The sequence below is a fragment of the Prevotella sp. kh1p2 genome, assembly GCF_900111525.1.
In the GTDB taxonomy this organism is placed as follows: domain Bacteria; phylum Bacteroidota; class Bacteroidia; order Bacteroidales; family Bacteroidaceae; genus Prevotella.
Genome location: NZ_FOHY01000011.1, coordinates 57,672 through 107,431, shown reverse-complemented (window position 1 = coordinate 107,431; position 49,760 = coordinate 57,672). Strand labels below are relative to the sequence as shown.

41 protein-coding genes are annotated in these 49,760 nt (G+C 56.0%); 23 read left to right on the top strand and 18 right to left on the bottom strand.

What is annotated here, in order from left to right:
- Positions 1–218: hypothetical protein (locus tag BMW31_RS13540; protein ID WP_218140603.1), on the top strand; the 218-nt coding region annotated here is incomplete at its 5' end.
- A 239-nt stretch (positions 219–457) separates the two neighbouring features.
- Here the strand turns inward: BMW31_RS13540 and ettA are convergent.
- From ettA to surE, 4 genes are all read right to left on the bottom strand, one after another.
- Positions 458–2,158, bottom strand: coding sequence for an energy-dependent translational throttle protein EttA (gene ettA, locus BMW31_RS08085; protein ID WP_091823815.1), 1,701 nt, complete (start codon positions 2,156–2,158; stop codon positions 458–460).
- Between the two features lie 561 nt (positions 2,159–2,719).
- Complete coding sequence (locus BMW31_RS08080) at positions 2,720–3,106, bottom strand: DUF4377 domain-containing protein (protein WP_091823812.1); 387 nt, start codon at positions 3,104–3,106, stop codon at positions 2,720–2,722.
- A gap of 150 nt (positions 3,107–3,256) precedes the next feature.
- Positions 3,257–4,441, bottom strand: a complete 1,185-nt coding sequence (gene lpxB, locus BMW31_RS08075) for a lipid-A-disaccharide synthase (protein ID WP_091823809.1) — start codon at positions 4,439–4,441, stop codon at positions 3,257–3,259.
- A gap of 53 nt (positions 4,442–4,494) precedes the next feature.
- Positions 4,495–5,289 carry a 5'/3'-nucleotidase SurE gene (surE, locus tag BMW31_RS08070; RefSeq protein ID WP_091823806.1) on the bottom strand — a complete coding sequence of 265 codons (795 nt, stop codon included), beginning with the start codon at positions 5,287–5,289 and terminating at the stop codon, positions 4,495–4,497.
- Between the two features lie 114 nt (positions 5,290–5,403).
- Between surE and BMW31_RS08065 the strand changes: the two genes are divergently transcribed.
- From BMW31_RS08065 to BMW31_RS08040, 6 genes are read left to right on the top strand one after another with little or no spacing between them, the layout of a single operon-like run.
- Positions 5,404–6,168: a ParA family protein gene (locus tag BMW31_RS08065; RefSeq protein WP_091823803.1), complete on the top strand. Its 765-nt coding sequence runs from the start codon at positions 5,404–5,406 to the stop codon at positions 6,166–6,168.
- 4 nt (positions 6,169–6,172) lie between these two features.
- A complete protein-coding gene (locus BMW31_RS08060; RefSeq protein ID WP_091823799.1) occupies positions 6,173–7,081 on the top strand; it encodes a ParB/RepB/Spo0J family partition protein in 909 nt (302 codons plus the stop codon).
- A 58-nt stretch (positions 7,082–7,139) separates the two neighbouring features.
- Positions 7,140–7,823: a DUF5683 domain-containing protein gene (locus BMW31_RS08055; RefSeq protein ID WP_410524436.1), complete on the top strand. Its 684-nt coding sequence runs from the start codon at positions 7,140–7,142 to the stop codon at positions 7,821–7,823.
- Positions 7,824–7,856: 33 nt separating this feature from the next.
- A complete protein-coding gene (locus BMW31_RS08050; RefSeq protein WP_091823779.1) occupies positions 7,857–9,206 on the top strand; it encodes a lytic transglycosylase domain-containing protein in 1,350 nt (449 codons plus the stop codon).
- Between the two features lie 41 nt (positions 9,207–9,247).
- Positions 9,248–11,518 carry a RelA/SpoT family protein gene (locus tag BMW31_RS08045; protein ID WP_091823777.1) on the top strand — a complete coding sequence of 757 codons (2,271 nt, stop codon included), beginning with the start codon at positions 9,248–9,250 and terminating at the stop codon, positions 11,516–11,518.
- 54 nt (positions 11,519–11,572) lie between these two features.
- Positions 11,573–12,469 carry a hypothetical protein gene (locus tag BMW31_RS08040; protein ID WP_091823774.1) on the top strand — a complete coding sequence of 299 codons (897 nt, stop codon included), beginning with the start codon at positions 11,573–11,575 and terminating at the stop codon, positions 12,467–12,469.
- A gap of 302 nt (positions 12,470–12,771) precedes the next feature.
- Here the strand turns inward: BMW31_RS08040 and BMW31_RS08035 are convergent, their stop codons facing one another.
- A complete protein-coding gene (locus tag BMW31_RS08035) occupies positions 12,772–13,122 on the bottom strand; it encodes a MerR family transcriptional regulator (protein ID WP_091823771.1) in 351 nt (116 codons plus the stop codon).
- Between the two features lie 164 nt (positions 13,123–13,286).
- Here BMW31_RS08035 and alaS point away from each other — a divergent pair, with 164 nt between their 5' ends.
- The 7 genes from alaS to BMW31_RS08000 all read left to right on the top strand — a co-directional run bounded on the left by alaS (position 13,287) and on the right by BMW31_RS08000 (position 21,611).
- Positions 13,287–15,947, top strand: coding sequence for an alanine--tRNA ligase (gene alaS, locus BMW31_RS08030; protein ID WP_091823767.1), 2,661 nt, complete (start codon positions 13,287–13,289; stop codon positions 15,945–15,947).
- A 103-nt stretch (positions 15,948–16,050) separates the two neighbouring features.
- Positions 16,051–16,650, top strand: coding sequence for a glutathione peroxidase (locus tag BMW31_RS08025; RefSeq protein ID WP_177166293.1), 600 nt, complete (start codon positions 16,051–16,053; stop codon positions 16,648–16,650).
- 105 nt (positions 16,651–16,755) lie between these two features.
- A complete protein-coding gene (locus tag BMW31_RS08020; RefSeq protein WP_091823758.1) occupies positions 16,756–17,163 on the top strand; it encodes an OsmC family protein in 408 nt (135 codons plus the stop codon).
- A gap of 405 nt (positions 17,164–17,568) precedes the next feature.
- Entirely contained in the window at positions 17,569–18,480 is a 912-nt protein-coding gene (locus tag BMW31_RS08015) for a tyrosine-type recombinase/integrase (protein ID WP_177166292.1), read from the top strand.
- A 288-nt stretch (positions 18,481–18,768) separates the two neighbouring features.
- Positions 18,769–18,996, top strand: coding sequence for a hypothetical protein (locus BMW31_RS08010; protein ID WP_143049175.1), 228 nt, complete (start codon positions 18,769–18,771; stop codon positions 18,994–18,996).
- On the top strand, positions 18,984–20,813 hold the full coding sequence (locus BMW31_RS08005) for a fimbrillin family protein (protein ID WP_143049174.1): 1,830 nt from the start codon (positions 18,984–18,986) through the stop codon (positions 20,811–20,813). The genes BMW31_RS08010 and BMW31_RS08005 overlap by 13 nt, the downstream gene beginning before the upstream one ends.
- A 342-nt stretch (positions 20,814–21,155) precedes the next feature.
- Positions 21,156–21,611, top strand: coding sequence for an HU family DNA-binding protein (locus BMW31_RS08000; RefSeq protein ID WP_091823744.1), 456 nt, complete (start codon positions 21,156–21,158; stop codon positions 21,609–21,611).
- A 265-nt stretch (positions 21,612–21,876) separates the two neighbouring features.
- Here the strand turns inward: BMW31_RS08000 and BMW31_RS07995 are convergent, their stop codons facing one another.
- From BMW31_RS07995 to BMW31_RS07985, 3 genes are all read right to left on the bottom strand, one after another.
- On the bottom strand, positions 21,877–22,533 hold the full coding sequence (locus tag BMW31_RS07995) for a SprT-like domain-containing protein (RefSeq protein ID WP_091823741.1): 657 nt from the start codon (positions 22,531–22,533) through the stop codon (positions 21,877–21,879).
- A complete protein-coding gene (locus BMW31_RS07990) occupies positions 22,530–23,633 on the bottom strand; it encodes a metallophosphoesterase (RefSeq protein ID WP_091823738.1) in 1,104 nt (367 codons plus the stop codon). The genes BMW31_RS07995 and BMW31_RS07990 overlap by 4 nt, the downstream gene beginning before the upstream one ends.
- Positions 23,634–23,944: 311 nt before the next feature.
- Entirely contained in the window at positions 23,945–29,521 is a 5,577-nt protein-coding gene (locus BMW31_RS07985) for a DUF3320 domain-containing protein (protein WP_091823735.1), read from the bottom strand.
- A gap of 250 nt (positions 29,522–29,771) precedes the next feature.
- Between BMW31_RS07985 and BMW31_RS13445 the strand changes: the two genes are divergently transcribed.
- Entirely contained in the window at positions 29,772–29,930 is a 159-nt protein-coding gene (locus tag BMW31_RS13445; RefSeq protein WP_177166291.1) for a hypothetical protein, read from the top strand.
- 97 nt (positions 29,931–30,027) lie between these two features.
- Here BMW31_RS13445 and BMW31_RS07980 read toward each other — a convergent pair whose 3' ends face one another.
- The 3 genes from BMW31_RS07980 to BMW31_RS07970 form a co-directional block, all read right to left on the bottom strand.
- Entirely contained in the window at positions 30,028–30,663 is a 636-nt protein-coding gene (locus tag BMW31_RS07980; RefSeq protein ID WP_091823731.1) for a hypothetical protein, read from the bottom strand.
- 12 nt (positions 30,664–30,675) lie between these two features.
- Complete coding sequence (locus BMW31_RS07975; protein ID WP_143049173.1) at positions 30,676–31,443, bottom strand: hypothetical protein; 768 nt, start codon at positions 31,441–31,443, stop codon at positions 30,676–30,678.
- A gap of 81 nt (positions 31,444–31,524) precedes the next feature.
- Positions 31,525–32,982, bottom strand: coding sequence for an ATP-dependent DNA helicase (locus BMW31_RS07970; protein ID WP_091823725.1), 1,458 nt, complete (start codon positions 32,980–32,982; stop codon positions 31,525–31,527).
- A 66-nt stretch (positions 32,983–33,048) separates the two neighbouring features.
- Here BMW31_RS07970 and BMW31_RS07965 point away from each other — a divergent pair, with 66 nt between their 5' ends.
- From BMW31_RS07965 to rsmD, 3 genes are all read left to right on the top strand, one after another.
- Positions 33,049–33,519: a hypothetical protein gene (locus BMW31_RS07965; RefSeq protein ID WP_091823721.1), complete on the top strand. Its 471-nt coding sequence runs from the start codon at positions 33,049–33,051 to the stop codon at positions 33,517–33,519.
- A 93-nt stretch (positions 33,520–33,612) separates the two neighbouring features.
- Complete coding sequence (locus BMW31_RS07960; protein ID WP_091823717.1) at positions 33,613–34,431, top strand: DUF3822 family protein; 819 nt, start codon at positions 33,613–33,615, stop codon at positions 34,429–34,431.
- A 6-nt stretch (positions 34,432–34,437) separates the two neighbouring features.
- Positions 34,438–34,968, top strand: coding sequence for a 16S rRNA (guanine(966)-N(2))-methyltransferase RsmD (gene rsmD / locus BMW31_RS07955; RefSeq protein ID WP_091823713.1), 531 nt, complete (start codon positions 34,438–34,440; stop codon positions 34,966–34,968).
- Between the two features lie 25 nt (positions 34,969–34,993).
- Here the strand turns inward: rsmD and cls are convergent, their stop codons facing one another.
- The 3 genes from cls to dnaG all read right to left on the bottom strand — a co-directional run bounded on the left by cls (position 34,994) and on the right by dnaG (position 40,295).
- Complete coding sequence (gene cls / locus BMW31_RS07950; protein WP_091823710.1) at positions 34,994–36,418, bottom strand: cardiolipin synthase; 1,425 nt, start codon at positions 36,416–36,418, stop codon at positions 34,994–34,996.
- A 101-nt stretch (positions 36,419–36,519) separates the two neighbouring features.
- Entirely contained in the window at positions 36,520–38,268 is a 1,749-nt protein-coding gene (locus BMW31_RS07945) for a hypothetical protein (RefSeq protein WP_091823706.1), read from the bottom strand.
- Between the two features lie 53 nt (positions 38,269–38,321).
- The gene (dnaG, locus tag BMW31_RS07940) at positions 38,322–40,295 is read right to left on the bottom strand and encodes a DNA primase (RefSeq protein ID WP_091823701.1); all 1,974 of its coding nucleotides are present in this window, start codon (positions 40,293–40,295) and stop codon (positions 38,322–38,324) included.
- Between the two features lie 351 nt (positions 40,296–40,646).
- Here dnaG and BMW31_RS07935 point away from each other — a divergent pair, with 351 nt between their 5' ends.
- The 4 genes from BMW31_RS07935 to BMW31_RS07920 all read left to right on the top strand — a co-directional run bounded on the left by BMW31_RS07935 (position 40,647) and on the right by BMW31_RS07920 (position 44,778).
- The gene (locus BMW31_RS07935) at positions 40,647–41,516 is read left to right on the top strand and encodes an electron transfer flavoprotein subunit beta/FixA family protein (protein ID WP_091823698.1); all 870 of its coding nucleotides are present in this window, start codon (positions 40,647–40,649) and stop codon (positions 41,514–41,516) included.
- Complete coding sequence (locus BMW31_RS07930) at positions 41,516–42,538, top strand: electron transfer flavoprotein subunit alpha/FixB family protein (RefSeq protein WP_091823694.1); 1,023 nt, start codon at positions 41,516–41,518, stop codon at positions 42,536–42,538. Before BMW31_RS07935 ends, BMW31_RS07930 begins: the two co-directional genes overlap by 1 nt.
- A 64-nt stretch (positions 42,539–42,602) precedes the next feature.
- Positions 42,603–42,980, top strand: coding sequence for a four helix bundle protein (locus BMW31_RS07925; protein WP_091823691.1), 378 nt, complete (start codon positions 42,603–42,605; stop codon positions 42,978–42,980).
- Positions 42,981–43,047: 67 nt separating this feature from the next.
- Positions 43,048–44,778, top strand: a complete 1,731-nt coding sequence (locus tag BMW31_RS07920) for an acyl-CoA dehydrogenase family protein (protein WP_091823688.1) — start codon at positions 43,048–43,050, stop codon at positions 44,776–44,778.
- 324 nt (positions 44,779–45,102) lie between these two features.
- On the opposite strand, the gene BMW31_RS07915 is transcribed toward BMW31_RS07920, so the two are convergent.
- On the bottom strand, positions 45,103–45,585 hold the full coding sequence (locus BMW31_RS07915; RefSeq protein ID WP_091823685.1) for a ferritin: 483 nt from the start codon (positions 45,583–45,585) through the stop codon (positions 45,103–45,105).
- Positions 45,586–45,849: 264 nt separating this feature from the next.
- Between BMW31_RS07915 and BMW31_RS07910 the strand changes: the two genes are divergently transcribed.
- Positions 45,850–46,242 carry a hypothetical protein gene (locus BMW31_RS07910; RefSeq protein ID WP_091823682.1) on the top strand — a complete coding sequence of 131 codons (393 nt, stop codon included), beginning with the start codon at positions 45,850–45,852 and terminating at the stop codon, positions 46,240–46,242.
- 32 nt (positions 46,243–46,274) lie between these two features.
- Here BMW31_RS07910 and BMW31_RS07905 read toward each other — a convergent pair whose 3' ends face one another.
- From BMW31_RS07905 to BMW31_RS07895, 3 genes are all read right to left on the bottom strand, one after another.
- On the bottom strand, positions 46,275–47,384 hold the full coding sequence (locus BMW31_RS07905; protein ID WP_091823680.1) for a mechanosensitive ion channel family protein: 1,110 nt from the start codon (positions 47,382–47,384) through the stop codon (positions 46,275–46,277).
- A 69-nt stretch (positions 47,385–47,453) separates the two neighbouring features.
- Positions 47,454–48,710 (bottom strand): D-alanyl-D-alanine carboxypeptidase/D-alanyl-D-alanine endopeptidase, encoded by a 1,257-nt coding sequence (dacB, locus tag BMW31_RS07900; RefSeq protein ID WP_091823677.1) that lies wholly within the window; start codon positions 48,708–48,710, stop codon positions 47,454–47,456.
- Positions 48,711–48,752: 42 nt separating this feature from the next.
- Positions 48,753–49,163, bottom strand: coding sequence for a PH domain-containing protein (locus BMW31_RS07895; RefSeq protein ID WP_091823674.1), 411 nt, complete (start codon positions 49,161–49,163; stop codon positions 48,753–48,755).
- Positions 49,164–49,760: the final 597 nt, after the last annotated feature.

Here is a 49,760-nt window from a genome sequence, read left to right as displayed (position 1 = left end):
CTGTCTTTAAAAACAAGCAGCAAATCAGCAGGAAGCTTGCAGCAGTGGTTCCTCCCCTTAGAAAGGGGAGGTTAGGAGGGGATGATATCTTAAGCAGCATTGCTAATGTCTGCCACATGGTCATCCCCTCCTCCGCCTCCCCTTTCCAAGGGGAGGATACCAGTTTGTCTCTTCGCAAACCGTTGCTTTGCTATTCCTACAAACAAGCAAGCCTATAGCAGCGAAATAAATACTCTGTTACTCTGTCTTAAAACCCAAGCAGCAAAATGGGTGCTAACATGCTAATAAACAGCAGGTTAGAGCCTATGAGGAAACGGGAGAGAAAGAGAAGGAAAACAAAAGGATGCTTTCAAGGCCCTTGAAGGTATCGTTCAACGGGTTTGAAAGCATCCTTTAAGGAGCTTGAAGCATAGCTCCCGAATGGCGGGAGGACTGCAGTGGCAATACAGCTCCTGCGTTAGTCCTCCATCAACTTACGGTAGCGGCCCTTCTTGATTTCGTCTCCAAGGCCGAGACGACGGGCCTTGTTGATTTCGTAATCGGAGTAGCTGCCCTCAAAAAAGAACACTTCGCCGTTGCCCTCGAAGGCCAGTATGTGGGTACAAATGCGATCCAGGAACCAGCGGTCGTGACTGATGACGACGGCGCAGCCGGCAAACGCCTCAAGTCCTTCTTCCAAGGCGCGCAGCGTGTTCACGTCGATATCGTTGGTGGGCTCATCGAGCAGCAGCACGTTACCTTCCTGCTTGAGCGCCAGAGCGAGTTGCAGGCGGTTGCGTTCGCCACCGGAAAGCACGCGACAGAGCTTGCTCTGGTCGGTTCCGGAGAAGTTGAAGCGCGAGAGATAGGCGCGTGCGTTGACGTCGCGGCCGCCCATGCGCATCACTTCGTTGCCCTCCGACACCACTTCGTACACGCTCTTGTCGGGGTCGATGTCCTTGTGCTGCTGGTCAACATAGGCCAGTTTGACCGTCTCGCCCACCTCAAAGGTTCCGCCGTCTACCTGCTCCAGGCCCATGATGAGGCGGAAGAGCGTGGTTTTGCCGGCGCCGTTGGGGCCGATGACGCCCACGATGCCGTTAGGCGGAAGCATGAAGTTGAGGTCGGAGAAGAGCACTTTCTCGCCGAAAGCCTTGCTCACATGCTGCGCCTCAATGACCTTGCTGCCCAGCCGGGGGCCGTTGGGGATGAAGATTTCGAGCCGCTCCTCGTGCGCTTTCTGTTCCTCGTTAAGCATCTGCTCGTACGAGTTCAGGCGCGCTTTACCCTTCGCCTGCCGCGCCTTGGGTGCCATGCGCACCCACTCCAGCTCGCGTTCCAGGGTCTTGCGGCGCTTGGATGCGGTCTTTTCTTCTTGCTCCATGCGCTTGGTTTTCTGGTCAAGCCACGACGAGTAGTTGCCCTTCCAGGGTATTCCTTCGCCGCGGTCGAGCTCCAGAATCCACTCACTCACGTCGTCGAGGAAGTAGCGGTCGTGGGTAACGGCTATCACCGTGCCCTCGTACTGCTGCAGGTGTTGCTCCAGCCAGTCTATGCTTTCGGCGTCAAGATGGTTGGTTGGCTCGTCCAGCAGCAGCACGTCGGGCTTCTGCAACAGCAGGCGGCAGAGCGCTACCCGGCGCCGTTCGCCCCCTGAGAGGTGGGTAACGGGCAGGTCGCCGGCCGGACATCGCAGGGCTGCCATGGCCCGTTCGAGCTTGGAGTCCATGTTCCAGGCGTCGGTAGAGTCTATGATGTTCTGCACTTCAGCTTGCCGTTGCATGAGCTTGTCCATCTTGTCGGGGTCGCCGTAGTATTCCTCGAGGCCGAATTTCACGTTTATTTCGTCGTACTCGCGCAGTGCGTCGTACACCTTCTGCACGCCCTCCTGCACGTTCTCCTTAACGGTCTTGGTCTCGTCGAGCGGCGGGTCCTGGGGCAGATAGCCCACGCTGTAGCCCGGACTCCACACCACCTCGCCGCGCGAAGGCTGCTCCAGTCCGGCTATAATCTTCATCAATGTCGACTTGCCGGCACCGTTCAGGCCTATGATGCCTATCTTCGCGCCGTAAAAGAAGGAAAGATAAATATCTTTGAGGATTTGTTTTTGGTTTTGTGGGATGATTTTCGACACGCCCACCATTGAGAAAATAACTTTCTTGTCGTCTACTGTTGCCATGTTGTTTAGGGTTTAATTGAGAATAAGGTAACAGCCGGCCGCCTTGCTGTTGCCGTAAGCAGGCGCGGCTCCTGTATTGTTGGTACAAATTTACGACATTCTTTTCAGATTCTGCCGTTTACATACGGAAAAGTTGCACGCAAAAAGCCCGCATGCTGCCTGGGGCGAACATGCGGGCTTTTTCCGGTTGCGGCAAGGACCGATGATTACATCAGGTCCTTAATCTCCATTGCCTTGCAAACCATGATGGTGCCGATACCGACGATAATAGCTAAAGTTCCCATTTCCGTTTTGATTTATATTGTTCTTTTTCCTTTCGCGTACAAAGGTACGGCTATTATTCCGCACCGTTGCAACTGCGCCGAAGAACTGTAGGAAACAGGGCAATTTGTTGACCTATGTCAATAGGTGGTAACTTCGGGAACATCAACATCACACTACAGATATGCACTGCCCGCCGTGGCTCTGCATCAATAACCGCCAAACAGGCAGTATCAGTTCACTTAGGTACTTGATGCCGGGTAATGTCTATACGGTCAGGGTTGCCCAAGTTGCAGGATGTTACGGCAGAGGCGTATTCGGCGCAGCAGGAGGGACGCCAGAGTCTTTTTTCTCTTTTGATATCAATTTGATAAGTGTATAAAGATAGGGATACTGGTCAATGCCCGGGTTTTTAATCTTATCTACACGTACCAGAATCCGGTACTCATAACCCGGTTCATAATCAAAATTGCTGATGGGCGTGTAGTCTCTTTCCCAGGTGTTACTCCCTTCCTTCTTAACCCAGAACGCACTCGCTTCATAGTCTATCCCGCTGACTTGTTCTGATGCGATGGTCAAAGTTTGCGTGTAAGGTTCAAAATCATCATCAGAACATGCACTGCAGAGCAAAAGAGCGGCACAAATACTGGCAAACAGTATCATTGGTGGATAAAATCTTGTTTTCATATAGCTGCAGATTTTTAGTTATGCCACAAATATAATCATAATAAGTGGAACTGGTCAGGCTTGGCAAATAATTTTTTATGTAAAACCATCAATATCTTTCTTAGAGCCATAAACTGAGCGGAATGCCAAGCCGAGGATATCTCCGAGCAGCTATTCGGGCTGCCGGCCGGCGAGCAGGCGGTACATGATGCGGGCTGCGTTGTCAGGAGCAACGGCGTCGCCGAGGGCATCGCGCACCTGCTGATAGGCCTGCAGCATCCGTTCACGGGCAGGGTTGCCGGGCAAGATGCGGCCCAGTTCGGCCCTGATGTTGGCCGTGCTGAAGCGGTCGGCCAGCAGTTCGGGCACGATTTCTCGGTCGGCTATCAGGTTTACCAGGCTGATGTACTTACACCTTATTATATGATTAAAGGCGAAGCGGATGAGCCACGGCACGGGCGTTTCGTAGCAAACAACCTGCGGAACATCAAAGAGCGCCGTCTCCAACGTGGCCGTGCCGCTGGTAACAAGGGCCGCCGTGGCGTGAGAGAGCAGTGCGTAGGTATCGTTGCGTACCAGCTTCACCCGGGTTCCGGAGATAAACCGATGGTAGTATTCGTCCTCTATCGCAGGGGCGCCGGCCAGCACCATCTGGTAGTCGGGATAGCTGCGGGCGGCCTCTATCATGGCAGGCAGGTTGTCCTTTATCTCCTGCTTGCGGCTGCCTGCAAGCAAGGCAATGACCGGTTGGTGCGGAGAGAGGCCGTTGCCCTTATCACCCGGAGCCGCCGAAGCATTGCTACGGGCGCAGAACTGTTCAAAAGTTTCAGCGTAATTTCTTCTGAACACGCGCACTTCATCGGCCGTGGGATTGCCCACGTAGTGTATCTTGAACTTGTGTTTCTGCTCGTAGAAGGGAACCTCGAACGGCAGGATGGAGAACATCTGGGCCACATCGCGCTTGATGCTTTTGATGCGCCACTCCTTCCAAGCCCATATCTTGGGGCTGATGTAATAGTAAGCGGGTATCTGCGTGTGGGCATGCAGATACTTGGCTATATCGAGGTTGAAGCCCGGATAGTCTACAAGTATCACCACATCGGGCGCCCATGCCACGATATCTTGCTTGCAGAGAGCCATGTTACGGAAGATAGTGGGCAGGTGGAGCAGCACGGGCACGAAGCCCATATAGGCCAGCTCCTTGTAATGCTTCACACGAAGACCGCCCACGGCTGCCATCAGGTCGCCGCCAAAGAAGCGGAACTGGGCAGCGTTGTCAATATTTTTAAGCGACTTCATCAGGTGGCTTGCGTGCAAATCTCCACTGGCTTCGCCTACAATAAGATAGTATTTCATGAGCGCTGTAACGGTTTATAGGTTAGTGAACTGAAGTTAACGGCAGCCCTGCCCTACTGCTGCGGGCGGGGTGAAGCCCCTATATCCCAGCCCCGCAGCCTGTCCATGGCCTCGTAGGCCGTAACATCCATCTGCGTAGGTGTTATGGACACGTAGCGGTGAGCGAGTGCCCACTGGTCGGTATCCTCGGCATCAGGCTCGTCGTTGCGGTACTCGCCCACCATCCAGAAGTAGTCGTAGCCGCGCGGATGGTGCTCTTTGACAACCTCCTTGACCCACGACCCGAAGGTCATGCGGCAAATCCTGACGCCACGGAAATCACCTCCCACGGGGAAGTTCACGTTCAGGCAGACTCCTTTAGGCAACCCCTCGGCCAGCACCTTGGTAACAATCTGCTGCACATAGGGCCTGAGCGGCTCCAGATTGGCATTCTCATCGTAGTCGCAAGAGGAAAAAGCAACGGAGGGAATGTACTTCATGCAGCCTTCCATCGCTACGCCCATAGTGCCCGAATAGTGGGTGTTGACCGACGAATTGTCGCCGTGATTGATGCCTCCCAGTATCAAGTTGGGCCGGCGGTCGCGGCAAAACTGGTCGAGCGCCAGCTTCACGCAGTCAACCGGAGTGCCGTTACACGACCACACCTCCACGTCTCCCATGTTGTGGCGGCGCTTGAGCCGCAGCGGCGTGGTAGCCGAGAAGGCACACGAGAAACCCGAGCGGGCTGCCTCGGGGGCACAAACTATCAGGTCGGCCATGTCTTTGAGCATCGCCGCAAGCGCCTTGATGCCGTTGGCGTGGTAGCCGTCGTCGTTGGAAATGAGTATGAGCGGGCGTTTTCTATCCATCTGTTTTCAGTTTAATTTCTCTGCAAAAGTACGAAAAAAGGTTTAAGGAGACTACTTTCTCGCATAAAATATGTAACTTTGCAGTTAAATACAAATCTTACGAAGATTGACAAAATGGGAAAAATAATCGCATTAGCCAACCAGAAAGGCGGTGTGGGCAAAACCACGACAACCATCAACCTGGCTGCCTCTCTGGCCACGCTTGAGAAATCAGTGCTCGTAGTAGACGCCGATCCACAGGCCAACGCATCCAGCGGACTGGGTGTAAACATCAAGGAGGTGGACTGCTCTCTCTACGAGTGCATTATCGACCATGCCGACGTGCGCGATGCTATCTACACCACGGACATCGACGGACTGGACATCATACCGAGCCACATAGACCTCGTGGGCGCCGAGATAGAAATGCTGAACCTGGACAACAGGGAGAAAGTTATCAAGCAACTGCTGGACCCGATACGCTCCGAATATGACTATATCCTCATAGACTGCTCGCCGTCGCTCGGCCTCATCACCGTCAACTCATTGACGGCGGCCGACTCGGTCATCATCCCCGTGCAGTGCGAATACTTCGCTCTGGAGGGCATCAGCAAGCTGCTCAACACCATCAAGATTATCAAGAGCAAGCTGAACCCGAGCCTGGAGATAGAAGGTTTCTTGCTGACAATGTACGACAGCAGGCTCCGTTTGGCCAATCAAATATACGATGAGGTGAAGCGACACTTCCAGGAGCTGGTCTTCAAGACCGTTATCCAGCGCAATGTTAAGCTGAGCGAGAGCCCCAGCCACGGGCTACCCGTCATTCTCTACGACGCCGATTCCACCGGCGCCAAGAACCATCTGGCTCTTGCCAAGGAAATTATCAACAAGAACAGTTAAAGCAATGGCCGTACATAAGAAATACAACCACGCTGCAAAGACAAACGCACTGGGCCGCGGCCTCGATGCTCTGATTTCGACAGAGACCATCAGCACATCCGGCAGCAGCACCATCAACGAGATTCCCATCGATGAGATTGCCCCCAATCCCAACCAACCCCGCAGGGAGTTTGAGCAGGAGGCACTGCAGGAACTGGCAACAAGCATACGCGAGATAGGCATCATCCAGCCCATCACCCTGCGCCAGGTAGCCGACAACAAGTTCCAGATTATAGCAGGAGAACGTCGCTGGCGCGCTTCGCAACTGGCCGGGCTGAAGTCTATACCGGCATATATCCGCACCATCAACGACGAGAACGTGATGGAGATGGCTCTCGTTGAGAACATCCAACGCGAAGATCTCAATGCCATAGAGATAGCTTTGGCTTACGAACATCTGCTCGAGGGAAGCGGCATGACACAAGAGAAAGTGTCGGAACGGGTGGGCAAGAGCCGTACTGCCATTACCAACTACCTGCGCCTGCTGAAACTTCCGGCACAGGTGCAGATGGCCTTGCAGAAGAAGGATATCGACATGGGACACGCCCGGGCACTGCTTTCGCTCGACAGTCCGGCACTCCAAATCAAGCTCTATAAGGAAATCCAGAAGAACGGATACTCTGTCCGAAAGGTCGAGGAGCTGGTCAAACAGCTCAAGAACGGCGAGGATATAGAAAGCGGCAAGCACAAGATTGCGGCCAAGACGCAGCTGCCCGAGGAGTTCACCATGCTCAAGAGCCGCCTTTCCAAGTTCCTGGGTGCCAGGGTGCAGATGACCTGCTCGGCCAAGGGAAAGGGCAAGATAAGCATTCCCTTTGCCAATGAAGAAGAGCTGGAGCGCATCATGAACGTGTTCGACAAACTGAAAGAGTAAAGTCGTGAAGCTGATATCAAGCAACATAGTGCGACGTTGCATGGCCGTGGTTGCCATCATGGCAGGGTCTGTCTCGGCAGTTTCGGCCCAGATAGACCTCAAGGCACGCGCCGACTCCGTACATCAGGCCAGGCAGCAGGCCGCCATCCTGACCCACCAGGACAGTTTACAGCTGGCCGACAGCGACAGTATAGCGACAGCAGAAGCCGGCAAACGGGCCAAAAGAGACTGGTCTACATGGCGTCCCAACCCCAAACGGGCGCTGTGGTTGGCCATCGTGCTGCCGGGCGCAGGCCAGATATACAACCGCAAATACTGGAAACTTCCCATCGTTTACGGCGGAGTCGTAGGGTGCATTTACGCCATGCGATGGAACAACATGATGTACAAGGACTACTCGCAAGCCTACATGGACATCATGGATAACGACGAGTTGACCCAAAGCTACAATCAGTTTCTGCACCTCGGAACCAAGATTGACGACAGCAACAAGGCACAATATCAGGAAATATTCCGCAAACGCAAGGACCGTTACCGCCGCTGGCGAGACCTCAGCGTGTTCTCACTCATAGGCGTCTATGCCCTCTCCGTGGTTGATGCCTACGTGGATGCATCGCTCTCCGAGTTTGACATTTCCGAGGATTTGAGCCTCCGCGTGGAGCCTGCCGTGCTGAACAGCAACGCCGACCGCAACCCACTGAAGTCCTCGGCCATAGGCTTGCAGTGCAGTATCAGATTTTAATACCCAACTTAGCATATAGAACCACAACACATAATGAAGAAGATTTTCCTACTGACGGTTGCCCTCGTTTTAGGCGGAACATGCGCGATGCACGCTCAAGTCAACAACGAAGAAGAAATCACAGTAACCAATCCCAACGGCCAACAAGAACAAATTGAACTGCCGGAGGGCATGACTACGGCCTTGGACAGCCTGCTTTCGCTCTACAATACGAGAACTTATCTCAAGCCGGACACCTCCTGCAACATGCCCGACGTTAATCCCGTATACGACAAGAACACCTATAAGGACCGCCTGGCCCGCATTCCGTCCATCATAGAACTGCCGTACAACGACGTTGTTCAGAAATTCATAGACCGCTACAGCAGTCAGCTGCGCCGCTCGGTCAGCTACATGCTGGGCGCACAGAACTTTTACATGCCCATATTTGAACAGGCCTTGGAGACCTACGGACTGCCGCTGGAACTCAAATTCCTGCCCGTCATCGAGTCGGCACTTAACCCCAAGGCCGTTTCACGCGTAGGAGCAACGGGCTTGTGGCAGTTCATGCTCGGCACCGGAAAGCGCTACGGGCTGGAAGTTAACTCGCTGGTAGACGAGCGCCGCGACCCGGTAAAGGCCTCGTATGCCGCTGCACACTACCTGAGCGACCTCTACAAGATATTCGGTGACTGGAATCTGGTGATTGCCGCGTACAATGCAGGACCCGAGAAGGTGAGCAAAGCCATCCACAGGTCTAAGGGAGAAGCCGACTACTGGAAGATTTATCCCTACCTGCCGCAGGAAACCCGCGGCTACGTTCCGGCCTTCATAGCCGCCAACTACATCATGAACTACTACTGCGACCACAACATCTGCCCAATGATGACAGACCTCCCGGCCAAATCAGACACCATAGTAGTGAGCCGCGACCTGCACTTCGAGCAGATAGCCCACGTGCTCGACATCAGCACCGAGCGGCTGGCAGAACTCAACCCGCAGTACCGCCACAACGTCATCAACGGCAGCAGCAAGCCTTCGGCACTACGGTTGCCGGCCTCGCTGGTCAATTCCTTCATCGACAACGAAGACTCCATCTTCGCCTATACCACCGAAGACATGTTCAGCAAGCGCCACGAGGTGGAGGTAAACGAGCCCGAGCCATCCTACGGCCGCAAGGCTCCCAGCTACGAGCGGCGTTACTCTTCCCGCTCGCGTCACTACAGCCGCCGGGGCCGGAGCAGCCGCCGGACGAGAGGCAGAAGCAAAAGCGTGACCGTAAGAAGCGGCGACACCCTCTCCGAGATTGCAGCCCGCAACCACACGACGGTAAAGAAGCTGCGCAAGCTCAACCGCATTAGTGGCAGCAGCATACGCGCCGGCAAGAAGCTGAAGGTGAAATAACGAAACGCTGACCTACACCCCACAAATCCTTAAACAGCTATATGAACGACCTGAATTTGAAAGACAAAGAACGGGAAACGGCCGACGAGAAGACCATCGATGCCGCTTTCCAGCACCTGCTTGACACCTATCTGGCCTCGCGCCACCGCAAGAAGGTGGACATCATCACTAAGGCTTTCAACTTTGCGCGGCAGGCTCACAAGGGCGTCCGGCGCCTGTCGGGTGAGCCCTACATCATGCACCCCATCGCTGTTGCACAGGTAGCGTGCCAGGAAATGGGGCTCGGTTCCACCAGCATCTGCTCTGCTCTGCTGCACGATGTGGTGGAAGACACCGACTACACCGTCGAGGATATAGAGAACATCTTCGGCCCCAAGATAGCTCACATTGTTGACGGGCTGACCAAAATCAGCGGAGGCATCTTCGGAGACAGGGCTTCGGCGCAGGCCGAAAACTTCAAGAAGCTGCTTCTCACCATGAGTGACGACATCCGCGTGATACTCATCAAGATTTGCGACCGCCTGCACAACATGCGCACCCTGGCGTCGCAGCCGGCCAACAAACAGTACAAGATAGCCGGCGAAACGCTCTACATCTACGCTCCACTGGCCAACCGGCTGGGACTGAACAAAATCAAGACCGAGCTTGAAGACCTCAGCTTCAAGTACGAACACCCTGAAGAATACGCCAGCATCAGGCAGAAACTCTCCTTTACCGAGGAACAGCGAAACAAGCTCTTCAACGACTTTACCGCCCCCATACGCGCCGCCCTGGACCGTATGGGCATACAGTACGAAATCAAGGCACGCATCAAGAGCCCCTACTCCATCTGGAACAAGATGCAGACCAAGCACGTTACCTTCGACGAGATTTACGACATTCTGGCCGTACGCATCATCTTCGTGCCCAAGGTACGCGAGGAGGAAGTCAACGAGTGCTTCAATATCTACGTGGCCATCAGCAAGATTTACAAGAGCCACCCCGACCGTCTGCGCGACTGGCTCAACCATCCCAAGGCCAACGGGTACCAAGCCTTGCACGTTACCCTGATGAGCAAGCAGGGCCGGTGGATAGAAGTACAGATACGCTCCGACCACATGGACGAGGTGGCCGAGCAGGGATTTGCCGCCCACTGGAAGTACAAGGAGGGCGGAGAGATAACCGAAGACGAGGGCGAACTCAACGACTGGCTGCGCACCATCAAGGAGATACTCGACGACCCGCAGCCCGACGCCATGGATTTTCTTGACGCCATCAAGCTCAATCTCTTTGCTTCAGAGATTTTCGTCTTCACCCCCAAGGGCGAAATCAAGACCATGCCGGCGGGCTGTACGGCGCTCGACTTCGCCTTCCAGATACATACCTTCCTCGGCAGTCACTGCATCGGCGCCAAGGTTAACCACAAGCTGGTGCCCCTGAGCCACAAGTTGCAGAGCGGCGACCAGGTAGAGATACTCACTTCCAAGTCGCAGCACGTGCAGCCCTCGTGGATTAACTTCGTCTCGACAGCCAAGGCCAAGGCCAAGATTATGGCCATTCTGCGACGCGACAACCGAGAGATACAGAAGACGGGCGAAGACATGCTGGCCCAGTGGCTGCAGGAGAACGACTTCGAAACCACCACCTCCATACTCGACAAGCTATGTGAGCTGCACGAACTGCCCAAGCACGAGGACCTTTTTCAGGCCATAGGCGACCGCACCATCAACCTGGGAGACCGCGACCTGGATGCCATCAGCGGCAAGAAAGAGAAGGACTCGAGCATCAGCTGGCGCAAGTTCGTGCCCTTCCTGCACGACAAGAAGCCCGAGAAAGCTGAGCAGGACAAGAGCGAACTGATAGTTGTGGGCAAGGAATTCAATAAGAAGAAGCCCGTCATCATCAACGAGGAAACCATCAGCCACTACAAGTTCTCCGACTGCTGCCACCCCATTCCGGGCGACGACATACTGGGTTACATCGACAACAAGAACCAGATAGAAATCCACAAGCGCGCCTGTCCGGTGGCAAGCAAGCTCAAGTCCAGCTTCGGCAACCGCATTCTCGATGCCAAATGGGACATGCACCGCAAGCTGTTCTTCGACGCCACCATCGAGCTTCGCGGCATCGACCGCATGGGAATGCTGCTCGACGTGTCGAAAGTCATTTCCCAGCAGCTCGACGTCAACATTCACAAGATTACCGTCTCCAGCGATGAAGGCATCTTCGACGGTGCCATCGAAATCAAAATCCACGACCGCGATGACGTGAAAATCATCATCGACAACCTCAAGAAGATAGACGGCATACAGGAGATACAGCGCATCATGTAACGCCCGTGGCCTGCGCCGCCCCCACTGCTGCCTGCTACTAACCTAACGACAAACATGATGAAAAACCGACTAACAACCTTTGCAGCTCGCCTGCTGCTGCCCGTTCTGGCGGCAACATGCCTGCTCACGGCGTGCCGCAACACTCCTAAGCAGGCACCGCAACAACCAGTGGCACAAGCGGCAGCGCAATCTGCCGGCCGCGACACTACCCTACAGCCCTCTGCCGAGCCCGTAACACAGCAGGACACCACCTGCTGCGGGTGGCACGTAGTGCTGCAAACAGCAGCCAACAACACCCAAATACGGGGCACCAACCTACGCGACTCTACCCTCCTGGTTACCATTTCGAAGAACGGCAAGCTGCTCTTCGACCGCAAGCCCATAACCACGCGCACCGTGCTGGGTGGCGAAGACGACACCCGCCAGTTGGGTCCGAGCTTCGTATCGCTCATTACCAACACCACTGTATATATCATCGCAGGCGCTTACGTGCCCGATTCCGACGACGGCTTCGCCTCTGTTTTCGCCTTCTCGCGTAACGGCAGCCTCAGTGTTTATCCCATGCCCGAATCCTACGACTACTTTGACATCGCCACGGAGTTCTACATCATGTACACGCACGAGAACCTGCAACGCCCAGTAGACAGGCCTTCGCTGCAAAAGGTTGCCCGCGAATACGGCACCGAAGCATTCGTCCGCCAGCTGGATAAGGACGGGCCGCTGTCCATTTATCCCCCAATCGTTGCCGGTAAATACCACCTCGACGTTGATTTCAGTGTCTATACAGAAACTCTCGAGGAAGCAGGCAACATACGTGAATGGGCCAACATGTACTTCTACGACAAGCAGCAGCAGCGCTCCGTAGGTTCTATGCGGGTGGAACTGGCCGGAGAGAAGAACGAGTACAACGACATAGGCTACAACAAAATCAACCGTATCTACGCTCCGTAGGCACCCATCGCCACCGTCACAACGGGGCGGCAAAGGCTGAAAACAAGGCCTCTGCCGCCCCGTTTTTCATTTACCGGGGGCATAACAGATATTATTCTGATTTACAGCAAGTTAGGAATAAGATTACAGAAGCTGTGCTTCAAGGCCCTTGAAGGTATCGTTCAAGGAGCCTGAACATGCCCTTCAAGCGCCTTGAAAGGCATGTCCGGTAAAACGACTGCGGCCCACGCCACCATCAGACAATCAGATTACGCAATACTGCAGGCTACAAACTGCGGTGGAAAAGGCTACCGGACGGCGGCTCACACCAGCCCGTCGAGGTGCTGCTTGAGGTCCTTCAGCTGGTCGCGCACGGAGATGAGCGTTTCCAGTATCTCTGCACTGCGGTCGGCGCCGGTGCGGTTCTGGTTCAGCATCTTGCGTGCCGCGGCCAGCTTGAAGCCGCGAACCTTGACCAGAGTGTACACCGTTTTGAGCAGCTCCACGTCCTTGTCGGTGTACTGGCGTATGTTGCTGCCGGGCAGGGTCTTGGGCTTCAGCTGCGGTATCTCGGTCTCCCAGAAGCGCAGCGTGCTCTCGCTCACGCCGATGATTTTGCCTACTTCCTTGATGGAATAATACAGTTTCAAGTTCTTGTTGGGGTTGAGTGCCATAGTCTGTAATATATTGCTGATGCTGCAAAGATAGCAAAAGATTGGATATAATTCCCCTTTTTGGTCGTATTTTTACAAAAAGATGAATGCCGATAATTTGGTTATTCTCGCAAGTTGCAGTATCTTTGCAGTGCTTTTTTAAATAAATAAACTCATAGATATAGATGATGACAGCAAATGAAATACGCGACTCGTACAAGAAGTTCTTCGAGTCAAAGGGACACGTCATCGTACCGTCGGCCCCCATGGTTATCAAGGACGACCCTACGCTGATGTTTACAAATGCCGGTATGAACCAGTGGAAAGACATTATTCTGGGCACCAAGCAGCCCGAACCGCGCCGCCGTACCGACTCGCAGAAATGCCTCCGCGTGAGCGGAAAGCACAACGACCTGGAAGAGGTGGGCCACGACACCTACCACCACACCATGTTCGAGATGCTGGGTAACTGGAGTTTCGGCGACTACTTCAAAGAGGGAGCCATCGATTACGCCTGGGAGTACCTGGTCGACGTGCTGCACCTGAACCCCGAGGACCTGTACGTAACGGTGTTCGAGGGTTCGCCCGAGGAGAATATTCCGCGCGACAACGAGGCTGCCTCCTACTGGGCCAAGCACCTGCCGCAAGACCACATCATCGACGGAAACAAGCACGACAACTTCTGGGAGATGGGTGACACGGGCCCATGCGGCCCCTGCTCGGAGATACATGTAGACTCCCGGCCGGCCGAAGAGAAAGCCAAGGTGCCCGGAAGGGAGCTGGTGAACAAAGACGACCCGCAGGTTATCGAGATATGGAACATCGTGTTCATGCAGTTCAACCGCAAGTCCGACGGCACGTTGCAGCCGCTTCCCATGCACGTTATCGATACCGGCATGGGCTTCGAGCGGCTGGTGCGCATGCTCCAGGGCAAGCATTCCAACTACGATACCGACATCTTCCAGCCCATCATCAAGCGCATAGAGCAGCTCTCGGGCAAGCGTTACGGCTTTACGACGCCTACGGGCAGTAACGGCGAATGCGCTAACGGGCAGGAGAAAACGGACGTGGCCATGCGCGTGGTGGCCGACCATCTGCGCGCTGTAGCCTTCTCCATAGCCGACGGCCAGCTGCCTTCAAACGCCAAGGCCGGCTACGTTATCCGCCGCATCCTGCGCCGCGCCGTGCGCTATGCCTACACGTTCCTGGACCAGAAGAGCGCCTTCATGTTCAAACTCATGCCCGTTCTGGTGCAGGAGATGGGGCAGGCTTATCCCGAACTGCTGGCACAGCAGGAGCTCATAGGCCGCGTGATGAAGGAGGAGGAGGACTCGTTCCTGCGCACGCTCGAGAAAGGCATCAACCTGCTTAACGGCGACATGGACGAGCTCAAGGCCCATGCGCAGACGCAACTCGACGGCGCCAGCGCCTTCCGCCTGTTCGATACGTACGGCTTCCCGCTCGACTTGACGGAGCTCATCTGCCGTGAGAACGGCTACACTGTCGACGAGCAGGGCTTCAATAAGGAAATGGCCAAGCAGAAGGCCCGCGCCCGCAACGCCGCCGTAGTTGAGAACGGCGACTGGCAGGTGCTGCGTGAGGGCGAACAGGAGTTCGTGGGCTACGACTACACCGAGTACGAGTGCCACATCCTGCGCTACCGCCGGGTGACGCAGAAGAAGAACACCTTCTACGAAGTAGTGCTCGACCACACGCCTTTCTACGGCGAAATGGGCGGCCAGGTAGGCGACACGGGCGTGCTGGTAAGCGAGAACGAGACCGTGGAGATAACTGATACCAAGCGCGAGAACAGCCAGAGCATACACATCATCAGCCGGCTGCCGCAGGATCCCTCGGCCGATTTCATGGCCTGCGTAGACATAGACAAGCGCAACGCCAGCGCCGCCAACCACACCGCAACGCACCTGCTGGACTACGCGCTCAAGCAGGTTTTGGGCGACCACGTGGAGCAGAAAGGCTCGTATGTGGATGCTGATACGCTGCGGTTCGACTTCTCCCACTTCCAGAAAGTTACCGACGAGGAGCTGCGGCAGGTAGAACGAATGGTGAACGGCATGATACGACAGGACTTTGCTATGGAGGAGCACCGCGACACCCCGATGGAAGAAGCCCGGGAAATGGGCGCCGTTGCCGTCTTCGGAGAGAAGTACGGAGACAAGGTAAGGGTAGTTCGCTTCGGCCCGTCGTGCGAGTTCTGCGGCGGTATTCATGCCAAGAGCACGGGCCGTATCGGCTTCTTCAAGATTGTATCGGAGAGCAGCGTGGCTGCCGGTGTACGCCGTATAGAAGCCCTCACGGGCAAAGCATGCGAGGAAGCGCTCTACCGCGTGGAGGATACACTGAACGAGGTGCGCGCCCTCTTCAACAATGCCAAGGATCTGCAGGGCGTTATCCGCAAGTACATAGACGACAACGACGAGATGCGACGGGAGATAGAAAGGTTCCGTGCGCAGAAGGTCGAGCAGCTCAAGGACCAGCTCGTGGCCGCTGCCACCACCGTTAACGGCGTGAAGGTGGTGCGGGCCGTGCTGCCCATAGACGCCGCCAGCGCCAAGGACCTGGTGTTCAAGGTGCGGCAGGAGATTACGGAGAACCTGCTCTGCGTGGTGGGTTCGGTGGCCGACGGCAAGCCGATGCTGAGCTTGATGCTGAGCGAAGACCTGGTGAACGACCACGGCCTGAACGCCGGCAAGATGGTTCGCGAGGCCGCGAAGCTCATCCAGGGCGGCGGCGGCGGACAGCCCCACTACGCCCAGGCAGGCGGAAAGAACGCCGACGGGCTTAGCGCCGCCATTGACAAAATTGTGGAGCTGGCCAACCTGTAAGCATTGTCAAAAACCGGAAAGGCAGTCGCCGGGCCCTGTGCCCGTGTCGGCAGGCTTTCCGGTTTTTCGCTTTTTATCATTCACTTTTTAACCCCACACAATGATGAAGAAAATCATCGCCCTGCTGATAGCCCTGCTCACAGTGGCAGGCATCAGCGCTCAGCAAATCTACAAGCAGCGCGTTCTCGACGAGAACGGCAAGCAGGTGAGCCTCAAACAGTACAAAGGCAAGGTGCTGCTCATCGTGAACACGGCCACCCGGTGCGGCTTCACGCCCCAGTACGAGGAGCTGGAAAAACTCTACGAGCAATGCCGCGACCGCGGACTGGAGATACTCGACTTTCCCTGCAACCAGTTCGGCGGGCAGGCACCCGGCACTTACGAGGAGATTCACAACTTCTGTACGGGCACGTACAACATTCAGTTTACGCAGTTCGACAAAGTAGACATGAACGGCGAAAGCCAGTCGCCGCTCTTCGCCTACCTAAAGGCAGAGCAGCCGTTCAAGGGCTTCGGCACCGATGAGCGCGCCCTCATGATGGACAAGATGCTCCGCCGGCAGGACCCCGACTACGCCAGCAAGAGCGACATCAAGTGGAATTTTACCAAGTTCCTGGTTGACCGCAAGGGCCGGGTGGTGCGCCGTTTCGAGCCTACGGAGAGCATGGAAGCCGTGGGCAAGGCCGTGGAAGCCCTGCTGTAAACCGACTGCAGAACGACAGAACACCTGAAAAAAGATACGCATTTTCGGCCTGTGTATGGCTGAAAATGCGTATTTTTGTGCCGCAAACCTTTAAAACTTCATGATATGTCAGTAGTAACAACAAAGTATTTGGGCAAAGCCCGCGTGACGTCGACCTACAACAAGACGCACGAAACCATTACAACCGACGCCGGCACACAGGCAGGCGGCTACGGCGAACACGCCAACCCGGTTGAAATCCTGTGCACGGCACTGGCCGCCTGTGCCCTTACCGTAATGGGTCTGAACGCCGAGAAGAGCGGCGCATCGTTTGCAGGCTGCTATGCGGAGGTGGACGATTACGAGGAAGACACAACCACCTTCGTGGTTACCCGCATCGCCATCACCTTCCATCTGAAGGCCGAATTCGACGAGAAACTGCGCAAGAAGCTGGAAGCCTTCTCGCACCGCGCCTGCTTCGTGGGCAACTCGCTCAAGACGGAAAAGGACTTCACATACATCTACGACCTGTAAACAGGATGCTTCCCTTTCATCAACCAGCGGGAGAGAGGAAGACATCTTTAACACTGCATTTAAGGAGACCTCCGGCACCAAGCGTCCGCAGGTCTCTTTTATTTTAACCTTAGCCAAACAAAAGAACCGCATCCGCCACCTTCGGTTGGTAACTATCTCCTGTCAGCTCATACACCTACAGGTTTCAGGAAACCGTCGATACAGTCTTTCGCACAGAGAACCTACGACGGTCATAAAGCACAATACAGAATCAATCTCCCCTACTTCAGAGCTATATGCCATACCGACTGACAACCACTACCACTCATGCTTCACTTCGTTTTTCCATTTAAGAAAGTCTGTTCTGCCAGAAAGAGGCCCTCGCAAAGAGGCCATGGGCAGCCCCCGGTCATGCTATCGCACTTTATGAATACTGCCGCACAAGGTGCAAGCAGGTCTACCAAGGACAACTACAAGACCGCAGTACATTCGTTCATCCGCTTTAACAACAACAAAGACATTCCCATTTCTGCCATCAACAAGGATATCCTGGAGAAATACGAACGATGGTTACGGCAGCAGGGAGTTTGTGCCAACACCTCTTCCTGCTATCTGCGCTCGCTGCGGGCCATCTACAACAAGGCGGCGGGCAGGCACTTGCTGAGACGCAGCAATCCCTTTGCGAACGTGTTTACTGGGAATGAAACGACCGACAAACGAGGCATCGGGATTGCCGACATACGCAAACTCCGGCAACTGGAACTGCCCGAACACTCGTTCGCGGCATTGGCCAGAGACATCTTCCTGTTCTCATTCTATGCCATGGGGATGCCCTTCGTGGATGTAGCTAACCTGAAGAGGTCGCAGATAAAGGACCGCCACATAGTCTACTACCGCCGTAAAACAGGCAAGAAGATAAGGGTGAGGATAGAGCCTTGCATGCTCGACATCATCAACAAGTACAAACGGGAAAGCGGAGAGTACGTGTTCCCTATATTAAATAAGGTGGAGGAAAGCCGGCGGAACAAGAAATACGCCTCGTCGCTCCGCCATTATAACGCCACATTGAAGAAACTTTCGGCCAAGGCAGGGCTGAATGTACGACTGAGTTCCTATGTTGCCCGCCATTCGTGGGCCAGCATTGCCTATGCCAGAAACATAGACCTGCCCATTATCTCGAAAGCATTAGGGCACACAGATACACAAACCACCCTTATTTATATCAGCCAGATAAACGACCGGAGTCTGGCTTTGGCAAATAAAAAGCTGCTGAACGAATTATTCGCTCCGCCTCTTGGCAAGAGGTGGAAACATTTCATTAAATCGCTGCAAAGGTAATTCATTTATTTTAATCCTACAAGTTTTTTGACACTAAAATCATGTATCAGATTTAAATATTCATTGACTTTCTTTCGTACTTTGTATTCATAACAAACTGGAATACAATCTTTTCTAACCTCCATTCCACCTCTTGCCAAGAGGTGGATATCGCTTACACCGTAACTAAGCAGGCTTAAATGATATTTACAACCTAAAAGTAAGCCCCCTGACAGTGACAGGAGCAACTGACGGAACAGAGAGGAAATAGAGAGGAAAGATAACTTATGACACTATAAAAATAATGTAATGAAGAAAATGAATTGTAAAGTACAATCCTCAGGCGCAACGCCTGAAATGAAAAGCCCATATCTGAAACCTGACATCAGCGTCACCAGAATGGAAATGGAGAGCATGATTTGCGTCTCCGGAAAAATCGGAGACTGGAAATTAGACAATGACACTTCAGACGGTGACGACTGGAGTGACAGCGAAAACCCTAACAACGCAAAAGTACAAAACCCATGGAACAATTAACATTTAAGAGCGCTGCACGCATCTTTTGCAGCTGTTTGTTAGCTTCACTTGCCCTTTCTTCCTGCTCCGACCAGGACGAAAACGAGCAGAATACAACCACTCCCCAGACGGGTTTCGAGGTCTCCGTCAATGCCGATATCGACATGCCGGCCGGGGCAAAGCCCGTTGGAGCGACCCGTGTGGCCGTTGCAGAAGACGATGCCGACGGACTGAAGACCACATGGGAGACCGACGACAGGCTCACCGTGGCCTATATGAGCGGCGGAACCATGAAGACAGCGGAACTGACAGTTGCCTCCGCAAACGGCAACTCTGCCATTTTCCACGGTACGGTGGAGACCGGTGCCGACGCCAACGCCTTCAAAACCAGTACCCTCTATGCCGTCAACAACACGACAACGGACAAGATTGAGGCTTCGGTTGCGGGCAACAAGCTCAAGGTTAGCGTCGACCTCTCTGGACAGAACGGCCAAGCTGCCAAGGTTGCCGACTACGATTTAATGTACGCAGAGGGCAAGGCCGAGGCCGGTTTGCACTTTAATCACCAGATGAGTGTGCTGAGGCTGGACTTCCAGACAGACGCTTCTGCCTCGCCGGGCAACGCACTTACAGACCTGTCGATGATTTTCGTGCCGTCAACCTCTACCGACAAGAGCATCTTCGCCGCAAATGCTTCGTTCGAATACGGAGCCGGCGGCAGCACGAAAACATACAGCGCAAACACATTCTTCACCCTGACGAACCTCTCCATACCCGTTTCCGATGCCAAGGCAAGGGTCTACGCGGTCGTTCCGGCCAACGACAAGCTCACCGGCGAACTGTCTGTAAAGGTACAAGGAGACAACAAGCGGGTGTTCCGCAGGAACATCAACCTCAAGGGAAAGTCGTTCCCCGCACAGCAAGTGGTGGCAAGAGCCATCGGACTGAAGGCCGAAGAACTGATACCTCGCATAGGCGACTACCTGTACAGTGACGGTACATGGGGTCCGTTAGAGTACTATCAGGACAAATATCCCGTGGCTCTCGTCTTCAGCAACTACACGAGCGAGGCCGACAGGCAGAAAGGCTACAAGCACGGATATGCCGTAGCACTGCGCGATGCAGCCTGGCCTACGCCGTGGAGCCCTGACAACAACGACTATCCGGAGGCCGAGAACGTGTTCGAAAACGTCAATGCCAACGCTCCCCTCACCATGATGAAGAACCTGGACGGCCTCTCCACATGCGAGACCCTCAACAACAAGTATCTGAGCAGCTACACCTATGAGAACTACTACAACCACAACGGACAGAAGGCAGCCATACCTCTGGCCATGGAATACGGAACTCAGTGGTGGCAATATACCTACAGCCAGGAGGGAGTACCACTCACCCCAGCCCCCAATGGCACCAGCGGATGGTATCTGCCGAGCATCGGACAATGGTTCCTGATGTTCGCCAACCTCTCTGGACTCAATCCTAACGACCTCGTAATGGCTAAGGATGCCGCCGGACAGGTCTACACGATGAGCTGGCTCTTCCGCTCCGCCTCGGAAAAACAGAACTATCTGAACAAGTTCGTTAAGTACTTCGACAGCTACAACAACTCGATACTGGCTCGGTACCACAGTGACGGGCGGATAGCACAGACAGGTTTCTACCTCCCTGCCGACGGACAGATTGACTGGTATCTCTGGGCTTGCGACGAAGCCAAGAGCGGCGGATATGCCTGCTGTGTACGCCTGACGAGAACGGAAATCGGGTTCACTTACATTGACAAGCGCAGTGGAGAAACCTCCAACAACGGCTACGCAGCCCGCTCGGTCATAGCTTTCTAACCGCATGAGGACATGGCCTCATTACAGTCAGGATATGTATCCATTGCAAGGAGCATGTCTCCCGGCTGTAGTGAGGCCATCTCACTACGACAGTGAGGCCATCTCACTACGACAGTGAGGCCATCTCACTACAACAGTGAGGCCATCTCACTACAACAGTGAGGCCATCTCACTACAACAGTGAGGCCATCTCACTACAACAGTGAGGCCATCTCACTACGACAGTGAAGCCATCTCACTACGAACAGGAGACTACAGAACGCCAATGATGAAAGCATCTCCTTCTGTCAAGGAGATTGTTTAATTCACTTCTATATGTTTAACTCTTAAAACCTTACATCTATGTCAGTAAAGTACAAACTGTATCAGGACAATCGCAGAAACAGCCTGAACAATGGTAAATGGTATGCACGTGCCATACCAGGTGACAAGGTAGACCTGGAAACTCTCAGTCAGGAAATACAAGACAACACCACGGCCAAGCAGGCCGATGTGTATGCCGTGCTGAGAGAACTGGTCAATGTGATGGACAATCATCTCAAGAACGGCGACCGAGTGGTGCTCGACGGCTTCGGTTCCTTTAAAATCGGACTGAAGAGCGTGGCAGCTGACACTCGGGAAGACTTCAACCCGCTGGCCCACATCGTCGGCGCCCGCGTCAACTTCCAGCCGGAAGCACACTGGACGGCGACCGACCGCAAGCATCGCAAACAATTCCTGCAGGACATACAGGTGAAGCTGGCGGAGAGTACGAAGAAGCAGAGCCAGCCGGGTGGCGGTACGACTCCAACCCCATAGGAACAAGAGGAAGCTTCCACGCGTTAACTCGATGATTATTGTGGGAGCATCGTCTTTCGTCGACGGACGGAATATTCACAAATAAAACTTTTCATTTTTAAGTAACTCTTTCATAGAGTTGAGGGCATGGTCTTGCCGTGAGGCATCGGCCTGCACGCGTAAATTTGATTTCGTGCAAGGGTTGTCGGGACGGCAGCGCTTGCACTCTTTTGTTTTTATGGGGCAGCTGCCAAGGGCACAGCCTACGTTCCGCACCCCATATACCCTACCAAGTAGAAGAATCGGCAGCCTGCATTTGCGGAAGCATCTGCATGAGAAACGCTCTTGGAACCTCTCTTCCGCGCAGGCTCCTCACGGCCGGAAAATTACTGAAAAAATCGTTACGAGAGTGGAACCAGCCGTATTTTCTGATGGCGGAGACCCTCGGCAGGCGGGCGTTGAGCGTGCGGGCCCAGCGTGGGTTGACCACGGAGAGGTAGCACTTGCTGTCTGCAGTCTCGAGCGCCAGCACCAAGTAGGTTTTGCCGCGGGCAGTGGCGGCGGTGCGGGATACGCCCTTCATGGGCGTTGAAACGGACAGTTGCCAGCCGTACTTGCGGTTCAGGGCATCCATCATGCCGCGGAATATCACGCCGTGAGGCGACGTGTCGCGCAGCCCGGTGTGGGCGATGGAGAGGTGTATCATCTCGTGCAGCAGGATGGTTTGCAGCTGCCGTTCGGTCTGGTCGTAGTAGGTAGTCAGGCGGATGGTATAGTCCGTGCACTGCAGTCGGCCTCCGCGCAGCTGCTTCTTGCACGACATGGACCCCAGCCGGGTACGCGACCGTGACAGCGCAAACCGCGGGCGGGGCAGTCCGCCGCCAAAGTAATCGCGGTTAAAGGTGTCGAACCAGCCGGCAATCTGTTCCAAATCGGGTTTCATCGGGTTCCCTTGAGTTCGGCCACCACATATTCCGAGCGGGTTCCGATACGGAACTTGCCGCCCCAGATGCCTATGCCGCTGGTTACGTAATACTGCGTTCCGCCCTTCTGCAGCGGGCCGTAGGCGTCCTCGTAGATGGCATCTTCAATCCACGATATGGGCCACAGCTGGCCGTAGTGCGTGTGTCCGCTCAGCTGGAAGTCGATACCTGCGCGCTCTGCCTCTTCCAGGTGATAAGGCTGGTGGTCGAGTAATATGGTGTAAAGCGACCGGTCCAAACCGGCCGTAAGCTCGCTGATGCTCTTTCGCCGCGGGTTGGTGCGGTCGTCGCGGCCCACGATGTTGACGCCCTTAACCGTCACCGCCGAGTCGCGCAGCAGCGTGATGCCGGCCTCGCGGTAGAATTCCAGCGCCTCCGGACAGCCCGAATAATACTCGTGATTGCCCAGACAAGCCACCACGGGGGCCGCAATGCGGCGGAACGGCTGCACCATGTGCTGCTCGCGCAGCGGCCTCATGTGGCCGTCGATGATGTCGCCGCCAATGAGCACAAGGTCGGGTTGCTCGGCATTGACAAGCCTCACCCACCGCTCCAGTTCATCTGCCCGGTTGTGGTAGCCTATGTGCAGGTCGGTCAGCATGACTATCTTCAGCGGCCGGTCGGTGGCTTTCAGCTTCTGCGTCTTCAGTTCCAGAGGTTGTCTCACCTTATTTATATAGTGTAAATAGCCGTAAACGAAGAGCCCCGCCGTTACCGCCAGCACTGTGAGCGTGCCCTGCCAGCTGTGCTCCATGAACGAGGCGGGCACCACGTGCAGCAGCCGAAGGAGGTCGAGCAGCACGTAGAGCATGACCACGTAGAGCAGGATGAAGAGACTGGAGTTGCCCACCTCGTAGGCTGCAGTGGCCAGGGGCATGGGCAGTTTGTTGATGTCCCACACCACAAAGTTGGCAAAGAACAGGAAGATACACATCGCCAGCACGACCAGCACGCCAATCTTGAAAGGTACGGACAGGGGCAACAGGTGCCAGGTACGGTAAAACGAATAGCCTATTCCCACAACGGGAAGCAGGAAAAATATAACAGCCCAAAGTTTCATGCTGCAAAGGTAGACATAAAAAAACAAATATCCGCCGTATCAATGGCGGATATTTGTACACATTTAACCGATGCAGGGGAACAGCAGCAACACTGCCCCGAGGGTACTGTAAATACCCGGGAAAAGTCTTGAAGCTATGTTTCGGGAACTTTCGACAGGTGTCGCACGATTGTTCGACACCTGTCACACGATGGTTCGACACCTGTCAAAAGTTGCCCACTCCACGGTTCTGCACCGCCACAGCACACCTGTTGCTACACCAAGCGGTGCTTTCATAACCGCGGTTGCAACGGGTCGGCGGGCCTTCGACCTTACTGCTGCGGTACGAGCGACACCATTCCGTCAGCCTCCCGGAGCGTTCCGGCGTCCAGCAAGTTCTGCAGCGCCTTGTCCGCCGCTTCGCCTATCTTGGCTCCCTTGCGTGCAAAGCCAAGCAGCTGAGCCACCTGTCGCTTCAAGTCTTCGGCCGAAACGGAAATCTGCTGCTCCACTGCATAGTGCATGGCGTTCATGAGTTCGATGAGCGGAATATCCGTAATGTCGCGTCCGGAGTTAACTCTGTACTTGTCGTAGCCGTTTGCCGCCTCGGGCGAAAGCCAGAAGCAGGGGTTCTCAAGGTCGGTAGTGAGGTCTCGGTAGGCAAAGGTATCGAGCTGTCGGCTCACGAATGTCTGCAGTCGAGGCGTCACCCGAGTGAGCCCCCATATCTTGACAATGCGCTTGGCAAGGTAACCCGCCGTAACGGGTTGTTCCACTTCGACGATGTGGCGCAGCTCAGTAGCCACGTTGCGGCCCTGGGTGAGCACGTAATCCATGTCGCCCTGCCGCGTTATCTTGGGGTCGTCGGCAACGACATAGTCCTGCTGATGCTCGTTGACAGCTATCTCCACGGGTTCCTGCTCCACAGAGAATGCGGCCGACTTGGGTATCGGCTGCTCGCCTGCAGGCTTGCCTTCCTGGATGTCCTTCAGTGCTTTTACGATGCGTTCTACCACGGCCTGCCGGTTCTCAAACCAGTCTACAGACCACACCTTCATCACGTTCCAGTTGAGCATACGCAGCACATTGGGCTGACAAATCTCGCGGTCGCGCTCCGTCTTGGTCTCATAATAGTGCTTGCCATCGGTCAGTATGCCCATAATATAGGTGTCCTTGTTGTGCGGGTCGATAACGGCAAGGTCAATCTTGAACTGCGAACGGCCCACCAGCTTGTCGACCTCGTAGCCTTGCTTGCCCAGTTCAACGGCCAGGTCGTTTATCAGGTCGCTCTCTTCATTGGGCTTTGCCTGCATCGGGTTGACGGAGAGGCGTCCCCGTTCGGCAAACTCCAGGAAGTTCTTCAGCCCCTCCACGCCCTTTGCCTTGGTGCGGCGCAAGTCTATCTGTTCGGGTTCCAGTGTCGAGAACACCACCATCTCGTAGCGTGCACGCGACACGGCCACGTTCAGCCGGCGCTCTCCGCCCGCGTTGTTCAGCGGTCCGAAGTTCATTGAAACCTTGCCGCTCTTGTCCGGTCCGTAGCCTACGGAGAAGAGGATGATGTCGCGTTCGTCGCCCTGTACGTTCTCCAGGTTCTTGATAAAGATAGGTTCCTCGACGTCGTAGGCCTTGCTTTCCAGTTCCGGATGCTTGGCCAGCTCCTCCGTGAGCACGTCTTCGATGAGGTTCATCTGCACCTTCGAGAAGGCCACGATGCCGATGGAGTGCTGCTGGTCGTCGGGTAAGCGGAGCCGGCGGATAACTTCCTCGGTAATGGCTTCGGCCTCCTGGCGGTTGCTTCGGGTGCGGCCGTAGTCGTAAGTGCCGTCAACATGGCGCAGGGTGACCTTCGACACGCGGTCGTCTACCGACGGGAAGGTGAACAGCTTGCCGTCGTAGTACTCCTGATTGCTGAAAGCTATCAGGCTCTCATGCTTGGAACGGTAGTGCCAGGTGAGGTAACGCGAGGGGAAGGAGAGCGTGATGCAGTCGTCGAGAATGCTCTCCATGTCGTCGTTCTCGGCCTCTTCCTCATCCACCTGCGTGGTCGAGAAGAAGCTCGTGGGCGGCATCTGCTTCGGGTCGCCCACAACTATCAGGTTCTTGCCCCGGGCTATGGCGCCCACAGCTTCTGATGTCGGCATCTGCGAAGCCTCATCAAAGACCACGAGGTCGAACTTGTCCTGCTGGGCTAAGTCGATGTATTGAGCCACCGAGAGGGGCGACATGAGCACGCAGGGGCACAGCTTCGGCAGCAGCGTAGGTATCTGGTCGATTATCTTCCGTATCGTTGCGCCGCGGCCCTTGCTGGCTATGTAGCGCTTGAGGATGCCCACCTCGGAGGTGTTTGCGGCCTCGATGGTGAGCGAGGGGATGCGAGATGCCAGGTGATAGTACAGCATCTTCTTGGTCAACGTTTGGAAGTTGGCTGCCAGCTCGCGGTATTTCTTGATTTGATCTTCGAAGAGCAAACCGTTGAAAAGCTGCAACGAAGGTTCCGCATCAATACATTTCAGGGCCAGCTGGTGGTAAACTCCCTTGCGTACAGCAAGCGATGCTTCATGTCCAGAGGCGTTGTTCTCGATGATGTAGTCAACCGCCGGGCCGGCGTGTTGCTGCATCAGCTGCGTCTTGCGGGTACACCACTGCGACCAGTCGCGCACCTTATCCAAGTTGGCCGTTGCCGATTCAATGGTCTTGCCGATAGCAGCAAGGTCGGCGGTATCGAAGTCGAACACCGGCGCAGCTTTGTTCAGTGCCTGCTGCAGCGTGGCGGCAGCGGTTGAAATCTGCTGCAGCGTGGCCTGCTCTGCATCGTTGGCAGCCAGTATCTGACTGGCCGAAACACCCACCTCGGCGGCCAGCTGCCGGGCTTTTTCGGTCACTGCGGCGTGCTGCTGTTCGTCGTTCTTCAGGCTGGAGATAAGTCCGTCCACCTGCGCAGCCTTCATGTAAGGATTAAACTGCTTCAGGTCAGCCACGAAGTTGCGCTTGGCAAAGAACCTGGGCAGGAACCACTTGGCCTTCACCTCCTGCCATGCTGTCTCCATCTGGGCGGCATTGCGTCCGAATATCTTGTCCGTATAAACGGATGCTATCTCCTTGTGCTGCTTGTCGGCGGCAGCCTGCAAGGCTATTACCTCGCGCCACCGTGCTATCTGGTCGATGATGCGCAGCGCCTGCACCGTGGTCTGTTCGTCGGCCTGACCGTAGGCTGCGGCAAACCGGCTTACGGCCTGCGAGGCCGGCAACAGCGCCGCCTTAACGGCCTGCAGCAAGGCGGGCATCTTGCCCTGTGCCTCAACCGACACGTCCTTCACGTTGAGTCCGCGCAGCGGATGCGTAGCCGGGTGGCCGGTAATCCGGAACACCGTGTCCAGTCCTTCAACCTCCTCGGCCACCTGCTGCACGTAGGCATCGTTGAACTTGTCCAGCTGCGCGGCATCCACTTTTACCTCATCGCCGTCGATGGCGATGTATCTGGTAATGCAGTCGTACAGCGACAGTCCGCTGCCATGCTGCCTGTGCAGGGCCTCCATGTAGCCGATGAGCTTCTGCCGTTGGTCGTAGAGGCTCTTTGAAGCACTCCCGAACTCCTCCGGAGTCTTGATGTGCGTCACGTTGAGGGCCATGTCGAGCTGGTCGAGCAAGTGCGTCTTGGTGGCCTTGTTGGAGTGCATCTCCAGACAGAAAGGCTCTACGCCAATCTTTGTAAGCCGCTTCTGTACCACCGAGAGGGCAGCCATCTTCTCGGCAACAAACAGCACCCGCTTGTCGTGAAACAGCGCATTGGCTATCATGTTGGTAATGGTTTGGCTCTTGCCCGTTCCCGGCGGGCCGTAGAGAATAAAGCTCTTGCCCTCTCCCGACTCAATGACGGCCTCCATCTGCGATGAGTCCACGTCCATGGGAATGGCGAATTCGCCCGGTTCCACGTTCTTGTCAATGTCGCGGGAGTCTATGTTCAGCGTCTGGTCCTGCCACGTAATGCGCTTCTCAATGAGCGAGTTGATGATGGGATTCTGGCGCATCTTGTCGGCGTTGTTGTGTATGTCGTTCCACATGACGAACTTGTTGAACGAGAATAAACCCAGCATCGACTCCTCCAGCACGTCCCATCCTTTATGGTCCTTGAGATGGGTGCGCACGGTGGCAAACACCTTCTTCACGTCTGCCCCACTGTCATCAGTCGGCAGCGGGTCCAGCCCCGAGAGGTGAATGTCGAACTGTTGCTTGAGCATTTCCACCAGAGTGGTGTTGAGGATGATATCCTCGTCGCGCGTGCGGAGCACGTAGTTGTTGGAGCCCTTGCGGATAATATCGACCGGCAGCAGCAGTATCGGCGCATAGCGGGGCCGCACGCTCTTCTCCGTCTCGAACCACTTCATGAGCCCGAGCACCAGGAACAGCGAGTTGGCACCATTCTCCTCGATGGCTGTACGCGAAGCGCGGAAGATGCCCGTTTCGGCCGCCTTGAGTTCTTCTTCCGTCAGGTATGAAATCAGCTGCCGGTGTTCCAGCCCGTCGGTAACCAGCTGCTCCATCTCCGCCCGGTAGAGCGAAGAGTCGTAAATGCCAAATTCGCCCGGCTCCACCTTCTTCACCGGCGTGGGCAAAAGCTGGTAGTCTTCGCCTGCCTGGAGCCTGTCTTCCAGCCGGTCGATATTGTAAGAGACGAAGGGAATGATGCGCCTGCCCACGCGGATGTTGATAAGATTGTTGCGCAGCGAGAAGTCCAGCAGCTTGCGTTCCCATATCTGCTGGCGCGTGAGCTTGCTCTCATCTACGTTCATGTCAACGTTGATGGTTTCGCGTTCGGCCACCTCGCGCGTTACGTTGGTATGGGCAACGCCCGCGGTCTGCCATTTTCCGTCTACCCGTGCAGGCAGCGGGCGCACGCCGTTGAGCCTGCAGCGGGCCACGTCTATAAAGAGACGGAAGTCGGTCTCGGCTCCGCGCAGCTTATTCTCGGCGTGGCTGGCGGCCTGCTCGAAGGTAACGTCGCCCGAAGCCGTGATGTCCGTTGTCTCCACGAGCACGATTTCGTTGATGCCGTCGGCACTGGCCTTGAGCAGGAAGGAGCTGTCGTCGCCCGTCATCTGCGAGTAGCGGCTGTCCACCAGCCATGCGCCCACAAAGGCGTGGCCGTTCATCAGCACCACCAGCGGGTGTATGCCGGCTGCCTCCAGGCACGAGGCAAACAGCAGCGTGGTGTCCAGGCAGGTGCCCAACTTCTCCGTCAGCACCTTTTCGACCAGGCGGATGCGCTGGCCGCTCCGCTCGAACGAGGCCGGCGGAGCGCAGTACACTATCTTCTCACTGCGCAAGGCTTCGAAGATGGCAGCCACCATCGCCCTTACGCGGTTGGGGTCTCGGGTCTGGTATTCGTCCAGGGCACTGCTGCCGGTGAGTTTCTCCAGGAACGCCGCTGCCGCCACGTTTACCCGTGCCACGGCCGGGTCGTTGGGCGTAACGAAGGCTGCCAGCATCTCCGGCAGGATGTCTATGCCCGGCCACTCGTCGAAAGCCAGCAGGCGCAAGTCGTAGTCGGCCTGCCACAGCAGCGTCTCCCCGTCGCCCTCCTTCATCGTGATGTCGAGGTGCAGCTTGGTCTGCAGCGCCTCCGTAAGCTGCGAGAGCTTGTCGGCATCGGGCTTTATCTCGAGCTCGCGTACCTGCACGGTCTGCCCTGCCGGCACCGTATCGAGCGCCACCTCCGATGTTTCAACGTACTCGCCGCTCAGTTTCAGGTGCACGTTTGCCCAGTCTGCAGCCTCTTCGTTGGTCACATTACAATAGTCAAAGTATCTCACGCCATTGAGCGACATGGCATAGTTCACGGACGGGGTATATTCCATCCTGACAGAAACCTTTCTTTCAGGCATCTGCGGGTTTTCACTTTCCGGCATTTCTTGTATTTAAAGTTTGTCTTCGCAAAAATAAGAAAAATAATCCAAGGCCGCATCTTTTTTGTCCATATTTCTTTTTCGGGGGTGCATATTGGGGCGAGGAAGAGGCCGAAAATGCACCTTCGGGCAACCGATTGAGTGTCAGCAGGTTGCGCAAAGGCGTTCGGCAGGTTTCTTGAACGTGTCTTTCAAGGCCCTTGAAAGGCATCTTCAAGCCCCTTGAAGGACATGTTCAAGCGCCTTGAAAGACATGTTCAAGAAAACGGGCAGATACCCCCGCCTTTCGGATAAGATAAAAGTTGGGGTGAAGATGGGGGCAGAAGGGAGTTCTGCAAAGGCGAAAATTGGAGATGAAAAAAGGCTGAAACGGGCTCTGCGGAAACGAGGACGTGAGACCGAAAAAGGCTAAAGCCGGCGCAACGGAACCGCAACCGGGAGGCTGATAGCCGCAATCGCACCCCCGGCGGAGCCGCAATCGCGGCCACGCGGGGGAGCTGGCGGCGAGTCTATCGGAACAAATCGTCACGCGGGTCTTTGCCTTCGGCCGCTTCCTGGGCCGTTTCCTGCCGGTTTATCTCTGCAAGTTCGTCGTTAATGGTCCACACAATGACCATGCCGTGCAGGCCGTCGCCCGCGTCTTTAACTTTCTGGAAGGCCAGCGTTCCCCACGGTTCCTGCTTCCGGTTGCGGTAAACGCGCGCCGTCTCTACGCCGTATTCCGCGGCCGCAGGCTCGTCATGGTAAAGGTAGCGGTGCAGGGTGGCTCGGCGTATGTCCTCGTAATAGCCGTCCGTATGCTGGCGGTAGCAGGTATAGCCCAGTCCGATGGCGTACACCAACTTGCTTTGGGGCGTGTAGCGCAGTATCACCGTGTGCGTTGACTTGGCAAGGTTGCCCGTGGCGGCATCGTCTACTCCGTGCGTCATTCCGCGTAAGTAAACCGCATGTGCCTTCGGGTTTTCATGCTGGCGGCGCAGGTACATGCTTGCGCACTCACGCAGTTTCTGGTCGAGGGTTCCCTCTACATAATGCCCGGGCTGCCATTCCAGCGGCAGTTTGGGCGTTTTAAGCGGGTTCCAAGCCCACGTGGCCGTGGCCGACAAGGCACAGGCCAAAACGAGAAGAAAGGTTTTTATGCGCATGGGTTGTGGGTGTTACTTAAATATTTTGTCCAGTTCCTTGGCCCTGTTACGCTTGGTTTGCTCGGCTTCTTGCAGCTTTCGGAGTTCGGGATAGAACCGGAGCGCTTCGATAAACGAATCTATCTGCCCCGCCGAAGCAAACACCAAGGCATACGCGGGAGGCGTTACGCGCCGCTCGTAGGCGCCGGCCATGCCCGCTATAACCGTAGTAGCGGGATTGGAGAGGGCGGTGTCGCGGTCGGGTAAATCGTAGGTTACGAAGGTTGCCGGCGTGGGTCTTAGGGCTATGCAGCAGTTGCCGCTCTTGTCAACTTCAAAATACGGCACCAGCTGCACGCCTCCCTTGTCGGCCTCGCAGATTTCTCCGGCGGCGGAAACCATCGTGGCAAAAAGGGGCGGGAAGTAGATTTTGCGCGTCTGCATGTTGCGCCGGTAGTCGGTAACCTTATTCTCGGCAGCCACTGCCGTCCATTCACCGAACTTCTGCTTGATGGCTTCGAGCGAAGATATCCAGTAATCCAAGTCGCCCATGCGGATGCTGTTGACCCACAACCGCAGCGACTTGGCGGCCCGTTTGTCGAACTGCGGATACAGGTTAACCACCCACGGGCGGCCGTCCTTTACCTCTACGCGCAGGCAGGCAGAAAGTTCTGTGTACTCGGTTCCCTGCTTGTCGGGGGCTGCACAGCGGTAGCTGCGCTCCAAGGTCGTGTTCTGCCCGAAGCCGTAAAGCGGCAACAGGCAGAGCGCAAGCATTAAAAAACGTGTTTTAACTCTCATCTATCAGATTTTTGTACAAATGTACGCATTTTGCGGCAAGGCACCAACCGCAAGGCCGAAAAAATTCAGCCGCGCGGGTGTTTACCCCTTTGTTTGCGTCTGGGGCCAGTTGACAAGGAAGAGTTTCTCCGTTGCGCGCGTGAATGCCGTGTAGAGCCAGTGGATGTAGTCGGGCGTAAGCATGTCGTCGGTCATGTAGCCCTGGTCTATGTAAACGTGCGCCCACTGGCCGCCCTGGGCCTTGTGGCAGGTAATGGCGTAGGCATATTTTATCTGCAGGGCGTTGAGGTACACGTCCTCGCGCATGCGTTTCAGGCGGTCGCTCTTCAGGGGTATGTCGGCATAATCATCCATCACCTTATTATATAGGTCCTCACTCTGCAGCCGGGTAAGGGCCGGCGCCTCGCTTGCCAGGCTGTCCATGATGACGGTGCAGTCGGTTTCGGCATCGTCGTAGTCGGGAAACGTGAGCGTTACGTCGGCAAAGTGGTAGCCGTAGAGCTCGCGTATGTGGCGCACGCGGCGCACCACCGCGCGGTCGCCATTGGCTATGAAGTCCAGCTGGTGGTTATCCGTGGCGTCCTGTCCTTTGGCTTCGGGCTGCGCGGGTGCCGGCGAGCGGTAGTGGTTCTTCACTATCATGAGCATGTCGCCTGCCGAGAGTTCCTCCTCTCGGTCGAGTATCGTGTTCCTTATTCCGCGGTTGTAGATGATGGCGCGCTTGTTGCTGCGGGTGATGACGATGGTCTCGTCCATGCCCACTCGGCTGTAGCTGGAGCCCAGCGTGTCAATCAGCTCGGCGCCGAGCACCATCTGCAGGTCGGCAAAGGCGCCGAAAGTAATCTTCGGCAGCTCGGTAGCGGCGTCGTGGGTTATCATCTGGCGGATGACCGTTGCATTGTACAGGATGCCGCTGTCGTGGCTCTGGCGCAGCACCTCGTTGAGGTCCTGCTCGTACACCTTGAGCCCGTAGCCGCCCATCACGGTGCCGGAAAGGGCGGGCGACTCCTCCTCTCCCACCGGCGGAAGCTGCGCCTTGTCGCCTATGAGCAGCAGTCGGCAGTTGCGACCGGAATAGACGAACCTTACCAAATCGCTCAGGAGGTCGCCCGAACCGAAGCTGCCGCCCTCGGCGGAGGCGAAACCGCCGCTGCCTATCATGGAGCTCTCGTCGACTATGAAGAGCGTGTCGGCATGCAGATTGGCGTTTAGGCTGAAGTCTCCTCCCAAGCCCCGCTGCCGGTAGATTTTGCGGTGAATGGTGTAGGCGGCATGGCCGCTGTTGATAGAAAACACCTTGGCGGCGCGCCCCGTGGGTGCCAGGAGGAGCACCTTCTGCTGCAGCCGGGCCAGCGTACGCACCAGGGCGCCGGCCAAACTCGTCTTGCCGGTACCGGCAGAACCACGCAGTATCATCACCGCCGAGGCGTCGCGGTCGGTCATGAAGCGGCCGAAGGTCTCCATGGCCTGGGCCTGTTCGCGCGTTGGGGCAAAGTGGAATTCCTGTCGAATGCGGTAAGTTAATTCGTCGATTATCATCGGTATTCTGAAAAAATGTCGTATTTTTGCAGATACAAAAATAGAAATTATTTTCCTCAACGACGAATGAAACTCAATAATAATTACATTCTGCTGGCCTGTGTGGCCGTGTTGGCCGTGCTGTGCGTGCTCAGCGTGAGCGCTCCGCTGCGCTTTGGGCGGGAGCGACAGCGGCGGGAAGAGGCCGTAAAGGAGCGCCTGCTGCTCATCCGCAGTGCCGAGACAGCCTACCTGAGGGCCAACGGCAGCTACGCCAACCTACCCACTCTGGTGGGCGGAGGGTGGCTGGCCGACTCGCTGCAATACATTCCCTACTCGCGGCAAGCTAAGTTCCACGTTGCCGTAAGCACGCAGACGGGCCGCTCGGGGGCACGTATTCCGCTCATGGAGTGCGCTGCCGGCTACCATGAATACCTCTGCGGACTGGATGAAGAGGCCGTGGCCGCCCTGATACGCGAGGCCACCGGGCGCGGCGAATACCCCGGACTGAAGTTCGGCGACATCGCTTCGCCCAACGGCAACGAGGTAAACTGGTGAGCCGGAAACCCAAAGACGGGAAGAGAAAACAACCGAAATGTACGGAAAAAAGGAAAAAAACGCTATCTTTGCAAACAGTACGCTAACTACAGTATGGAGCAAAACAACAACATAAACCTTACCCGACAGCCGCGCGTAACGCTGCGCATCAGCCGGTACACGATGGCTTTTGCCGTGGCAAGCGCCGAGACCGAGGCGCAGGTAGTGTACGAACCGTACATCGTGAAGAGCGGCATCTCCACGGCAGCCAACCTGCGCGAGGCCTTCAAGACGGCTCACCTGCTTACCCAACCCTTTACCCGGGCGCAGGTGATGGTAGACGCACAGGTGCTCATGGTGCCCATCGAGGAGTTCGACGAGCAGCAGATGGAGGCGCTCTACCTGCACAGCTTCCCCGGCGCAGAGGGCGAAGCCGTGATGCAGAGCGTGCTGCCAAACCTGAATGCCGTGGCCGTGTTCGGCGTGAACAAGGACCTCAGACTGGTCGTGGAGGACCACTACGCCGACGTGAGGTTCATCCCCACGGTGCAGCCCGTGTGGAGTTACATGCACCAACGCAGCTTTACGGGCACGCACCGCAAGCTGTACGGCTACTTTCATGACAAGAAGCTGGACATCTTCTGCTTTGACAAGAACCGCTTCAAGTTCACCAACTGCTTTGCTGCCGACCAGTCGCGAGACGCTGCCTACTACCTGCTGTACGTGTGGCAGCAGCTGCAGATGGATGCCGAGAAGGACGAAATGTACCTCTCGGGCGACATTCCGGACAGGGAATGGCTGCTCGAAGCCCTGCACAGATACATGCGCAAGGCCTTCGCCATCAATCCTTCGGCTGACTTCAACCGGGCTCCCATCACGCAGATTAACGGCATGCCGCTGGACCTGATGACGCTGTTTTTAAAAGGAAGGTAAAGCTATATGCGCATCATTACAGGCATTTACAAGGGCCGCCACTTCGACATACCGCGGTCGTTCAAGGCTCGCCCCACGACCGATTTTGCCAAGGAGAACATCTTCAACGTGCTGAACGGCTACTTGGACTTGGAAGGCAGCACCGCACTCGACCTCTTTGCAGGCACCGGCAGCATATCTCTGGAGCTGCTCTCGAGAGGTTGCGCATCCGTTATCAGCGTGGAGGCCGACCGTGACCACGCCAACTTCATACGCCAGTGCATGCAGAAATTGGGCACGGAGCAGGACATCCTCATCCGCGGAGACGTGTTCCGCTTCCTCAAGACGTGCCACCAACAGTTCGACCTCGTGTTCGCCGACCCGCCCTACGCACTGGAGCAGCTGCCGCAGATACCCGACCTCGTCCTGGAGAAAGGTCTCCTGAAGGATGGCGGAGTGTTCGTATTCGAGCACGGCAAGCACAATGACTTCTCCTCGCACCCGCGGTTCGTGGAGCACAGAGCCTACGGGAGCGTGAACTTCAGCTTGTTCAGATAAAGGCGGGAAAAGCGGTCTGCCCGTTTCAGAGCAGGGGCGAGAGGAGCCTGATGAGGCTCTCCCACAGCCGGTGAAGATAGGGCCGGCGCTCTTTCATCATCAGCTCGTCTATCATGATGCAGTCTTTCTGGTCGTCCAGAAAGACTTTTTTCATTCTCAGCGCCATGCCTTCGTGGTAGAAAAACACATTCGACTCGAAGTTATGTTCAAAGCTCCGGAAGTCTACATTGGTTGAACCGCAGGTGCAGAGTGAGTCGTCGCTGATGAGCAGTTTGGAGTGGTTAAAGCCTGCCTTGTACAGATACACCTTGACGCCGGCCTCTGCCGCTTCCTGTAAATAGGAACGGCTGGCCCAGTCAACGATGCGGCTGTCGCCGCGCAAAGGCACCATCAGCCTTACGTCTACGCCCGCCAAGGCCGCCGTGCGCATGGCAAAAAGGATGGGTTCGGTGGGCAGAAAGTAGGGCGACTCCATGAAAACGTAACGCTTGGCCTCAAGAAGAATGCGCACATAGCCCTGCATGATTTCGGGCCAAGCAGAGATGGGACTGCTCGTAACGACCTGAGCCAGGCAGTCGTTGTCCACGTATTCGTCGGGTTCAGGATAGTATTTGCGGTCGGTAATGAGCGTGCGGTCGCAAAAATACCAGTCGACCAGAAACGCCCGCTGTATGGCATAAACGGCTCCCCCCACAATACGCAGGTGGGCGTCGCGCCAAGGCTGCTTCGGTGTTCCTTTGACATAACGCAGCGCGATGTTCATACCGCCGATGAAACCAACCTTCCCGTCGACGATGCACAGCTTGCGGTGGTTACGGTAGTTGGCCTTACTGGTAAAGGCGGGAAACTTGACCGGCATGAACGCATGCACGTCGATGCCGGCATCACGCATCCGTTCAAAGAACGAACTGCGCACTTTCCAGTTGCCCACATCGTCGTAAATGACACGTACCTCAACCCCCTCGCGCGCCTTGTCTATGAGTGCATCGGCCACAAGGCGGCCCAGCGGGTCGTCGTTGAAGATGAAGGAAACCAGATGGATGTGATGGCGGGCATGCCCGATGGCGGCAAGCAGGGCCGGAAAAAACTCGTAGCCGGAAGTGTAAATCTTCACTTCGTTGTCCTTGAAGGGCAGCGCCATACTCTGGTTGGTATAGAGTTGCATGAGCGCCTTGTGGCTCTCGGGCAGGCGGAGGTTGCGCTGTTCGGCAAACTCCAGCATGCTTCGTTTGGTCAGCTCGTCAAGACTGCGCTGGCTGATGAACCTCTCCTTGCGGGTGTTCTGCCCGAAGAAGAAGTACAGCACGATACCCACAAGGGGCAGGAACCACAACACCAGCAGCCATGCCATGGTCTTTGCCGGCTGGCGGTTGTCCATGACAACGGCCAGCATGGTACCAATGATGATGACTGCATAGATGACTAAGGAAATCCAGTGGATGTAAATCATTTGGGTGATGGGGTGATGGGTGGTGGGTGATGGGGTGATGGGTGGTGGGTGATGATAGGGTTACTGAATGCTGACGGCTCCTTTCTTCGCTTTAGGTTGCTTCATTTGCGGTCGGCTTCCAGCTCCCTCAGCTTCCGGATATAGGCCAGTTCGCTGATGGCAAAGTCGCTGTTGGCAGGGTCGTCGAGCATCCGTTTGAGCATTGCCTCGGCCGCATCGTAGTTCTGCCGGTCAATGTAGACGTAGGCCTTGCGCCGCTTCAGGAAGTTGAGGAAGGCGACATTGGCAGCCAGGGGCTCCTCTTCGTCGCTGATAACCTTGCGCATCTCCTGCGTCAACGCATCGATAACATCCATTGCGCGATGGTCGCCGCCGTTGACCAGACAGTTGATGTACTCCTCCGTATAGTTGATGCGGTGCAGCGGCAGGGTTATTTCCAGATAGTAATAGGCCAGCTCGTAACGGTGCAGAGCGCCGTAACAGAAGCCGATGAAGTAGCAAACCTCGTAGAAAACGGCACGCATCTCCTGCCGCATCTGCCCAAACTGGCCCTGCATAATGCCGCAAGCCTCGACCAAACTGGGCAGGGCTTCGTAGTAACGACGGGCCAGAAAGAGCTGGTGACCTTGGAAGATGAACTGCGCGAGCTGCTCGTCAACGCAGTTGCAGATGAGCCGCTGCTCCTCGGAAAGCTCATCGTCGTTGCCTTTCTGTTTCTTGTCGAGGGCATCTTTCCACAGATAGAGGAACTTGCTTTGCTGCCGGCGGGTGGACTCCAAATCGTAAGCAGCCACAAAGGAGACGGCATGCAGCCGATTGTTACGGCTGCCTACGGGCGTGGCGGGACTTGCATCCTGCGGAACAACCGACAGCGTGATGCGGTAATACAGCGCTCCCTCAGTGGCCTCGCCGCTGAGCAGATGGATGGTGAGCAGCCGCTTGCGGCGGGGCTGCGCGTTGTCATAATAAGTAAGGTATAGGGTTGCCTCGGGGCGGATAAAGCTGCAGTGGGCATCGTCCGAATGATTGGCCTGGGGCCCGAGGATGGCCTCCGAGACCGGATAACGGCGTATCTCGGCTTCCGATTGCTGCAAACTGAAGCCGTCATCTTCGGCCATGCGCAGCTCCACAGGCCTGAAGTCGGCCACACCCAGTGCCCTGCCGAGCAGCTGACCCACGGTGATGCGACGGCTGTAGTCGCCCTCGCGCCAGTCCGACCCGGCCTGCTGGTGCAGCATCTCCTGCTCCCGGAGCAGGTAATATTCACGTTTCCAGACCATGCTGCGTGCCTCGCTGTCGGGCATCTGCTCCCCGGCATGGCGGTTGAGCAGTTCGTCAAAGCGCTTGCTGAACATGTTCTGCCAGCTGAAGACATCCGTCATGACGTCCGTCAGCATGCCCTTGGCATTGCCTTCGGTCAGGAAGAGGCCCGCCAGAATGTGCACGTCGACCTTGTATTCCTTCTCGTTGGTGGTGTAGACCACGCGGATAAGCGATGCGTTGAGGTTGCACTGGTTGCACACATCGCGCACGATGCCGAGGTTGCCGGCACCGGTTGAGAAGAAGAACAGGTACGAGAGCTGCACGTAAGGCGTATCTTTCTCGATGCGGATGCGGAAGTGTCCGCTCTGGTAATCGTACCTCCCGTAGAGCGTCTCCTGGTCTTTCTTCCACTCGCAGCGGCAGTTCAGCTGGTGCAGGGCTGCCGAGACGAGTTTCTTGAGCTGCTCGGGCGTACGCACACGGGGCTGCTGCCTGATGCGCAAGTTGCCTTTCAGCACCAGCCAAGCCAGCGTTACGACCAGAGCCATAACGCCGCTCAGGATTATCCACCCGTACGTGTAGCTCATTCCATTTACAAATATAGCGTTTTTTTCTGTAACCGCAAACCTTTTCAGATTATTTAGACGATGATGTCATTGCCCAGTTCCTTGGCCAGCCGATTGCGTATAAGCTGCGTTTCCTGGAACTCCCGGAGCAGGCGGGAGAGCTTCCCGGCGTCGCCTGCCGACTGCGATATCTCGCGCTTGAGGTCCTTGAGATGCTGCTCCACGTAGTCCATCCGGAAGTCGAGAATCAAGTGTTGAACCTGGTTACGCAGTGCCGTGAGGCGGTTGGTCTCCTTCATCTTGCGCTCGTCTTCATTGCGCGCGGCCTGCAACTCCTTGTCTTCGCCTGTCAGCTGATAGCGGTCCACGCTCATGTCTACCGCCAGCCGGCTGATGTCTATATCGGGATGGTGCACGAAGTAGTCCTCGGCCTTGAAGCCGCCAGCGGCCTGGTGGTCCACGGCTTCCTGCAAGATGCGGTTGAAAAGCTCGTCGTGGAACTTGAGTCCGTCGGCACTCAGGTTGTAGTGTATGTACTGCGCAACCGACAGGTTGTACACCTTGCCGTTCTCGTCCTCCACGTTCGGGAAGATAATCTGCTCGCCGCTGCGTATCACGAGCTGCACGAGCATCTGCTCCACCTTGTCGGCCTGCTGCACCGGCAAGGCCTGCTGCGGCCGCGGGGGCGCTGTGGGAGCCTGCTCGGGTGCCGGCACCTGGCCGCCGCGCTGCCGTTCCTGGTTGTTGCGTATCATGCGGTTCATCTGGCTGATGAGCGTCGACTCGCTGATGCCTATGCGCTGGGCGCAGTCATGCAGATAGGTATCGCGCAGGATGGGGTTCAGCACCACGGATATGGACTGCACGATGGAGTCGATGGCCTCGGCCCGCTTGGCCGGGTCGCGCTCGTTCTTCAGTAGCAAGTCTGTCTTGAACTGGATGAAGTCAACCTGGTTTTCTTCGATGTAGGTCTTGAAGTCCGAGGCCGTGTGATTGCGTGCAAAGCTGTCGGGGTCGTTGCCGTCAGGCAGCAAAACAATCTTCAAGTTCATGCCTTCTTGCAGCAGCATGTCCGTTCCTCGCAGCGCCGCATGGATGCCGGCAGCGTCTCCATCGTACAGGAGCGTGATATTCGACGTGAAGCGGTGCAGCATGTGTATCTGGTGAATGCTGAGAGCAGTGCCCGAGTTGGCCACCACGTTCTCTATTCCACACTGGCTCATGGAAATCACGTCGGCCTGTCCTTCGACCATGTACACGCGGTCTTCCTTTGCTATCGACTTCTTTGCCTGGTATATACCGTACAGTTCGTGGTCCTTGTGGTAGATTTCCGACTCGGGCGAGTTCACGTACTTCTGGTTCACACCCTTGGTTCTGGAGTCCAGCACGCGGGCCGAGAAGCCCACCACCTTGCCGCTCACGCCTATCCAAGGGAAGATGACGCGGCCCGCAAAGCGGTCGATGAGCTCGCCGCGGTCGGTCTTGTAACAGAGCCCGGTCTTGATGAGAAACTCCTCCTTGTAGCCCTTGCCCAGCGCCGTAGCAGGCAAGGAGCGGCGGTCGGTGAGGTCGAAGCCGAGCTGGAACCTGCGGATGGTGTCGTCGCGAAAGCCGCGGCTGCGGTAATACTGCATGCCCACGGCCACGCCATCTACGTGGTTGTGGAGCAGCTCCTGGAAGTAGCTGTTGGCCCACTCGTTCACGATGAACATGCTCTCGCGTTCGCTCTGCTCGCGCCGTTCTTCGTCGCTGAGTTCCCGTTCCTGTATCTCAATGTGGTATTTGCTGGCCAGCCAGCGCAGTGCCTCGGGGTAACTCATCTGTTCGTGCTCCATGATGAAGCCGATGGAGTTGCCCCCTTTGCCGCAACCAAAGCAGTGGCACGTGCCTCGGGCAGGCGAAACGTAGAACGAGGGGGTCTTTTCATTGTGGAAAGGACACAGCCCCTTGTAGTTCGAACCGCTCTTGCGGAGCGTCACGAACTCGGAGACCACATCCACGATGTTGGCAGCCTCCTTTATCTTTTCAACTGTCTGCCTATCTATCATATTGCAAAGATAATGGAAAAAAACGATTCCGCGAAGCATTTGCCCACATTGTTTGCCGTCCTTTTTACCTCGGGCGGCGGTGCCGAAGGATACCTTCGGGAACTTTCGACAAGTGTCGCACGATTGTTTGACAGGTGTCGCACGATCGTGCGACACTTGTCGAAAGTTCCTGCTAACATCAAACAAAGAGGCTGAAAGAGGCCTTTATTGCACAAAAGCCATCGTTTGTGCACATCCGGAGGCCATTTGTGCATTTTTAAAAGCATTAATTTGGCCAAGAAGTAAAAAGTTAGTAATTTTGCGCCCGAATAAATCAAAAGAAGCGATTTCACAATTATTTAATAGATCCTTATGAGTTTGAAAATTGTTGTACTTGCCAAGCAGGTACCAGACACAAGAAATGTAGGCAAGGATGCCATGACAGCCGAAGGCACTGTCAACCGTGCGGCACTGCCTGCAATCTTCAATCCAGAAGACTTGAACGCCCTGGAGCAGGCCCTTCGGCTGAAGGAGCAGAACCCGGGTTCCACTGTAGGCATACTGACGATGGGCCCTCCGCGTGCCGGAGAAATCATCCGTCAGGGGCTTTATCGCGGCACCGACACGGGTTGGCTGCTTACCGACCGCCTCTTTGCCGGCGCCGACACGCTGGCCACTTCTTATGCTCTGGCTACCGCCATACGGAAGATTGGCGACGTTGACATCGTGCTCGGAGGCCGCCAGGCCATCGATGGCGACACGGCACAGGTAGGCCCTCAGGTGGCCCAGAAGCTGGGTCTGAACCAGGTTACCTATGCCGAAGAGGTGCTCAATGTAGAGAACGGCGTGGCTACCATACGCCGCCACATCGACGGGGGCGTGGAGACTGTAGAGGCTCCGCTGCCCGTTGTCATCACCGTTAACGGCAGCGCGGCTCCCTGCCGTCCGTGCAACGCCAAGCTGGTCATGAAGTACAAGTACGCCACCTGCCCCATGGAGCGCACCGGCAACGAGCCTTGGGCCACCCTGTACGAGCAGCGCCCGTACCTTACACTTAACCAGTGGTCGGTTGCCGACGTAGATGGTGACCCGCAGCAGTGTGGCTTGGCCGGCTCTCCTACTAAGGTGAAGGCCGTGCAGAACATTGTGTTCCAGGCCAAGGAGAGCAAAACGCTCAGTGCATCTGATGCCGATGTAGAGAGCCTGGTGAAAGAATTGTTGGACGAAAAGATTATTGGCTGATGAATAATGTATTTGTATATTGCGAGGTAGAAGGCACAACCGTTGCCGAAGTATCGCAGGAGCTGCTCACCAAAGGGCGCAAACTGGCCAACGAGCTTGGCGTAGATCTCAACGCCGTTGTTGCCGGAACAGGCATCAAGGGCAAGGTAGAAGACCAGATACTGCCCTACGGCGTGGACAAATTATTTGTGTTCGATGCCGACGGCCTCTTCCCTTACACGTCGGCTCCGCATACCGACATCCTGGTAAATCTCTTCAAGGAGGAGCAGCCGCAGATAGCTCTCATGGGCGCAACCGTCATTGGCCGCGACCTGGGTCCGCGCGTTTCGTCGTCGCTCACGTCAGGACTTACTGCCGATTGTACGCAGTTGGAGATTGGCGACTACGACGAGAAGAAAACCGGCCAGCACTATGAGAACCTGCTGTACCAGATACGTCCCGCCTTCGGTGGCAACATCGTGGCCACCATTGTGAACCCCGACCACCGGCCGCAGATGGCTACCGTGCGCTCCGGCGTAATGCAGAAGGCCGTTTACAGCGGCCAGGCTAAGGGCGAGGTGGTTTATCCCGAGGTGGCCAAATACGTGCCCACGACCGATTATGTGGTAAAAGTCATCGACCGCCATGTAGAAGCCGCCAAGCATAACCTTAAGGGTGCACCCATCGTTGTGGCAGGAGGATACGGCATGGGCAGCAAGGAAGGCTTCGACAAACTGTTCGAACTGGCCAAGGAACTGCACGGAGAAGTGGGCGCAAGTCGTGCCGCCGTAGATGCAGGATGGGCCGACCACGACCGCCAGATTGGCCAAACGGGCGTAACGGTGCACCCCAAGGTGTACATTGCCTGCGGCATCAGCGGCCAGATACAGCACATTGCAGGCATGCAGGATGCAGGCATCATCATCTCCATCAACAACGACCCCGACGCTCCCATCAACAAGATAGCCGACTATGTCATCAACGGCACGGTTGAAGAAGTTGTTCCCAAGCTGATTAAATATTACAAGCAAAATTCCAAGTAATCATCATCGAGGAGTTTAAGAAGTTAAAGTAGATAAAGAAGTTAAAGTAGATAAAGCCATTGGTATGGGCTATGACATCCGCAATATATTCGTTTTTCAGAAGGCTCACCAGTTCGTTCTGGACGTGTACAGGTGTACACGAGACTTCCCGGAGTTCGAGAAATACGGCCTGTCGTCACAGTTCCAGCGTGCTGCTGTTTCTATTCCGGCAAACATAGCCGAAGGTTCAAAGAAGATAAGTAAGGCAGACAAGTTGCGTTTCATGAATATATCGCAAGACAGTTTGGAAGAATGTAGGTACTACATCCTGCTGTCCAAAGACCTGAAATATGTATCCGAAGAATCTTACTATAGCATGACGGCGGAAATAGAAGAGGTTAGCAAGCTTCTCAATGCTTTTGTTCAGGGCATCATCAATCACAATTACAGCAACGTGTTGTAGCCCGGAACCATCGGCTTAACTTCTTTCATCTTCCTTAACTTCCTGACTTCTCACAACAAAAACAAGTATGGCAAATTATTATAGTGACCATCCGGAGATAGGGTTCCACCTGAACCACCCTCTGATGAAGCGCATCGTTGACCTCAAAGAGCGCAACTATGCCGACAAAGATAAGTTCGAAGACGCCCCCGTTAACTACGAGGACGCCATCGAGAACTATGAACGCATACTCGAAATAACGGGCGACGTGGCTGCCAACATCATCGAGCCGAACGCTGAAGCCGTTGACCAGGAAGGCCCGCACCTGGAGAACAAGCGCATGGTTTACGCCTCCAAGACCTTCGAGAACCTTGATGCAACGCGCAAGGCAGGCCTCTGGGGCATCTCCATGCCACGCCGTTACGGCGGCCTCAACCTGCCTAACGTGGTGTTCTCCATGCTCTCCGAGGTCATCTCTGCTGCCGATGCCGGCTTCCAGAACATCTGGTCATTGCAGAGTTGTATCGACACCTTGTACGAGTTCGGCAACGAGGAACAGCGACAGAAGTACATCCCAATGGTGTGTGCAGGCGCTACCATGAGCATGGACCTTACCGAACCGGACGCCGGCAGCGACCTGCAGCGCGTCATGCTCAAGGCCACACAGGATGCCGACGGCACCTGGCGACTGAACGGAGTGAAGCGTTTTATCACCAACGGCGACTCTGACATACACCTTGTTCTGGCCCGTTCGGAAGATGGAACACGTGATGGCCGCGGCCTGTCCATGTTTATTTACGACAAACGTAATGGCGGTGTGGACGTCCGTCACATCGAGCACAAGCTCGGCATCCACGGTTCACCGACCTGCGAGCTCGTTTACAAGAACGCCAAGGCAGAACTCTGCGGCAACACCCGCATGGGACTCATCAAGTACGTGATGGCCCTGATGAACGGCGCCCGCCTGGGCATAGCCGCACAGAGCGTAGGTGTAGAGCAGGAAGCCTATAACGAAGCCCTCGCTTATGCTAAGGAACGGCAGCAGTTCGGCAAGAAGATTATCACCATGCCGGCCGTTTACGACATGCTCAGCCGCATGAAGGCAAAGCTCGATGCAGGCCGAAGTCTGCTCTACCAGACAGCCCGCTACGTCGATCTCTACAAGACTCTGGAAGACATCTCGCGCGAAGAGAAACTCTCGCCCGAGGAACGCCAGGAGATGAAAAAGTACACCCGGCTGGCCGATGCCTTCACACCGCTGGCCAAGGGCATGAACTCCGAATACTCAAACCAGAACGCCTACGACGCCATCTCCGTACATGGAGGCTCGGGCTTCATCATGGAATACAAGAGCCAACGCCTCTACCGCGACGCCCGCATCTTCTCCATCTACGAGGGAACAACCCAGCTCCAGGTCGTTGCTGCCATCCGCTACATCACCAACGGCACCTATCTCCAGATTATGAACGAGATGCTCGACGAGGAAGTTTGCGACTGCATGAAGCCGCTCAAGGAGCGTGTAGCCAAGCTGGTGGCACTCTACGAGGAGGCACTCGAAAAGATTAAGGCCGACGGAAACCAGGACGAGCAGGACTTCCTCGCACGTCGTCTGTACGACATGACGGCAGGCATCATCGAGTCTCTGCTCATCATAGCCGACGCCAGCAAGGCTCCGGAGCTCTTCAAGAAGAGCGCCAACGTGTTCGTTCGCATGACCGAAGAAGAGGTTATCGGCCACACGGCCTACATCAAGGCCTTCAGTGCCGAAGATTTGGACAGCTTCCGCGCCGTCGAGGAAGAAGAAGTTGCTGCCGAATAAAGCACAACCCGCCACATGATACGAAAAAGGCGAGCCTCCCGGAGGTTCGCCTTTTTCATTGCCTATACTGCAACTTGCACCGCAGCCGGCATGCTCTCATAAGTCTCTGTATAACAGCCTGTTGCCCCAACAGGCATCCGTCGTATTGCCGAAGATGCCGTTCAAGGCGCTTGAAGCTATCGTTCAAGGACGTTGAAGCATAGCTTCAAGCGCCTTGAACGATAGCTCCGCCACCCTTACTCGGGCAACGGACGGACGGCAACAACTAAAAAGGGGACGAGCCCTGCGGCCCGTCCCCCTATGTTCTGGTGGCAAGATGCGTCGTCAGGCGCGCTTGCCGTACTGCTCGTCGAGATTGAAGATGGCGCTGTCGCCCATGCGTTTGATGCGGTCAACGATGCCGCTGGCGGTGGCTTCTTCCTCTACCTGCTCGCGTACAAACTGCCAGAGGAAGTCCTCTGTGGCCTTGTCGCCCTCGGCAACTGCCTGGTCCAGCAGCTTGTCAATGAGCTTGCTCACGTGGCACTCGTGCTTGTAGGCATCCTCGAAGGCATCGAGCGGAGAGTTCCAAGTCTGCTTTACGGCAGGAATCTGGCCCACAACGGCGGTGCCGCCGCGCTTGATGACGTAGCTTGCCATTTGGTAGGCGTGGTCCATTTCTTCTGCCGACTGCTTCTTCATCCAGTTGGAGAAGCCGTCGAAACCTTCCTGTTCAAAGTAGAAAGACATAGATAGATACATGTTAGCCGAGAAAATCTCGTTAACGATTTGCCCGTTCAGGGCATCCTGTAAAGCGTTTGATATCATAATGATGTATGTAAATTGGTTTACTTCCGACAACAAAGATACGAAAAAAAACAATGCGCCGAACGCCTTGACTGTATTTTTTTTCATTTTGTGATGATTGCAATTAGCCGCCGGCACGCGTCTGCAGACCGGGTTCTCACGGTGCTGCAGCGGCCCGGGCGGAGGCTGCGCAGGCTCTCTTAAAATAACATAAAAGCCACGTTTCGTTTTGTCCGCAGGGCTTTATTTTATATTTTTGCCCCAGCATAACCAACCTACAGCAATATGAAAAAAGCATTTTACAGCTTTGCGGCAGCAGCCTTGCTGGCGCTGTCAGCATGCGGCGGCGGGAAGACTCCGGCCGCCCCGCAACCTGCGGAGGCCGAAAGTGAGCCCATAGACACGGCCTTCATGAAAGCCAACGCCGGCGACTACAAGAGCTTTGACGGCTCAAAAGTGATAACGCTCAATGCCGACGGCACCGCCAAAACCAAGAACATGGCCAAGGAATACGACCATTGGGAGCTGGTGCAGAAGGGCGAAGGCATTGCTGCCCTGTCGCTACAACGCCCCGGCATCGATGCTCCCGTAACGGAGGACGCCATGCTCGACACCAAGGAGAGCGCCCTGACGATTAAGTCGGAGACCTTCCGCAGGGAGAAACCTGCCAAGAAGTAAACCGCAGGTGCGGCCTCCGGGCCGCCCTGCTCTTACGCCGTACGCACGGGAGCGGCCAGCCGCAGCCCGTAAGCCGGTGTCATGGCCGCCACGTGCTCCACGATAGCGGCCAGCTGATGTTCGTACTCTTTCCACGCTTTTTCCTTGAGAAAGAAGTACAGCTCCAGCGGTATGCCGTACTGGGTAACCTCCAGCTGGCGCACCATCATGAGCATGTCGTGGTTCAGGAGCTCGTTTTCCTGCAGGTAATCCTCCACGGCCTGGCGGAACAGAGTCATGTTGGTAGTGCCCTCATCGGTAAAGTGAATGCTGCGGACATCGAACAGCAGCTTGCGGCTTACACGCCTGCCGGGGCTCTGCTGCATGCCAATCCAGTTGCGGAACGAACCGCTCACCAGTGCCGTAGGCGACACCGTGATGATGGTATTGTCAAAGTTGCGTATCTTGACCGTGGTCAGGGTCATCTCTTCTACAGTTCCGTCGGCCCCTGCAGCGGGCACGGTAATCCAGTCACCCACGTGCAGCATGTCGTTGCTCGTCAGTCTTACGCCGGCCACCAGGCCCTCGATGGTGTCCTTGAAAACCAGCATCAGTATGGCCGAAGTGGCGCCCAGACCGGCCAGGAGCGTCATAGGGCTCCTGTTGATGGCAATGGCCACCACCACGATAGCAGCCACAAAGAGCAGCAATATCTTCAATACGCCGCAGAAAGTCTGCATGTACTGGCGGGTGTTAGTGCCGTGGCCAGTGTCCAGATTCTTAAAAGTGTTGATGAAAACCACGAACAGGTGAGCCGTAGCTATGGTGATGTAGATAGCCGTGAGGCGTGAGATGACCTCACGCGCGGTGGGGAACTGATAGAACACCAGCGGCAACAGCTGCCATATAACCACGGCAGGAACCACGCGACAGAAGGCCAGCAGCACCTTGTCAGAGAAGAGAACGTCGTCCCAGGTCACGGCAGTGCGGCTCGTGATGCGGCGTACCAGGGGCACGAGCAGCCTGCGGCAGAGAGCCTCGGCCAGCCAGGCCAGCAGCACGGCCACCACAGCCAGCGCCACATGACGTACCACCGGAACCGCTCCCCCACTCACTCCGCAGGCGCGGATGATGTTCTCTATCAATACTTTTATTGCGTCCATAAGCTGTTGAAACTACAGGTTAACATTCTTGTCCGTGCCTACGGCGCCCGCCGCAAGCCGCCATCAGCCTCACGGGGCACACAGTATCTCGCACACGCGGTCCTGGAACGCGCGTCCGTTTTTACCATGTAAGAGCCCTTGGTTGATGATGGCAAAGCAGAGCATGTGGCCGTTCGAGGCACGGCAATAGCCCGCCAGGCTGCTTATACCGGTAACAGTGCCGGTCTTGGCCCGCACGTTGCCGCGGGTGAAAGAGCCCTGCATGCGCGAGTGCAGCGTGCCGTCAACGCCCGCCTCGGGCAGCGCCGGCTGCAGATGCAGGTAGATGTTGCGGTTCTGGTAGGCATAACGCAGCAGCCTGACCTCCAGTTCCGCGCTCACGTAATTATACAAGGAGAGGCCTGACCCGTCGGCTATCTTGTACCGGGAGGGGTCAAGTCCAATCTTGTTGATGAGCCTCTTGACCGCTGCCCGGGCGTCCTTGGCCGTTGCCGGACGACTGCCTGCGCTGGCGGCCAGCTGGTAGAACATGGCCTCGGCATAGAGGTTGTCGCTCTCCTTGAGCATAGGCATGAGCACCTGGTCCATGGTATGGTAGCGCGAAACGATGCAGTAGGCATCTTCCGGCTTGCGTCCGGAGGCCGAAAAGGCCTCCACCACGATGCCTGCATCGCGCAACTGCTGCTCGAAACGGTCCATGAACTTGTCCTTGCGGCCGTAGAGCAGCGGCGTAAGCACGGGGTTGTCGTCGTCCCAACACCAGCCTTCGCCCAGCAGGTTGAGGTCCTTCATGCTCTTGTCGGCATAGAGGCGGCCGCGAATGGTGTCAACCCCCATCTTGCGGATAGCCTCAACAAAGGCATTCATATCGTCGCTGTTGAAGCGCGGGTCCATGCCCCCCACGCAGTAAACGTCGCCCGTCAGGGTGCCGTTTTCTATCTTTCCCGTATAGCAAAGCTCGGTCTTGAACTGGTAGGAGCCGCCGAGGCGGTCGATGGCAGCTATGGCCGTAACCACCTTCATGGTAGAAGCAGGGCGCAACAACTGCTGCTCGTTGAAGCGGAAGATAGCCGAATCGGCATCCAGGTCGAAGACCATGAGGCCCACCTGGCTGGTTTCAAACATGTCGCTCTGCAGCAGTCGGCCGATGTGAGCCTGCACCGACTGCGGCCAAGGCAGCTGAATGCTGTCGCGGGCCACGGAGTCTATCATGGCCGAATCGGCCACGTTGCTGTCGTCTACGTCAACTACCGTCTCCTCAATCTGCGCCATGCAGGGCATGGCAGCCATGCAGAAGAGCAGCAGGATATATCTCAAAAATCTCATAATCTACTTGTATTTCGTTTATGCGCCGTGCCGGCAGCGGGGCTACGGCTCACCGTCGGGCTGTGCGCCGGCCTCGGCCGGCAGCCGCTTCTGCCACTCGCGGACAAAGGCCTTCTCGTCTTCGGGCTGCACGGCCAGCAGATGTCCGGCGCCGTACTGCAGCAGCAAGTAGTGCGAGAGGCCGAAAACCGACCGCATGGGAGTGCACTTCACGATGTCGCCCGTGCGTATGCAGAGCCGCCGGGCAAAGCGTCCGCGGTCTACAATCAGCTCGCCGTCGGCGAACGTATAGGTCGAATGGATGACGCGTTCCACCATCACAACCGTTACCACCATGAGCACGGCGGCCGGCAAGGCCATCTTCTGCCAGAAGAAGTAGCAGCACAGGAGCACGCAGAGCGTGATGCCACACTTGGCCCCTAAGGTGAAGCGGCGGTGAAAGAGTCTGTTCATATCGGTTGCAAAATTACTGATTTTTATCAAGAAAACCTACGTTCGCGGCCATTAAAGTATCCCCTTCGCCCTCTTGTTCGTTGCTGGGAGCAGGTCCAAACGCCCTGTGCGGAGGCCTTGCAGCCATAAGCTAAAAAAGCAAAAACAGGCATATAGGCAGCATCACGCACGCACCCCGTTTTCTTGGAGCTATCCTTCAAGCCTCTTGAAGGTATCGGTCAAGCGCCTTGAAGGTATCGGTCAAGGGACTTGATAGATACCTCCAAGCCGGCAGAAGAATTTTCCTTACTCCGTTGGTGCTTTTTGGAGACGGAGTAGGCAAGTGTTTTTCACCCTTTTGCTGCATGTTTGCTGCCGGCTTGCTGCTGATTTTTAAAGACAAAGTAACAGAGTGTTTTTCCTCCTGCTACATGCTTGCTGCTGGTTGGTTGCTTATTTTTAAAGACAGAGTAACAGAGTATTTTTTCTGCTGCTGCGGGTTTGCTGTTTAGCAGGAGCGGGTAAGCAACGAGTTGCGAAGAGACAAACCGGTATCCTCCCCTTGGAAAGGGGAGGCGGAGGAGGGGATGACCACGTGGCAAATATCAGCAATGTTGC

Excerpts from the sequence above, each read along its gene's own strand:
- BMW31_RS08035 (WP_091823771.1), bottom strand. The coding sequence starts at position 13,122 with ATGGCACTCAACCCCAACAAGAACTTGAAACTGTATTATTCCATCAAG.
- rsmD (WP_091823713.1), top strand. The coding sequence starts at position 34,438 with ATGCGCATCATTACAGGCATTTACAAGGGCCGCCACTTCGACATACCG.
- BMW31_RS08050 (WP_091823779.1), top strand. The coding sequence starts at position 7,857 with ATGAAGAAGATTTTCCTACTGACGGTTGCCCTCGTTTTAGGCGGAACA.
- dnaG (WP_091823701.1), bottom strand. The coding sequence starts at position 40,295 with ATGATAGATAGGCAGACAGTTGAAAAGATAAAGGAGGCTGCCAACATC.
- BMW31_RS07930 (WP_091823694.1), top strand. The coding sequence starts at position 41,516 with ATGAATAATGTATTTGTATATTGCGAGGTAGAAGGCACAACCGTTGCC.
- BMW31_RS08055 (WP_410524436.1), top strand. The coding sequence starts at position 7,140 with ATGGCAGGGTCTGTCTCGGCAGTTTCGGCCCAGATAGACCTCAAGGCA.
- BMW31_RS07980 (WP_091823731.1), bottom strand. The coding sequence starts at position 30,663 with ATGCGCATAAAAACCTTTCTTCTCGTTTTGGCCTGTGCCTTGTCGGCC.
- BMW31_RS08060 (WP_091823799.1), top strand. The coding sequence starts at position 6,173 with ATGGCCGTACATAAGAAATACAACCACGCTGCAAAGACAAACGCACTG.
- BMW31_RS07945 (WP_091823706.1), bottom strand. The coding sequence starts at position 38,268 with ATGAGCTACACGTACGGGTGGATAATCCTGAGCGGCGTTATGGCTCTG.
- BMW31_RS08025 (WP_177166293.1), top strand. The coding sequence starts at position 16,051 with ATGAAGAAAATCATCGCCCTGCTGATAGCCCTGCTCACAGTGGCAGGC.
- ettA (WP_091823815.1), bottom strand. The coding sequence starts at position 2,158 with ATGGCAACAGTAGACGACAAGAAAGTTATTTTCTCAATGGTGGGCGTG.
- BMW31_RS07935 (WP_091823698.1), top strand. The coding sequence starts at position 40,647 with ATGAGTTTGAAAATTGTTGTACTTGCCAAGCAGGTACCAGACACAAGA.
- BMW31_RS07960 (WP_091823717.1), top strand. The coding sequence starts at position 33,613 with ATGGAGCAAAACAACAACATAAACCTTACCCGACAGCCGCGCGTAACG.
- BMW31_RS07925 (WP_091823691.1), top strand. The coding sequence starts at position 42,603 with ATGGGCTATGACATCCGCAATATATTCGTTTTTCAGAAGGCTCACCAG.
- BMW31_RS13445 (WP_177166291.1), top strand. The coding sequence starts at position 29,772 with ATGTTCAAGAAAACGGGCAGATACCCCCGCCTTTCGGATAAGATAAAA.
- BMW31_RS08045 (WP_091823777.1), top strand. The coding sequence starts at position 9,248 with ATGAACGACCTGAATTTGAAAGACAAAGAACGGGAAACGGCCGACGAG.
- BMW31_RS07970 (WP_091823725.1), bottom strand. The coding sequence starts at position 32,982 with ATGATAATCGACGAATTAACTTACCGCATTCGACAGGAATTCCACTTT.
- BMW31_RS07915 (WP_091823685.1), bottom strand. The coding sequence starts at position 45,585 with ATGATATCAAACGCTTTACAGGATGCCCTGAACGGGCAAATCGTTAAC.
- lpxB (WP_091823809.1), bottom strand. The coding sequence starts at position 4,441 with ATGAAATACTATCTTATTGTAGGCGAAGCCAGTGGAGATTTGCACGCA.
- BMW31_RS08000 (WP_091823744.1), top strand. The coding sequence starts at position 21,156 with ATGTCAGTAAAGTACAAACTGTATCAGGACAATCGCAGAAACAGCCTG.
- BMW31_RS08080 (WP_091823812.1), bottom strand. The coding sequence starts at position 3,106 with ATGAAAACAAGATTTTATCCACCAATGATACTGTTTGCCAGTATTTGT.
- BMW31_RS07895 (WP_091823674.1), bottom strand. The coding sequence starts at position 49,163 with ATGAACAGACTCTTTCACCGCCGCTTCACCTTAGGGGCCAAGTGTGGC.
- BMW31_RS08065 (WP_091823803.1), top strand. The coding sequence starts at position 5,404 with ATGGGAAAAATAATCGCATTAGCCAACCAGAAAGGCGGTGTGGGCAAA.
- BMW31_RS08040 (WP_091823774.1), top strand. The coding sequence starts at position 11,573 with ATGATGAAAAACCGACTAACAACCTTTGCAGCTCGCCTGCTGCTGCCC.
- BMW31_RS08010 (WP_143049175.1), top strand. The coding sequence starts at position 18,769 with ATGAAGAAAATGAATTGTAAAGTACAATCCTCAGGCGCAACGCCTGAA.
- alaS (WP_091823767.1), top strand. The coding sequence starts at position 13,287 with ATGATGACAGCAAATGAAATACGCGACTCGTACAAGAAGTTCTTCGAG.
- BMW31_RS07990 (WP_091823738.1), bottom strand. The coding sequence starts at position 23,633 with ATGAAACTTTGGGCTGTTATATTTTTCCTGCTTCCCGTTGTGGGAATA.
- BMW31_RS08015 (WP_177166292.1), top strand. The coding sequence starts at position 17,569 with ATGAATACTGCCGCACAAGGTGCAAGCAGGTCTACCAAGGACAACTAC.
- BMW31_RS08020 (WP_091823758.1), top strand. The coding sequence starts at position 16,756 with ATGTCAGTAGTAACAACAAAGTATTTGGGCAAAGCCCGCGTGACGTCG.
- BMW31_RS07910 (WP_091823682.1), top strand. The coding sequence starts at position 45,850 with ATGAAAAAAGCATTTTACAGCTTTGCGGCAGCAGCCTTGCTGGCGCTG.
- BMW31_RS07985 (WP_091823735.1), bottom strand. The coding sequence starts at position 29,521 with ATGCCGGAAAGTGAAAACCCGCAGATGCCTGAAAGAAAGGTTTCTGTC.
- BMW31_RS07905 (WP_091823680.1), bottom strand. The coding sequence starts at position 47,384 with ATGGACGCAATAAAAGTATTGATAGAGAACATCATCCGCGCCTGCGGA.
- surE (WP_091823806.1), bottom strand. The coding sequence starts at position 5,289 with ATGGATAGAAAACGCCCGCTCATACTCATTTCCAACGACGACGGCTAC.
- BMW31_RS07975 (WP_143049173.1), bottom strand. The coding sequence starts at position 31,443 with ATGAGAGTTAAAACACGTTTTTTAATGCTTGCGCTCTGCCTGTTGCCG.
- dacB (WP_091823677.1), bottom strand. The coding sequence starts at position 48,710 with ATGAGATTTTTGAGATATATCCTGCTGCTCTTCTGCATGGCTGCCATG.
- BMW31_RS08005 (WP_143049174.1), top strand. The coding sequence starts at position 18,984 with ATGGAACAATTAACATTTAAGAGCGCTGCACGCATCTTTTGCAGCTGT.
- cls (WP_091823710.1), bottom strand. The coding sequence starts at position 36,418 with ATGATTTACATCCACTGGATTTCCTTAGTCATCTATGCAGTCATCATC.
- BMW31_RS07995 (WP_091823741.1), bottom strand. The coding sequence starts at position 22,533 with ATGAAACCCGATTTGGAACAGATTGCCGGCTGGTTCGACACCTTTAAC.
- BMW31_RS07965 (WP_091823721.1), top strand. The coding sequence starts at position 33,049 with ATGAAACTCAATAATAATTACATTCTGCTGGCCTGTGTGGCCGTGTTG.
- BMW31_RS07920 (WP_091823688.1), top strand. The coding sequence starts at position 43,048 with ATGGCAAATTATTATAGTGACCATCCGGAGATAGGGTTCCACCTGAAC.